The organism is Cellulosilyticum ruminicola JCM 14822, assembly GCF_001311925.1.
GTDB lineage: Bacteria > Bacillota > Clostridia > Lachnospirales > Cellulosilyticaceae > Cellulosilyticum > Cellulosilyticum ruminicola.
In genome coordinates, this window is the sequence record NZ_BBCG01000010.1 from 1 (window position 1) to 57,671 (window position 57,671).

The window sequence follows — 57,671 nt, forward strand, 5'->3', positions numbered from 1 at the left end:
AATTAGATGCAGTAAAAATTATAATAAATATAAAATAGTTCAGTAATTCAAAAATAAACGGCTTTATGTAGTCAATATGCAGGGCTTTTCCTTTAGCTTTCAAATAATTCATGTAGCTCTTCATCGTTTAATCTTAAATATATTTTAATTGCTTCTGTTACAATTTTCTTTCTGTGCTCACACTGTGGTCTATAAGGTGAATTGATATCGCCGCTTAAAGAAAAATTATCATGAATACATCCACCTACACATAAATTTCGTATCCAACATTTGCTACACTCTTTAAAATTATCTACAGTCGCATTTTTTATAATCTCATCCTGTATGTTATCCCCATGAAATGTATTGCCTAAAACTGCTTCACTACTGCCTACGAATCTTTGGCAAGGATAAATATCGCCATTTATACCTATAGCATATAGACTATTTCCTGCACCACAGGCCTTTGTACGCACCTGAGAGTTATGGATGTCATTCAATTGTTTCATAAACATTGTATTTTTCTTTACTTCTGCATATCTTTTTTCCTTAATGCATTTCTCAAACTCTAAATAAAACTCTATAAATGCATCAGCTAATATAGCATATTCTTCAACTTCTAATAAATTAAATGCAGGAGATAATGCTATTTTATCAAAGCCAATAGATCTCAAATAATCATAAGTATGTATAAGGTCTAATTTACTTGTGGTAACTGTACCTCTAGCATCTAATAATCCTTTTTCCCTTAAATTTTTTGTCTTTTTGAGCACTGTATCATGTGACCCAACTTTACCACTATAATATCTGTTTAATTCATGTGTTTCTTTATCTCCATCAATACTAATTTGTAATTTAATATGATTCTCGATAATAAATGCTTCGATTTCATCATTTAAAAGCGTACCATTTGATGTCATACTAAATGCAAATTTCTTACCTATTTCTTTTTCTTTCTCATGACAGTATTCAACAACTTCTTTTATGAGCTTAAAGTTTAAAAGTGGTTCTCCACCAAAAAAGCAAATCCCTAAATTATCTCTCTTTGAGTTTTCTATTAAAAAGTCTACTGACTGCTTAGCAGTTGCAATATCCATTATTCCAGATTTGTGGTATTTACCATCACCTGCATAACAATAAGAACATCTTAAATTACAATCTTGTACAACCAAAAGGTTAATTCCTAATAGCCCTGTAGATGCTGCATCAGCATTATCTTTTGGCTTAATAAAGCTAAAGTTCTATCATCTACTTCACATATTTTGTTATCCTTAACACAATATATATATTTTTGATCCAGATTTTCAAACACTTTAAAATCTGTAAAATTAACAATTGTATCCATAATTTCTCCTTAGTTTCATGACTATTTTTTAAGTAATCTAAGCACTAACATTGATATTTTCATAGTCTAAGTATTTATTAAATTTACGCTTCCAAAAGATATTAGCTTAAATTAATATCCCATTTTTGTCCATCGCAGAAGATACAGTTTGCATCGAAGCTACCACAATCTTTTGCTCTTACATTTTTGTCAATTACGTTTTTTAATTTTAACATTGTAATTTCTCCTTTCTAAAATTTATATCAAACGTTGATTCGCTTGACCGAATTTAATACTATACGTATTTGATTCAATTTTCAATAAATTATAACAACTGGTTAATATATAGAATAACTCGTAAAATATTCAAGAATATAAAAATGCTTTATATCCTTTAGCACCATCTCATCTAGTTAATACCTATTGCCTATACAAATAAAAACAACCTTTAATAATTTCTTAAATTATCAAAGATTGTTTTTATTTTATCTGTATTAATAATCCATAAATTCCTTTTTATCCCTAACAGTAATGTTTGATCGGCCTTTAGCTTAAACTTTAGCATATTGTCCCCATAGCTTCCGCCCAACTGCCCTAATACATAAAAATTCATGGCATCCTCAAAATAGCATTTCAAAAATGCATCACTTTCACAATCTGCTACTATCATTTCACCACTTAATGAAGTGACCATATGCTCTACCTGTTTCACATATTCTTGAACAGTTTTTTCTTCAATGCAAAAACTGCACTACCCAGAAAAACCATGCGTCGCAATCAAAGCTTCATAGGTCACATATCCCCCCACACAATATAATGCTTCCATAGATATTTTGCTGATATTGTCGTTATATATTATTGTATTACTCATACAGCTCCCTCCTTATTAGAATTTAAAATCATCAATTCAAGTTTTTACTAAATCTATCATTATTAAAGTATTTATAATGAAGCCTTAATATGTTCTAAAATCGGCACCGCCACATTAATGCCTGTACATGCCTTAATGCCTTTAATGTGTGCATTGGAATTCACTTCACATAAAATCGGCTCCCCATTTTCGCCAAATAGTAAGTCCACCCCTGCGAAGTCTATGGCGAGGATCTTGCAAACCTTTGTTGCCATTTCTATGAAAGCTTGTGGTGGGTCAAAAGGTCTGGCTCCGCCACCTTGAGCAATATTGGCGCGGAAGTCTGTTTCTGAGTATCGTTCCATACATGCCACTAATTTGCCGCCTACTACATTAAGGCGCACATCTCGTCCTTTACTACTGGCGATATATTCTTGATAAATATGTGGTTTTGATCCCACCTCTTCACGAATTTTGATGAGCTCGTCTCTATTTTTAACCATATAGACCTGTTCCCCAAAAGAACCGAAACTTTCCTTCACAATCATTGGATAGCCTATTTGCTCTTCTAATGGCTGTAAATAACACACCTCATTACTTAACTGCCCATAAAAGATAAATGGGGCAATAATCGTCTTCGGCATTTTAATGCCATGTCCTGCTAATCTTTGAAAAGTTAATGATTTATCATCACAAGCAGCAATAACATCGCTATTATTAAAGAGTCTAAAGCCTAATCCCTCTAATTGTTTCGCCAGTCTAATATCCTTGTCCAAAAATAAAATAAAGTCTGGTCTTTCCTCTACCTTAATGCCTTTGAGAAATAATTCCCCTTCATTTAATCCCATCATAATTTCATCATTATATAATTGTATAAGTTTAAGCCCTACTTGCTCTGCTGCTGCTGCATACATCTCACACATTTCTTTAAACTGTGCTGTCTTTAAACTACTATTTGTAATCATCCATCCTGTCTTTTGCATCCTCTTGTTTCCTTTCTCATACCTTGCTCCTCTTATTATGACACAAGTAACTATCTTTAGTCATTCCATAAACGAACAATACCAGCAGGGATATCATTTCCCTACTGGTATTTAATCAATCTTATTCTTGTTCCCCATGGAGGGATTCTTCTTCTCTGCGTTCAATTTTTTCACTTAACTCTTCGATGAGTGTCTTCTTGTCGCTTTTTACAATCTCTTTAAGTGCTTCATAAATGAGTTTTTTCTGCTCCCTTCGTTGCTGCTCTGTGATCACAGATTTTTATTCTTTTTATGAATGGCAATAACCCCTAAAAAGAATATGGTAATAAAGAAAATCATTACAACAATTTGTAAAAGTAGTGTCATAGCACTCCCCCTTCTCTTTACTACCATATTATTCAAAAAAACTTATAAAAATTACACCTTTTAACCAATATAATCCACTAATTTTTTAAACACTTCATTGGCGCCATCTGCTTTTAAAGCCGCATCAAAATCAGCTTTTGCACCCTCTTTGTCTCCTAAATGAAAACGCACAATCCCTCTTTCAGATACAGCATTTACATCCTGTGGTCTGCATCCAATGTAGAAATCATATGCTTTAAGACTTCTCTCATATTGTTTTGTTAAACCATATAAAAGCCCTAAGCAATAATGTGCAAGTTCATTATCTTCTTCAAGTTCAATAACTTTTTCATAAGCTTTAATAGCTTCATCATACATTTTAAGACTTAAGAAAATGCTGCCTTTACATTCATACCCTACAGCAAGTTCAGGTTCTACAAAAATCGCTTTATTAAAGCAACGGATGGCTTTACCATATAAATCTTTTGCTAAGAATTCATCTGCTTTGGCAAAGTACATTTCATATTCCTGGAAGTTTAATACAGACTTTCCTTCAAGGTCTTTCTTAGGGAAAATATAATTCATTTGATCTCCGCCATAGTTATGGATATACATGCCTAAATCACGCATGACATTTTCATCATTTTCAATGAAAGCCCCTTCAGTTTCTTTCACATCTAAAAGTCTCAGTTCCATAGGTAATAATAAACTATCCTCCGCTTTGGCTACGAAGTTATATGTAAAAACAGTACGTTCACTATCAAGGGATAAGAAGCTTTGAGGTGTGCGGTAAACTGTGGCATTTTTATACCAGCCAATCACTTTATTTTCATCTTCACGGTTTTTCGCAGTCCAAATGACTGTTACCCCTTCTACTTTTTCATCTTCAGGACTTACACCTTCAAAATTTTCAAGGGCAATCTGTTCTACTTCTTTTAAGCCATAGTAGCAGCCATTCACATTTTGGAAGTTATAACCACAAACTGGTGTTACCTTTTCCTCATCGCCTTCACCTACATAATATTTCATCCAAGGTACATTAATTATCATTAATTTCATAAATCGTACTCCTTTTTATTACTAGTGTTAATATTATATCATTTTTATGTATTTTACCAAAGAGTTAAAATCATTTATAATAAAAAAATATATAGGGGGGTATATTATGAAACCAATGTCATTAAGTTAACATTGTGTTAGAAACGCACTCTTTAGAAAAAAGAAGCTGAAGATTCATTTCTTCAACTTCTTTTTCTATTTTTAGGCACTACAAATAGACAGATTTGCATCTGTCTCAAAATTTCTATTCAATTATAAAAATTTATGCTACCCTATAAAGGAAGCTATAAAAAATCTTGATAGTTAGGTGTCGTTTCCTATGCCTATCAGACCTTATAGGAATAAGATTTTTTGCAATTATGGCTTCTAAATCAGGTGGTGTTGCTTTTCCATGATAGAATAATCTACACATATGTACTGCAACTGAGAAATTAGCTTTATATGTATGTTTTCTCTGCTTTTTTTCAATGACTACGTGCGAGGTAATAATTTCTGGTATATTTCAAATCTCTAAAAGATGTTTCAATCCCCCAACGAGAAGCATACAGTTTTTTCACTTTATCAGGAGGCTATTCCTCGCTGTTTAGATTTGTAACTATGGTTTCATATGAAGTTTCTGAAATAGGAAATCTCACTATTCGAAAACGTAATTCATAGAATTTAGCAGGTTCAGATTTCTTATTTTTAAGTGGTAAATAATCAAACAGTTGAGTTGAAGAAATACTTCGATAATGGTTTTTGTCTTTGACTTCATTTGTTTTCTTTCTTGTAAGTTTTAATGAAATATCCATATCAAAACAGTCTGTTTTGGGTAGATCCAGCCCATTTTTTATACCATTAATCCCATCTTTAACTCGAATAAGAAAGAACCATCCTTTCTCTTGAATGTGAGCCATACTGTTGAAAGATTCATAACCTCTATCAGCAATAACGAGAGCTTTAGGAATTGATGAATTTAGATCATCAGGATTAGTTAAAATATGTACATCAGACCCATCAACAGCAAGTATAGGCATATCTTCATTAAAGTTAGCCATAAATTTGCTTGAAAAACCATCAAATATGTTCTTAAACGCTTCAGGCTTTATCTTTTTTCTCTGCTGAACAAACGCAGAAGAAGTTGGCGTATCTGCAGATGCACCAAATAGATCTAATAATTCATTTGTAAGACTTCCACTTCCCATTCCAATGATTCCAGCTAAAACCTTATTCGCAGATTATTACTTATCTTTTGAATTTCATTTAATAAAAGCTTTTTAATTTGGTTTGTTTTCATATGTATCCCCCTTGTAACTAAGTTTCCTTTAATTACAAGGGCCGCTCTCACTACCTTTATATTCAGTCAATAGCGAGAGCGGCCACACATTTTTTTTTAGCTTGTCAATATTTTTTCAAAAAAGCTCCCTATACCATTTGATTAGTATAGAGATCTTTTTTGTCATCTTAACTTAATGACATTGCTTATAAACTAGACAAGTTATCAAATCTCATTGCTGAACAAGAAAAAACCTTTATCAATTTAACTCATTTAAGCATGCTTAAATAAAAACATTCCCTGATTAATTTATGCAGAAGGTGTTTTTTATTAACCGATAAGAGATTGTAAAATAAATAATGCACTCACAAAGCTAAAGTTAATTATAGAGAATTTGATCACATAACTTTTCACCTGATCAGGATTATGTTTCTTAAACTCACTAAATGTAATTAAACTTGCTAGTGAAGCAATAAGTGTCCCACATCCCCCAATGTTTACAGCTGGTAATAAGCTGGCGTAATCTGTGGTGAAATGTGAAAGTAATACGGCACTTGGGACGTTACTAATAAATTGACATGATAAAATCCCAAATAATAATGTATTCTTAGGTAATAAATATTCAAAGAATGCACTTACAGCTGGAATTCTTGCCATGTTGCCACTAAATACAAAGAATACACAGAATGTAGCTAAAAGTGGATAGTTTACTTCTTTGATTGATTTCTTATCTAATAAAAATAGTGCTAATGTAATCACTACTGTTCCCCATGTATAAGGCACAATACGGAAAACAATTAAAATACTTGCTACAAATAAGATGGCATAAATAAGCGTGTTTTTCTTATCAAACACATAGTCCTCATCATTTTTAAGTGTTAGATGCGTCGGCTTTACAAATAAACAACAAATGATAATGAGTACTGTAGCCCCTAAAAATGATGGGAGCATAATCTTTACGAATTCCCATGTCTCAATTTGAAAATAAGAATATAAATAAAGGTTTTGTGGATTTCCAAATGGTGTGACCATGCCCCCTAAGTTGGCTGCTATATTTTGCATAATAAATGTAAAAGCCATAGCCTTTTTATTATCTGTACTATTTAAAACATAGAAACCTAATGGTAAGAATGTTAATAGGGCCATATCATTGGCTAATAACATAGAACCAAAGAATGTAATAAATACAAGCCCTAATATGGCATTTCTTAAATTATGAAGCTTAAGCACAATATTTTTACTAATGATTTCAAAGGTATGAATATGTGCAAAAGCATTCACTACTGCTAATGTACAAAATAAAGTGGCTAATGTTCGCATATTAAAATAACCTAAATACGCTGCATCGATTGGTACAAGTGTACAGGTCAAAAGCATGGCCAAAGTAGCAATAGCTAATACTGGCTGATTTTTTATAAACTTTGTTAATAATTTATTTATATTTAGTCTATTTTGATTGCCTGACTGCTTTCCAGCAGCTTGTTTTAAACTTTTTTCTTCATTTACATATGTATTTCCCGCCATAATTCTCCTCTTCCTAAAATTTTATTTTTCTTTCATCCTCTCCATTCTACCCATTTATTCCGTTTTGTAAAATATATTTTTAATCCTTCTTATGAATTTTATCATACTTTCTTTAATTTGTTTTTAGTTTAAAACACTAGCCCCATTGATAGACACAGGTTTCAAAGTTTTATGTTTTTCTCTTAATTTTTCATTATTTATCTTTAACTTTTTAAAATTAAAGTAATACTTTGAAATTTATTCACTTATTATAGTTTTTCTAGAATTTTGGTATTATATATTTAATAATTTTCTGTTTATTTTTTATCAAAATAACGTTATAATAATGTGTAGAACAACAAATAATACATATTATTTGTTTAAACATATATAAAATGGAGGGCATATTTTATGTTAGTTTCAGCTAAAGACATGTTAAACAAAGCTAGAGAAGGAAAATACGCTGTTGGTCAATTCAACATCAACAACTTAGAATGGACAAAAGCTATCCTTTTAACAGCTCAAGAAAACAACTCACCAGTTATCTTAGGTGTATCTGAAGGTGCTGGTAAATACATGGGTGGTTATACAACAATCGTTGGTATGGTAAACGGTTTAATCAAAGAATTAAACATCACTGTTCCAGTTGCATTACACTTAGATCACGGTTCATACGAAGGTGCATTAAAATGTATCGAAGCTGGTTTCTCATCAGTAATGTTCGATGGTTCTCACTACCCAATCGAAGAAAACATCGCTAAAACAACAGAACTTGTTAAACTTACAGCAGAAAAAGGACTTTCTTTAGAAGCAGAAGTTGGTTCAATCGGTGGAGAAGAAGACGGTGTAGTTGGTGCTGGTGAAATCGCAGATGCTAACGAATGTAAAACAATTGCTGAACTTGGTGTAACAATGCTTGCAGCAGGTATCGGTAACATCCACGGTAAATACCCAGAAAACTGGAAAGGTTTAGCTTTCGATGCTCTTGAAGATATCAATGCAGCTACAGGAACAACTCCACTTGTTCTTCACGGTGGTACAGGAATTCCTGCTGAAATGATCAAAAAAGCTATCTCTTTAGGAGTTGCTAAAATCAACGTTAACACAGAATGCCAATTAGCATTCGCAGAAGCTACACGTAAATACATCGAAGCTGGTAAAGACTTAGAAGGTAAAGGTTTCGACCCACGTAAATTATTAGCTCCAGGTTTCGAAGCTATCAAAGCTACAGTTAAAGAAAAAATGGAATTATTCGGTTCAATCGGACAAGCTTAATTTCGTTTCAGGTCATTGCACTAATGTGTGATGACCTTTTTATTGGGTTTGGTAGAGGGCGTGGGGATAAGTGCATAAACCAAATTTTCCTTAACACTCGCTTCGCTCGAATGTTAGATAAAATTTGTTTATGCACTTATCCCCACTTTTCTTTCATCGAAAGTTAAATAAATCTGTTACTTTATTTCTCATACCATACCAATGTTAATCTTTCATTAATCACTTCTGTTTTTCCAGTCTTATGATAACCCATTTTTTATACTTTGCCATATCCCTCTTTAATAAAGCAATACGCTCCTTTTCTTCTCTTGCCTGTGTAAATGGTGGATTGGTTAGCAGCCAATAATAGTCATCTGTATCTAAGTGTTTATACTGGTATCGTTCTTCTAACACTCTTCCAAGTGTTGAAGTCCCTGAACCTGAGGCACCTAAAATATGAATAAGTTTCATTTTCTTCTCCTCCAATTGTTTGTAATATTACTAACCATTTATTAATCGGCAATAAATGTATTCATTTCTTCAATGCTAATGCCTCACAGTCTAAAGTTTTAAGTGCTGCTCATAGGCTTATACGCCTTGAGATTATCTGTTTGCATTTTGAAAAGTCCTTTCTTAGGTCCCTCATAATATTCATCTCTTAAATCTCCAAACTATCTATGAGTAGCCAATGCCATCTATAATAGCCTTCTGCATCATTTCTTTGAATTTATCTAGCATCTTTTCACACCAAGCTATGGCTTGCTGCTTTTCTGCTAGAGACTTCTTAGACAGCCCTTGAATATAATTTTCAACGCCTATCTTTAATTTTTTACCATAGCCTTTCGTATCATAGACAACATTTCCTCTATAAACTTGAATAAATCTTTTAATCAATTGCCGCTGTAAATTCAGAGGAATGATAAATAAATACATCTAACAAAACACCTGCCACCTTATTGCCATCATGACTGCCACATACTTTATCTGTAATAATAAGTGCATCAAAATCACTATTTTGATTTGTGCGTCCCATCTACATATGAACCGTACAAATAAATACAATGACTGGCACACCCTTACTTCCTCTTTTAGGGTATCTATATTATTTCTATAGTACTTAAAACCCAAGCCTTGCCTGTGTATAAAGTTTATGCTTCCCTCAGGTACACCATGCCTACTTTCATTTTATTAGGCATGTTCTTATACATCTCTTGGCCACTAGCTTCTTTCCCAAAATGTCTTAATAAATAGGCAGATGAATAACCTGCACATTCAACATTCTGCTGCATATCTATGTGGTTAGGTTGCGCAATCATAAACTTAGGTGGATACTGACCTCTTGCTATTTTAAAGGTCAAACGCCTTAAAAGCTGCTGGTCTATCAGCATCACAATTCCATTCAAAATTATAGCAATGCCTAAATAATTCATGAAATGTATCCACACTTTCTTTTCCTCCTTTATTAAACTCTTATTTTCCCGCTGCATAAATTCTTCCTTGATTTTTTATAGCTTAATCCCTTGATTTTCTGCACTTAGCGGTCTTCTAAAGCTGGCAATGTTTGTCTCACCTTTTGAACCTGAGCCTTTGTAATCGTAGCAATTGCAAAAATTTCATCTGTTTCATTAGCTTCTTGAAGCATGGTACCCCATGGATCAATGATACAGCTTTTGCCGTGAAAATAGAATCCGGCATTTTCGCCTACACGATTAGCTGCTATTACATAAACTTGATTTTCTATGGCACGAGCCTTAAGCAACGTTTTCCAATGCTCTAACCTTGGAAATGGAAAAGCTGAAACGATGGCCAATGCTTCACAGCCTGCATCAATATACTGGCGGCCTAGTTCTGGGAATCTAATATCATAACAAATCATCAGTCCAAAACGTATGCCTTTAATGTCCACTGTGCATAAACTTTCTCCTGGGGTAAAAATTTCTTTTTCTTTGCTTAAACAAAATAGTTTATTTTTGCGATATTTAGCGATTTCATTTCCTGTATCATCTAATACATAAGCCGTATTAAATTTGCCTTCTTTGCCATTTTCATAAACGCCTGCAATGATGTGAATATTTAACTCTCTACATACTGCCTTTAATGCTTCTAAAGTCTCATTTGTATCATAATCTAACGCCTTCACAACATCTAAATCATATCCCACGTCAAAAAGCTCTGGTAATAAAACCAGCTCTGCACCTTGATTTTTGGCTACCTTAATAAGTTCTTTTGCTTTTTGTAGGTTAGTCCCCACATCTCCCGCTTTACTGGCCATTTGCACAGTGCAAACTCTAAGTTGTTCCTTCATCTTTTTCTTCCTTTCTGTTAATTAGTTTAGCAATTGCCTCTTATAAAACTACAGTATTTTGGATATATTATATTTTAATTAGTATAAAACACTTGTTAGAAAATTTCATCAATAAAAAGAACATCTTTTATAAATTCTTGATTCTTCAATTGAAATCATAAATTTATAATGGTTTGTTATTCTTAAAAATAAGGATAAAACTACCAGAATAATAAAATTGAATTTACACATATTAATAACATAGTAATCGCCCAAAATTAAACCTTTTAATTATGGTGGTTACTAAAATAGACCTACAGGGGGCAATTAACATGTCAAACAAACAAGCTTTTGAAACAATGAAATATGAAGTTGCAAAAGAAGTCGGAGTACCTTTAAAACAAGGATACAACGGAGATATTACAGCTCGTGAAGCTGGTAAAATCGGCGGAACAATTGTTCAAAAAGTGTTTGAAAGCTACAAAGGGTCAAAATAAGCAGTAATTAAAAAGAGAGCGTCGCATGAGCGTCGCTCTCGTATTTTTTATTTTGTTTCAGTTGTCTGCATCTCTAATTCATGTGCTTCTACATAAGCATTGCCTAACCAAATTTCATTTTGTAAATTCATATGCCAGCCACTTAACCAGCTATGGACTAAAATATTGCCCAGTGTCTTTTCTTCTATGGCTTCATCTGCTATAGTTTCTTCTAAGTTTGTCTCTTCGACTGAAACCTCTTGTTTTTCTGCATCTTGAGTCGTTGTAGCTACTTCTTCTGCCCCTTTTGTAGCTTCTTTCTCATCTTCTTTTAATGCATCCACCTCTGCATTTTCTGTTGTTTCAACTACTGGTGGTGTTAATACGATATTGCTTGTATCAATCATCTCTAAGTTTGAGGCTAATACATCTAATTCATTTTTCAAATAAGCTGTCTTAGCTTTTTCTCCATCACCCACGACTTTAAGGTCTATCCTTTGTAAATTCACGCCTTCTGACTGTGGGTAAATCTCATTTTTTACAAGTGTTACGCCTTCAGTTGTCATACTTTCTATTTTAAAAGGACCATTATAAACCGCATTTGCCTTAGTCCATTCATTAGTCCCAGAAAGTATATCTTCACGAAGTGGCATAAAACTTTCTAATATTAAATAATCCAAGAAAGCTTCATTAGGTGTTTCTAATGTCACCTCTAATGTATGATTATCTAAAGCTAATACACCTAAACTCGCTGTAGACATTTCGCCTCTTGCAATGGCTCCCGCATTTTTAATGCCTGCTTTTTCATAATCTGCTAAATGACTGCCTCCTAATATAGGATCAGCCCCTCTTCGCCAAGCATACACGAAATCATTAGCTGTAAGTTCTACCCCATCTGACCAGCCTGCATCACGTAATGTAAAAGTATAAGTTAAGCCATCTTCTGAAACCGTATACCCATTGGCCACACCATTGACGATTTTATCATCCATTTGACGTACTAAGCCTTCATAAATATGGTGCATGATAAAAGTTCCTTCACCTTCTGTATTAAACTGAGGATCTAATGTCTCTGGCACTTTGCTAATGTTCATGCTAATATTTTGTACCACATCGCCTACCTCAACTTTTTCCACAACCACTTCACCTGGCGGCGTACTCGTTTTACCGCATCCTGCAAATAAGACACTTACAAGCAAGATACGCCATAAATATTTTGCTTTCATATCATTCTCCTATTATGTACTGATTATTTTATATAACTTGCCATCTCTATATGCTGCTAATTTTAAGCCAATCTATATAATCTTAAACCTTTCTCTATCATAGCACTTTCTTATAAAATCTTCCATAATACAGAATAAATTACAAGAATTATCCATTCATTTAATTTATATTAGAAATATGCTATATTACTAATATATTATAGTTCGTTTATATCTATAAACTAGAAATTATAAGGGGAGATTATAAAATGTTCAATTCAAAAAGGCAAAAATTTATGTCCTATGTAATCTTAGGCATATATACCATACTTTTAATATGGCTCATTCTATTTAAATTCAATACCAGCTTAATCAATTAGATCACATTAGAAATATTAATTTTATCCCATTTACTGAGTCAGTGATTACCAATAGTCATCTGGATATCACAGAAATACTTTATAATATTTTAGTATTTGTCCCATTAGGCATATATGTGAGTATCTTCAAGCCCCATTGGTCCTTTTTAAATAAAGCAATGCCAAGTTTATGCCTTAGTTTATTATTGGAAACATTGCAGTTTATATTTGCAATCGGCGCAAGTGATATAACAAATATTATTGGAAATACATTAGGCAGGATTTGTGGCATACTTCTCTTCTTATGCCTTAAAAAGCTTTTTAAGAAAAAATATCTCACTATCATCAATTGTATCGGTCTAAGCGTTGAAAGCTTAGCCATAATACTACTTAGCCTTTTAATTCTATATAATCAATAAATGGTTACTATATATAGCAAGAAAGCTCCCAAAAGGAACCTTCTTTTTATATATAATAACCACTAGATTTATCTAACCCAGTTATTTAATTTACTTGATTTCTTGGCGCACCTGCCATATAGCTTGTAATATTTTCAGCTACTTCTTCTACAAGTTTTTTTCTAGCTTCCACACTTGCCCATGCAATATGTGGTGTAATGAGTAATTTCGATGGATCTTCTACGCTATAAAGAGGATTTGCAGCATCGATCGGCTCTTTTTCTAATACATCTAAAGCTGCCCCTGCAATCTGTCCTTCATTTAAAGCTCTTGCTAAATCTGCTTCTACTACAATTTTACCACGGCCTACATTAATTAAAATAGCTGTTTCTTTCATCATTTTTAAAGCACCATAATTAATGAGTTCATTTGTTCTTTCATTAAATGGTGCATGAATAGCGACCACATCACTTGTTGTTAATAATGTTTCAAAATCAACTTGTGTGTAGTCTGGATTATTGTTTTTACCTGATGTTGAGTAATACACAACTTTTGTCCCAAAAGCTTAGCAATCTTCGCCACTTCTCTACCAATAGCCCCTAAACCAATGATTCCAAATGTTTTACCATTTAGTTCCCAGAAAGGCCATTCTAGGTTTGTAAAGATTTCACTTGCTGCATAATCTTTTGATTTTACATAGCGGTCATATTGTGCCATATGACTTACAAGGTAAAAGAGCATTGAAAATGTATGTTGTGCCACACTCTTAGTTGAGTAACCAGCTACATTACATACTGGAATGCCTCTTCCCTTAGCATAAACAATATCCACATTATTAAAGCCTGTGGCTAATAAACCAATCATTTTCACATTGGCTGCATCTTTTAAATTGCTTTCATTTAATACAACTTTGTTTGTGAGAATGATTTCTGCATCTTTAATGCGATTTGCCACTTCTTCAGGCTTAGTTGTCTCATAAACAGTAAGCTCACCTAATTCATAAAGCTTGCTAATATCAATATCACTACCTAATGTTTTTGCATCGAGTATACAAATTTTCATGATTTTCTCCTTAGTCCAAAGTCACTTTTACGACTTAATTATTTTATCCTTATTGTACTATGACTAAGCCTCTTTGCCTATAGCTTCTAACATTTTTACCTGATTGTAATCTGCTGCTGCTAGTTCATCTTTTCCTTGCTCAGCATATAAATCGCCTCTTTTAACATAAGCTTCTACAAAATCTGGCTCCATTTCAATAACCTTTGTATAATCCGCTATGGCTAAATCTACTTCCCCCTGACGGGCATATAAATTGCCACGGTAAAAATAGGCGCCTCTGTAATTAGGCTGTAATGCGATTACATTAGTATGATCCGCAATCCCCGCCTCATCTTCATGCTTCATATAATATAAATAACCCCTATCATTATATAAAGCTGGCTGTGGATTAATCTTAATAGCCGCTGTATAATCCGCTATAGCCTCATCATATTGGCACATTTCAAGATATGCAAACCCTCTTCTATAATAAGCTTCAAAACAATCCTCCTCTTGTTTTAAAACTTCTGTGCAAACTTCAATTACCTTATCATACTGGCCAGTCTCATTAAGCTTTGCTATGTACTGTAATAATTCTTCTTTCATTTATGTTCCTCCTTATGTCACTTTTTTAAGATATACCCTTTTCTCTCTCAGCACACCTTAAATCCTATAACTGGTTTAGTTTACCATATTTTCATTATTATTGCTACTTTTCTATAGTTTTTATACTTTAATTAATTATAATATTAAGTTATAATTTTACACTTACTTAAACAAAAAAATAACGCCTGCTAGTTCCTAGCTGGCGTTATTTTAAATACTTATTTAGCTTACTTTGTTGCCACATTGTGGACAGAATTTAGCCCCTGATGCTACTTCATTGCCGCATTGTGAGCAGAATTTCTTACCTGTAGGTGCTTCCACTTTTGCGCCGCATTCTGGGCAGAATTTAGAGCCTTGTGGAATGCTGTGCCCACATGCCTTACAAGTTATCATGGCGCCTTGAGGCGTAGCTTGAGCTTGTTGTTGTGGTGTCCCATTTTGAGCGCCTACATTGTTCATTTGATTCATATTGTCTGCAAAGCTCTTGGCCATTTGCATGCCCATACCAAGTCCCATGCCACTTTGTGTCATGCTATTCATACCTGGATTCTTAGTTGCTTGTTCCATAATATCAAGCTGTTTAAGAATTTGAATCTTACTAAGTTTCTCATTTTGAATGCTGCCAAGCATATTCATGCTTGTGACATCTTTAAGGGTCTTCTCGATTTCTTCTGGAAGGCCAATATTACTGATTGTAAAATGAGTCAGTGTAAGACCTAAAGCTTTAAATGATTCAGCTACAGCATCTTGAAGGGCTTCCCCTATTTCAATATAGTTAGAAGCAAGCTGAACAACTGTGACATTTAAGCTACCAATGATATCTGCAAATTTATTAATAATAAAGCTTCTTAATTGTTCACGAATATTTTCTAAAGTATAACGTGATTTCGTTCCAGCAACTTGTGTAAAGAACACAACTGGATTTTCAATTTTGAAGGCATAAGTACCATGTGCTCTGACTTGTACTTGCCCATACTGAGAATCTGGAATCCAAATAGGATTATTTGTTCCCCATTTATTATCGAGGAATTCTTTCATGTTCAAAAAATATACGTCTGATTTAAATGGTGATTTGAAACCAAAACTCCAATGTTTAAGATCTGCAAGGAGTGGTAAGTTGGCTGTAGTCAGTTCATACATACCAGGGCCAAAAACATCTGCGATTTGTCCTTGGTCTACAAAGATTGCCACTTGCCCAGGTCTTACAGTGAGCTGTGCGCCACTTTGAATTTCTTGATCTTCCATTGGAAACATATATACAAGTGTATTGCTACTTTCATCTAACCATTGAATTGCATCTAAAAATTGCTTTTTAAAAAATCCCATCCCAAAACCTCCATTTTTCTTAAATAATCTATTGTACACTACTTATCCTATGCTCTCTTTCTATTCAAATGCCCATTCACCGTCTTTTAAAACAGTAAATCTTTCGCCTGACTCAGTTGTCGCTTCGATTGTTAACTTATCACTACCTACCATAAAGTCATTATGTGTACTGGAAGTATTTGCACCAGCTTTTTCAAGTTCCTCCTGACTCATGTCACCGCCGCCTACAATATTTGTTGTATAGGCACTTCCAATAGCAAAGTGACAAGAGGCATTTTCATCAAATAATGTATTGAAGAAAATTGTGTTCGTTCTAGATACTGGTGAGCTATGAGGTACTATAGCTACTTCACCTAAATAATGAGAGCCTTCATCCCTAGCAATAAGCTCTTTTAAGACATCTTCCCCTTGCTCTGCTGTGCAGCCTACGATTTTACCATCTTTAAATGTGAGGGTAAATTTATCGACTAAATTACCACTTACAACAAAAGGTTTAGTAGATGAAACTGTCCCATTCACCCCATATTTATATGGCATCGTAAAGACTTCTTCTGTTGGCATATTGGCTACGAAGTAAGTCCCTTTTGTACTATCTTCACCACCGCCTTGCCAAATATGATTTTTTACAAGTTCTACAGTTAAATCTGTACCTGGTGCTGTATAATGTAATGTTTTGATTTTCTTATCATTTAAATACGCACATTTATGTGCTAATAAATCTGTATGGGCATTCCAAGCTGCTACTGGATCTGCTTCAGTGATACGTGTTGCCTCAAAAATACGGTCCCATAATAAACTTTCAGCTTCCTCAGGTGATTTACCTGGGAATACTTTTTGACTCCAAGCTGGTGTAGGCATTGAAACAATACACCAACATACATCTGAGTTACTTGTAAGCCTTCTAAATGGCGCTAAAGCGACACCAGTGCTCTTTTGCATAGCTGAAATCTTACTTGTTGGAATATCTTTGAGTAAATCTGGATTACCTGCACTAATTGAAATAAATGCTGCATTTTGCTCAGCTAATGTATTCATTTTAGCAGCCATCCACTCTGGGTAGTCAGCTAATGTCTCTTCTGTAGCATGTGTATATAATAATTTAGTCACTTCTTCATCGCTATATTCTACAAATACACGTTTTGCGCCTCTTTCATAAGCACATTTTACCATCTCTCTTGCAAAGAATGCCCCTTCTAGTGGTGTTCTAATCAATAAAAGTTGATCTTTTTGGATATTCACCCCAACTTCTACTACTAATTTTGCGTATTTTTTTAAATTTGCTTCAAAGCTCATTATTCTCCGTCCTCTCACTTGCTGCTCTCTTCAGCCCTCTACTGTTTGTCCTTAGTCTGCTTATTCTCGATTTATTACACATAAACTTTTTATGCATTAATAAATTGATTATTGTCTTTACTATATGTGTACCCTACTTTTGCTAAACGTTCTTTAATAGATGCTGAATCCACATCATTACTTTTGCAAAGGTCATCTAATGAGGCGTACTCATCTCTTAATTTTGTATTCACTAAACTTAATAATAAGTAAGGATCTTTTGTCTCAAACATGTTCTTTCTCCTTTAAACGTATCCGTTTATCTATTTATTCTAAATTTTCTTCATTTTATCAAAGCTTAGGCCATTTGTAAATAAAGCATCAGATAGAATCAAATGTTTTTAGTTTTTACTTCCTAACTTCATATAGTTTTTCATCTTTGTACTAATATTATTAGGTTCTAACATCATCATATTAACTGGCAGTATAATAATCACATGCGTGAATTTATTGGCCTCACTTTCTATTTTAACCTTTCCTCTATGAGCTTCTACAATATTTTTAACCATCGTAAGTCCTATACCGCTACCTTCATATTTTTCACGACTTTTATCCCCACGATACATTCTTTCAAAGACATATGGCAAATCTTCTGAATCAATACCTATCCCTGTATCTTCAATAACAACCTGACAGTCCTTATTACCATTTAATAGGCTAGTTGTTACTTTGATTTCGCCTCTATCTGCGGTAAATTTGAAGGCATTAGAAAGCACATTCATCCAGAGCTGTTTCATACCATCTTTATCTGCCATAATCATGACCGTTTCTGTCTCATTAGATTTCATATGATAATTGATTTTCTTTTCTTTCGCCACGATTTTAAAAGCATCAAACACTTCTCCTAGACTCTCATTTAAATTAATGAGTTTAAAGTCCATAGAAGTTTCCTGTTCTTCAATGTTCTTTAGTAAATCTAAGTTATTTAAAAGCTTACCAAAGCGTACAACCTCTTTATAAAGCATATTCATTTGCTCTTCATCAATTGGGTAAATCCCATCAATCATCGCTTCTAAATTACTTTGTAAAATATGAAGTGGTGTACGAATCTCATGAGAAACGTCAGAAATCAATTTCTTACGAATTGTATCTTGTCTTTCTAATTTCTCACCTAAATAATTCATACTATGTCTCAGTGTTTCAATCTCTTTGATTTTACTTTTAAACGGATATCTGGCATTAAGCTTACCATCTGCTAACGCAATAGAAGTTTTACTAATGCCATAAATATGATAAGTAAATAATCTAGATAAATAAACACCTGCGAAAATAAAACACATTAAAATCATGCTACAACACCAAACGATACTTAAATTAATATCTTTCTTAAATTGCATATCATTCATATTCAGTGTGGCTGTTGGATAATATCCAATACGGGCATAGCCTACTATACTTCCATATCGATCATGTAGCGGCTTATCTTCAAAGGAATACAGACCTGTTCTCACACCTAGATGTTTATTCCCATTGCCTTCTCTTTTGATTTCCTCAGCCAGTTCCTTTTGAGTTGTTCCCCAAATGAATCTTTTATCTGGCGTTAAAACGGCAATAGAGAAATTCCCCATACCTAAGTAATTTTCTAAAATAAGCTGTTCACCTAAATTTTGCTGCCACTGATCTTCTTCATATAGCCTTTCTAGCACATCTACAAGCATATCACTGGCATAGTTAATATTATTTTCAATATATAACTGAAAGCTACGCTGAATGGTAACATTTACAATGAGGGATGTACTTAGTACCATAATACATCCAATGCTTAGGAAAATTGCAAAAAGCTGCTTCCTAATGGAAATCATGCTTGTTCGCCTTCAAATTTGTAACCAATACCCGTCACTGTCTTAATATAACGTGGGTTCTTGGTATCTACTTCAATTTTCTTTCTAAGGTTTTTGATATGCACATCAATGGTACGATCAAAGCCATCAAAGTCGATTCCCATAACAGCTTCAATAAGCTGATCTCTTGTAAATACACGGCCTGGTGAAGAAGCTAATTCATAGAGTAAATCAAACTCATTTGGTGTGAGCATCACTTCTTCATTGTTGATTTGCACGCTACGCTCTTGTAAATAAATTTTAAAGTGACCTTTATCAAAGATTAAAACATCTTTGTTATCTTCACGTTGTTTACGAATTTCTAAAGCTTTAACCCTTGCCACAACTTCTCTAGGGCTTACTGGTTTTACTAAATATTCATCAGCACCTACTTCAAAGCCTTCAATTTTACTATCTAAAGTTCCTCTAGCTGTAATCATGAAAATATGCACATTAGATACTTTGCGCATCTCTTTACATATTTCTTCCCCTTGAATATCTGGAGCATAAGGTCTAATAATACCACATCTATTTTATTTTCAAAAAATACATCTAGACCGCTTCTACCCGTATAACAAGTGTAGACTTTATAGCCTTCCTTTTCTAGATATTTTGTCATGATGTCTGCTACTCTTTCTTCATCTTCAATTACTAATACGTTCATCTTTCTCATCCCTTTCATACGGCCTTGTTGTTTATGTTTTTCATATTATAAAACACTTATGTGAAGAAAGTGAAAAGTTTTGTTTTCTCTTTTAACTTTTACTGTTATAAATATCATTTTTAACAAGTGCATAAGTTTTTTTAATATTGTATATTTTTAATTTCAATTATTAATTATTATTGATAATTTTATATATTTACTTTACAATAGTAAATAAGATTTACTTTACAACGGTAAAGAAACTTTTACTACATAGTGGTAAAGATTTTTACTGCTAAAAAGACTTACTTTAGCTTAATTGTGAGGGGGATATTTTATGAAGTATACTTTTGAAGACAAAGAAGACCTAGTAACATTTATTTGTAATGAAATCATCACAACCGCAGAGGCAACTGGTATGCTGAATTGCTCTAGACAATATCTAGATGAACTAGTAAGCAAGGGAAAGATCACTCCGATTAAAACAATTAACCGTGTAAGGCTCTACTGGAAAAATGACATCGATACGTTAGTCAGAAAAAAGCAAAATAGCTAGCTTCTAAAAGAAGCTAGCTATTTCTTGTTCATTTAATGTTTCTTTTTCAATTAAGCTTTCTGCAAGGGCTTCAAGTTTGTCTTGATGTGCAATGATTAAAGCCTTTGTTTCTTCATAAAGGTCTCCCATATACTTCACACTGCGTGTAATGAAGGCTTCATCTTCTACTGTTTGTTTCCCTGTTAAAACATTTAAGTTTACAAGGCCATAAGATGTATCCATCCCATATCTCAATAAGATATTTCGCATAGACTCACTTGCTTTTTCAATATCGTTACTTGCCCCTGTTGTAATCAGATTTTTACCAAAAATAATCTCTTCAGCTGCACGTCCTGCTAAGCTGATTTTAATACTATTTAAAAGCTCTGTTTTATTCATATACATTTTGTCTTTAGGGATATTCATACTAAATCCGCCAAAGCCTTTTGTACTTGGAATAATAGTTACCTTAGTCACACTATTTTCAGGTGCAATCAGTTTAGTTACTAACGCATGTCCTGCTTCATGATAAGCTGTAATACGCTGATCCATTTCACTAATACCACTGCGGTCTTTCTTTTCTTTCCCAGCTACCACTGTATAAAAAGCAGTATCAATAGCTTTTTGGTCAATGCATGGCTTACCAGTTGAAACAGCATAAATAGCTGCTTCATTTAAAAGATTCTCGAGCATTGCCCCTGTGAAATATACTGTTTGTTTCGCAATATTTGCTACTTCTACATCATCTGAAAGAGGTTTGTTTTTAAGGTGTAGCTTGATAATTTGTTCTCTCGCTTTAAAATCAGGGTATCCTACCTCAATATGTCTATCAAAACGTCCTGGACGAAGAAGGGCATCATCTAAAGTATCTAATCTATTTGTCGCTGCAATGACTACGATTCCCTCATCATCTTTGAATCCTGACATCTCTGTTAAAAGTGCATTTAATGTTTGATCCTTTTCATCATTGCCTTGCATGCTGCCACTGCTACGTTTTTTACCGATGGCATCAATCTCATCAATGAAAATAACCGCTTTTCCTTCTTTACGTGCTGTTTTAAAAAGCTCCCTCACACGGCTTGCACCGACACCTACATACATTTGCATAAAGTCTGAACCACTTACAGAGAAGAAGCTTACACCTGCTTCTTTGGCAATAGCCTTAGCAAGTAATGTTTTACCTGTCCCTGGAGGCCCATAAAGGATGAAACCTTTTGGCATACGTGCACCCATTTTAGCGTACTTTTCTGGTTCTTTCATAAAATCAATAAGCTCAGCCACTTGCTCTTTGGCTTCTTCATTACCAGCAATATCATCAAAACCGTGTTTAAGTGCATGAGGTGCTACTTTTTTATCACCAATGCTCATTTTACCACGGCTATTGTTTTGTTTTTTCACCATATTAAAAATTGCAATAAACATGGCAATCATTAAACTTATGCTAATGATATATTGAATCATGGATGTATCACTTTGTGCTTTTTCTACTACATTTATATTATTTAAAAGCAAGGCTTCCTTCAGAGTTTCTTTTCTAGGATTATCCGTTGTATAAACAGTATCACTATTTTTCAATTTAAATTTCAATGTGGAAGCATTACTAAGTTCTACTTTTTCAACTTGCTCATTTTGAATATCTCTTAAAAATTGGGTGTAGCTCACTTTATTTACAGCTTTATGTCTTGCAACCAAAACGCTTCCACATGCTACGAGGCCGCATAAAAGGCCCACCAATATATATTTTTTGATGTTTTTCTTTTGTTTCATTAAACTACCTCCTAATGCCCTTTCCACTTATTAGGTGTAGGGGGTATGTGTTGAACCTATTATACGGTCTGTACTTTATAATTTCATTAGTAGTTCAATGGAAATTTGTCGATATTCACAAAAAAAACAGAGAAAGACGCCAAGTCTTTCTCCTTGAGAGAAGGTATTTTATTCTAGGGGTAGCAAATAATTAAATATTTGCTGTAACATCTGGGGGAAGTTACAAATATATTATAACAACACCTTAGAAGTAAATTTGCCTTAACTTTTCAATCTATTTTCACCTTTTTTATATAATTTTCAAAATCATCTACCCTATTTATGCATTTATTACATATAAATACTCTATCTTATATGTTTATCTATCTTTTTCATTAATTCGTCTTCCACTTTCAGGAATAATTTTTCTTTTTTCTACATTTTCCACAATTTAATTTCCACTTCATACGCATAATTACCTATTTTCATGTATTGTGACTATTCTTGTCGTCTCTTCTGTACTTTTGGCACTTAATCTTTTATAACAATAAAAGGTTATAAATAATATCCATGTCTTATGACAAGTGGATATTATTTATAACCTTTTTTAAATGCGCATTAATGAGCTCTTCTGCCTTGTCGCCATCTCTATTTTTAATAGCTTCATAAATCCCACGATGTTCTTCAATGAGTAAACTTACACGCCCTGGTGTGGCCATAGATTTCTTCCTAGCTTGTTGAATATACATGTGGAAATCAGATAATACCTGTTTGATAATCTTACTCTTTGTTGCATTATAAATCACATCATGGAAAGTATGGTCTAGATTTTCAAGTTTTGTGATATCTCCCTTACTTGCATAAAATTCAGTAAGCTCTAATATCTCTTCCATCTTTTCTAATTCTTCCTCGGTAATACGTTCTGCTGCCAATCTGCCAGCTATGCCTTCCAGTTTTCCTCTTACCATGAAAATGTCCTGTACATCTTCTTCTGTAATTCCACAAACTACTGTTTCTTTATTTGGAATGGAATGCACTAATCCTTCTAATTGCAATTGTCTAATCGCTTCTCTTACAGGTGTACGACTCACATTAAGTTCATTTGCAATAGCAGATTCTCTTAATGTATCTCCTGATTTATATTTACCGTTTAATATTGACTGTCTAATCGTCTGAAATACTCTTTCTCTTAATGACGATTTGTCTATACTATCAGATTCGTAGATCACATTTTCCTCCTCGCTCATATGAGCTATGTATAATGGTATACAATATATTTTACCAACTTTTCTAAAACATTCAATACCATTTTGCACTTCTCTTAATATTGAATCCATTTACCTTCTTCACTTTTGTATGCCACAATGCTCTCTTTTAACGTTCGATTTATAATCTGCCACCTTTCACTTACTACATTGATTGCCATATCCCATTTAAGTACCAAGCGATAAACTCTATTCTCTTTACTGCCTTCTACTTCTTCTAAATTGGTTAGCTCAATAACTTCTACCACTTCACTTTGTAAACAACCATTTGCTTTTACCTTTCCAAAGTTGGCTTCAATATGCATATTGGCATCTTGTACATCTTTATTAGCAATAAACCAATCATTATACAACTTCCTTTGCTCATTTCTCATTCTTGCTTCAAAATAATTAGCTACTATTGTATCCTCCTTCAACTTAATTCCTTTTAAATAATCCTTGTAAAAGTCCTCAATAAAGGTATGCCACTTCTCCTCACCTTCTTCTGAAAGTGTTAACTCTTCAAAGTTTAAATTACAACTTTTATTATCAATAGTCACCTGCTCTATAATAGGTGTTATAACCTTATAAGGGCTTTTGATACATAATGTATATTCTCCTGGCAAAAGGTCTCCAAAGGTTACCTTGGACTTATTTACCTTTTTACTCAGCCGGTCTAAGCTTACCTCCATTCCCCTTACGGTTTTGACACTAACACTCATCATATCATAAGGCACTATAACTTCCTTTTGTTCTGGCACCTTAAGCATTTGTGTATAGTTCTTGTATTCTTTCTTTGGCATAATAACTTGTAATACATACTCTCCTGGCAAGAAACCACTGCCCACAAACTTACCATCCTGCCTATCTGTAAGCCTTTGACCATTAATATATACCTTGGCCATTGATGGCGCATAAATAGTAATACTTTCACTTTTAAAAGGATTAATAATTTCCCACCTTTTTTGGCTTCTTACAAGTTCTAGCTGCACCTCTTCATTTTTATTGCCATATGTATAAACTGCCTTACATACTGCTTTATTACTCCCCTTAAACTGCACCTTTCCTACTAACTGTGCTTGAAGCAGTTTCTTATAAGTTTGCCCATAATAAGCAATCATTTTCTGCGCGTCTACATCCTGATTTAAACTGTCATAACTTAAACTTTTATACGCCCTTTCATACTCCCCCTTCTCCACAGCCTTCACATAATTTTCCGCCGCCCATATAGGCCCTTTATAATAATGATAACCAGTTTGTATAATCTCAATAAAAAACACAATAATAATCGCATATAATACCCGCGTAATAATCTTGTTTCCCAAGTCTTTCATACCTTCACCCCCTATTCCTATATCATATGTCCCCCCCACACACTTTAGACTACCCCATAAAAAAAGCTCCCCACATCAACTTAGTGGATAGCTCCTTATACACTATATATATTTCTAACTCTGCTATGTATGCCAATCGCATCATTTATCATGATGGAAACATTAACTTTTTTCTTTATCGAAAATGAGGGTGGCTGCCTCTAGAAACGACTAGTCTACCTGTGGAGTAATCTGTTGCTGCACTTAGTAAAAGTTTAGTACAGCACAGATTACATAATGTGTAGCTAGGCGTGTCTAAAGGCAGCCGCCGGCCATTTGAGTTACTCTCTCTCGTAAGAAGCACAATCTGCTTCTCCTTTGTAAGTTCCATCTTTATTTTTTTCATGCTGTATACTTATCGCATTAAGTGTACAGTATTTCTCAGTCTTATCGTGATATTTACATTCCGTTACATCACAATGAATACTCATATTCATCATTTGAATTACTCCTTTTATCATACAAGTTAAACTTTCTTCGTTGTATGTATTAGTTTAAACGGAGCATCCTTCTTTTATTCTTCTTGTTTTAAAAACTCTTTAAAGCAATATGGGGCACCTGCTGTGATCCAAAGCATCACAAGTGCATAACGAATCATATGAAAAACTTTATAGGCTGGGAACATCTTTTTTAAACCTATTTGAATTACAAATACTACGACAAGTCCAAACACCACTTTAACGATTTGAATACATCTTGGTTGTACTGGTTTAAACTCAATATACTCCTGCTCAATAAATGCGCCTAATGCAAATCCCCATATACTTGCCACTGTCTTATATAAATCACCATCTATATCTAAAATAAGCATGATGATAAATGCTATACTTGAACCTATGACATTCCATCTTGTAATCTTACCCTTCTCATCAATGAGACTATTAGCTACTAAAACACTAGCAATCCCAAATACTAAAGCACCCACCACATCCATTGGCCAATGAACCCCTAGATACATTCTTGAAATCCCTGTAAGGGCAATGAAAATACTCCCTAAAATCACTACCGGCTTCTTCCTTAGGATAATCATACTGCTTACCCAAAAGCTTGTAGTTGCTTGTGTATGCCCACTTGGGAATGAATAACCGGTTGCTGTATGGGCACGAATAGGTGAAACGACACCAACTTGAAATGGCCTTGACATTTTAATAATATTTTTAACAATACCATTTACCCCTGTACTGAAAAAAATCATAAAACTAAGCCGTTTACTTCTTTCTTTATCAACACACCAATATAAAATCATGGTAATAATTGAGAGAAACAGTGTTTCTGCCATCATTGTAATCACAATCATCAAAGAAGTAATTGGCTCCACACGAATACTTTCTAAGAATTGTAATATTTGAATTTGTGTCTGCATAAAATCTCCTTAAATTTAACTGCTTTTTTCCATCATTTATTTACTTTTTTTTCCTATTAATATTGTACAAGATTCCTTTTTGGATTACAATATTAATATATTTATTTGAAAAATCTTTCAATTCATTTTTTTTGATAAGGAGGTCTAGCATGGAAGACTCTATTATTTCTAGAGATTTTTTACCACAAATCTATTTTAAAAAATCTCTAGACTTTACTTGCAATGGAAATACCGAAGAAGCTATTCAATCTATGGATACAGCTATTATTATTAGCGACAACGCACCTTTTTATATTTATCAAAAGATGAAATTGCTTTATACTTTAAATCTTACAGAACGTTGTAGCCAATTTATTATAACTCAATTAGAATATTTATTTAAAAATGCATCTTTATATTTGGTCTGCCGCTTTATAGATTATTATCAAAAAATACACGACCTTGATTTAGCCCGCTTAACACTTCTTTTAGAAAGTATCCACTTGCCTTATTGTCTTGCACTTGAATATAAAGACTTATTATATCATCCACGTAAATCCTTAACGCATTTAGCTCAAAAAGCTAGCATCCAAGATCATCACAAACTTTGTATTAGCTATTGTGAACTCATTCATAAAACTAAAGTTTTTTCACCAGATATTATTTATCTCAAAGCTTATTCTTATCATATGTTAGGTAACCTTATCAAAGCACGTTTAACTTATATGGAATTCATAGCTTTAGAACCTGAAAATGCCTTAGCTTATCATAATCTAGGACTTATTTTGATGGAACAAGCTCAATACTTAGAAGCACAAAAAGCCCTTGAAAAAGCCAATGAACTCGCACCTAATAACAAACATTATTTAATGGATTTAGCAGAATGCCATACTCGTTTCAAACATTATGAAGAAGCCATTGCTATTTATAAATCACTTCATAAGGCTTTTCCTGATGATTTACAAACTTATTTCAACCTATCTTATATCTACAAAAAACATCATCGTTATTTTTTATATTACAAATATACATATCATGCAAAAAAGAAACTTAGAGCACTCCTCTAAAAACATTTTTTATAATTAATTTATTAAAAATAATAACCTACTCAACTTTACAAGGAGGAGTTATATGGATAACGCAGCATTTGAGAAATATCAATATTTCACAGAACAAACTATTGCCAATCTTTCCACTAGAATTACCACCTTAGAAGAAAAACTTAATGTATTTACTAACCTACTGGCCGTTAGCCAATATGTGAATCAATATATCAAAACCGAAGACTTTTATCCTTTAATCGCTGATACACTCATTGGAGTCTTTGGCGCAAAATATGCTACCATATATCTAAAAAAAATGGGGATTATCTCTCTGCCACACCTTCTACATTCTCTTTTCCATCTATTGAGGCTGAGAAAGATCTCATTATGCGTCATCAAGAAGAACCCTTTATTATCAATAATGAAACACCTATTTATGAGGCTGTTAAAGAGACACCTCCTGTCTTTTCATGCTTAGGTGTACCAATTACTCTCAAAAAAAGACTATTAGGTTTTATTATTATTGCCCATGAAGAAAAAAACTATTTTTCAGCCCAGCATACCATTCTTTTATCTTCATTAGCATCCCATATTAGTGTCTCCATTGAAAATAATCTGCTTTATAATAAAATCCGTGAAACTGCCAATTTAGATGGTTTAACAGGTATTTTTAATAAACGTTATTTCTTTGATACACTCAGCACTTATAAAGACATTGATACACAAAACTATACAATTGCCATGATTGATATTGACCGTTTCAAAAAAGTCAATGATACTTATGGCCACCTCTTTGGTGATATTGTTTTAAAAAAAGTTATTCAAATCATTAAAGATAATATACGTCCTATAGATATTGCAGCCCGTTATGGTGGTGAAGAAATTATCATCTTCTTCAAAGATTTTACAAACCCTACTAGTGTAGAAACGTGTCTTGAATCTATTCGCTATACCATTGAACAAACGCCTATTATCGATGATGATATCGTTACCTCCGTCACCGCCAGCTTAGGTGCTTATATTAAATATAATGAAGTCCTTACCCTAAAAGAAGCCATCAACCGAGCCGATTCAAATCTTTATATTTGCAAGGACTTAGGCCGCAATCGTATTCATTTCAATAAAATCAATTAAATTATAAAGAAGGTGCCGTAAAATCTACGGCACCTTCTTTATACAAATCTCTTATAATTATGCGAGTTGTAATGCGATTTCCATCATTTGTGTAAATGTATTTTGTCTTTCTTCAGCTGTTGTTTCTTCACCTGTGATAAGGTTATCAGAAATTGTTACCATTGCTAAAGCATTTACACCAGCAGCTGCTGCTTCCATGTAAAGTGCTGCTGCTTCCATTTCTACTGCAAGAACACCCATTTTTGACCATCTTTCAGTGGTTGTTTTATCTGCATTGTAGAAGATATCTGAAGAAAGGATGTTACCTACACGGTAAGGTACTCCTACTTCTTTAGCTTTTTCTACTGCTTTTTCTAAAAGTTCATAACTAGCTGTCGCTGCAAATGTTCCTGGTAAGTTATATTGTACAGCATAGTTCGAGTTAGTACATGCCCCCATACCAAATACAATATGACGAAGTGGAAGATCTGCGCTCATACTTCCTGCTGAACCAATACGGATAAGGTTTTTACATCCATAAACATGGATTAATTCATGTGAATAAATCCCGATTGATGGCATCCCCATTCCTGTTCCTTGAACAGAAATTCTTTTTCCTTTGTATGTTCCTGTATAACCAAACATATTTCTTACTGTATTATATTGTACAACATCTTCTAAGAAATTATCTGCAATAAATTTCGCTCTTAATGGGTCTCCTGGTAATAAGACTGTTTCTGCAATATCACCTGGTTTTGCTGCATTATGTGGTGTTGACATAGTTGTTCCTCCTAGACTCTAATGTTTCAAAGCTTCTATGTATATATCATGTCCTTTTTTTCTATAGTTATGAAATGATCAGAACGCTTTTTTTAATTATACCATATCTTGCTAAGATTGAAATATAATTTTCAGCTTACTGTTTCTTTACTATTTAAGATGTGCGCATTACAGATTTTACAAACTTTTATCTTAGTCGTACCCTTCTTAACTTCCCATCCCAATTTCACCCTAGGCCTATGACATACCGGACAAGTGCCTCTACCGTATCCATCTCGTTTTAAAGCTTTGCCTCTCTTACTTTTTGCCATAATTTTTACCCTCCATAATGAGAATTATTTTATATTAAATATATTATTTACCTAGTTTGTTTATGCCCCCCTCTTGAAAATATACTTGATATCAATTATCATTATTATTGACAAATCATTAATAATAGTTTATCATCTTACTAACAATACATTTCATCCTTTTCAATGTGCAAATGCAATACTCAAAAAGAAGGCATCATGGAAAACATGATGTCTTCTTTTCTATTTAAACAACCTTTTTATTTTACTTCGTATAATCTTCACAGTAAGCTTTTGGAATACCTAACAAATCATCTAATGCATTAAAAAATGCTACGATGCGCTCGGACTTCATACTTTCTTTAATTTGGGCTTCTTCCATGGATTCTGTTTTATAACGATTCAGCTTATGTTTGCCCCCAGTGAATTGCATGTTGGGCTGCCTTGTGAATTGTGCCAATATCCCATTGCAGTAAACTCTGGGCACAGCAATTGAATCACACCTATATTTTTATCCAATAAATACTCACATACTTTCGCTGCTAATGTAAATCTACATCCTAATACATCAACATGAACCCTTATAGCAGGGTTTAATAAACAATGCGACACAATTACAAAGTATCCAGGTTTCGCCATATGTTCTCCTTCTCGAAATATATTTTTCTTTAGTATTTGTTTTATCGCCTGAAGTATGCCTATTTCAACAAAGTAAATTACAGCATTTTTAATTTTTAAAAAAAACCCTTGAACTTTCAAATTATATATGCTATATTAATATAGTAAACCGAACAAATGTTCGCAAGAACATTTAAACATAAAATTACCTTAAATTTTTATCAAACAAAGTTTCATAAACAAATATTCCAACAAATATTCCAACAAATATTCTAACGTACACAACCGTGACATGCGTTATTTATAACGCACAAAGCTGACTAACCTCAGTTAACCTGTCACAACAAAAAGCCAATCGTTTAAGCGGCACTCCCCAAGATATCCTGCTTAAACGATTGGCTTTTTTATTATAAATATAATGATTAACTTTCTTTCTTCTGCGCTGTGAGATAAGCTGCATACTTAATTAGAAGCGCACGTATATGTTCACGCTTATAAGTTTTCTTATCCCATAAGCTCCTTTGCGTAATGATTTGTTGCTCCACAAGTCTATTAATGGCTTCCTCATATGTCTTTTTCCTTGTCAACCTACAAACAAGTGCTGGTACATTTTTGAGAATCATTAAATCTTTATGCTTCCATCTATTAAATTCTAAAGAAACGCCTGATTTAATGATAGTACTTACAGCTTTAAATAACAGTTCGTCAATAGTGTTTGTATATTCTACTTCCTCCGTGGTATCATACTTGGTCAAATCATTGGCTTCAATAAGGCTGATGAGTTTTTGAGTATAGTTAGGGTCTGTAGCATAACCTGCTTCATAAATATAAAGACAAGCCTTTTTATAATCCTTTTCTCCTACTACTTTTGCATAGTGGCTCTTGCTCGTTAAAAACTTGCTATGATCTTCTATGCTTTCTTTCCAGCTATCATATGCTCTAAATCCAGCTGTAATAACTGTCCGATTTTCATCATAATATTCCACAGTTCTTCCTGTCCACACTTTACCCCGCCAACCACTAGATGCCTTAATGCCAAATAAAGCTTTCCCCTCTGTAGCCAAAGTACTGTTGCCATCTGCACTTTCTAGTATGGCTTGAGCAATTGTAAGGCTTGCTAATATATGAGACTTCTCACTATCTGCTTTAGCTATTGGTGCAACAATCTTGATAAACTGCGCTCTCGTATATGCCATTTTTCACCCTCCATATAGTATTGTGGTCAAATAAATGACCTCACTATACTATATGTTGGTTCATTTCAGGCTGTCCCATATTTTATTTATTTTAATATCCTCGCCACCAATTATAATCTTTTGAATTTGCTCTTTTACATCAAAAATATTATATACGAAGGTTGTATGATCCTTTGAAATACCAGCAGCCTTTTTATGTAATAATTTTTTACCATCTTTTGTAACAACTACAATTGAATAATCATGTTTTAAATTTTCACTACTATCTACAAATTCTAAAGTTAATAATAAACTGTTTGTGTAATATTGCTTCACAATCAACTGCTAATTGCACTTTTCTATTAACATCTATCACTTTTCCTTGAAGCGTTTTTAAATTCATCACAATCTGACACACATCTTTTCCTTTATAGCTTGTTGGCATAAGCGTTAACTTATAAATAAAATTTTCCAGTAATAAATTCAATAAAAATGGTGAAGATATTGACTCACATAAGCGTCAGCTTTTACATTGGAATCTTATGATTACTAACATCATCAAAGAAATCCTTAATACATCTATTATTACAGAGCTTTATCGTATAAGATGGCAAATAGAACTTCTTTTTAAGGTTGTAAAAAGCACCCTTTCCCTAGATAAAATGCATGTAGGTAAAACTAAATATATAGAAGCAATTCTTTATGGGAAACTTCTAGGAGCATTACTTACAATGCCACTTTATGATGGTATAGATCAAACCATGCTTAAGAATCAGGGGAGAGGCGTAAGTATGCAAAGATTTTATGCATTACTACTTGTAGACTTATCTCAATTCTATACACTAAAAAGAATCACACTACATACTTACGAGACGTTTTCTAACTTAATTCAAAGGATAGGAAGGTTGGCTTTGCATGAAAAACGTTTAAGACAAACCACCTATTCTAAAATAGAGTGTTATCTAGAACAACTAATTGTTACCGGAAAAACTTAGTCTTAAGTTAACGACTATGATATTCTTTTTCTATCATAATGCATCATCTTAATATTATGAATATAGTTTATAACCTTTTACATTTGTTCTACAAAAATAAGCTATACCTAAATACTAGGTATAGCTCCATTTAAAAACCGCTTAGTCAAATAAATGACAAGCTATATAATGATTTGGTTTCACTTCTTTCCACTCTGGTCTTGACTGTTTACATTTATCATGTACTTTAGGACATCTTGTGCAGAATGGACAGAGGTTAGGTGGATCAATTGGACTTGGAATCTCACCTTCTACACGAATTCTGTCTCTATTTTTCTCAACGCCTGGATCTGGAATAGGTACAGCTGATAAGAGGAATTGTGTATACGGATGTAATGGATTATCATTAAGTTCTTCACTTTCAGCAAGCTCCATCATTTGTCCTAGATACATTACTAAGATTCTATCTGAGATATATTTTACCATTGATAAATCGTGAGCAATGAATAAATATGTAAGTCCCATTTCATTTTGTAATTGTTTAAGTAAGTTCACAACTTGGGCTTGAATTGAAACGTCTAGGGCAGAAATTGGTTCATCACATACGATAAACTTAGGTTCTACAGCTAAAGCTCTGGCGATACCGACACGTTGTCTTTGCCCACCACTAAATTCATGCGGGAATCTAGAAGCATGTTCTTCACTTAAACCTACAAGGTTAAGTAATTCTACAATTCGTTTATGACGGGCTGGGCCTTTAGCAAGCTTATGAATATCTAAGGCTTCTCCAATGATATCTTCTACTGTCATTCTCGGATTTAATGAAGCATAAGGATCTTGGAATACAATTTGCATTTGTTTACGAAGTTCTTTTAACTTTTTCTTAGGTAAACTATATACATCTACCCCATCGAAAGTTACTTTGCCTTCTGTTGGTTCATATAACCGAAGTACTGCACGTCCAGCAGTTGATTTACCACAACCACTTTCGCCTACAAGTCCTAAAGTTTCTCCTTTATATAAATCAAAGCTTAAGCCATCCACTGCTTTCAGTGTGCCGCCGCCTACATTAAAATGTTTTTTAACGTTTTCAACTTTTAATAATACTTCTTGTTGTGCCATTGTACTTCCCCCCTAGTCATTTCTATTTTGTGCTGGGCACATAGGATGATTAAGCCAACATGCTGATGTGAGTTCTCCATCAATCATTTGCATTTGTGGCATATGATTCTGACAGACTTTCATCGCTTTATTGCATCTTGCATAGAAACCGCATCCTGCTGGTGGTGCAAATAAATCTGGAGGTGTACCAGGAATAGTAGTAAGGGCTTTGCTGCGATCCATTTCCATACTAGGTACAGCACTTAAAAGTCCTTTTGTATATGGATGCGATGGGCGATTGAAGATAGCCTCTACTGAGCCTTGTTCTACGATTTGCCCTGCATACATTACAGCTACACGGTCACACATTTTAGCCACTACACCTAAGTCATGTGTAATCATAATGATTGACATACCGATTTCTTTTTGCACTTTTTGAAGTAACTCTAAGATTTGTGCTTGAACAGTTACATCAAGCGCTGTAGTTGGCTCATCGGCAATGATGAGTTTAGGACGGCAGGCAAGGGCCATAGCTATCATAGCACGTTGTCTCATCCCACCTGAGAATTCATGTGGATATTGATTCATTCTCTTTTTAGGTTCTGGCATAGACACAAGTTCTAGCATTTTTTCAGCTTCTGCATAAGCTTCTGCTTTACTAATATTTTTATGTTCTCTTAAAACTTCTGCGATTTGTTTTCCGATTTTTTGTGTAGGGTTAAGAGATGTCATAGGATCTTGGAAAATCATACTGATACTATTGCCACGTACTTTTTGCATCTCTTTTTCTGATTTCTTTAAAAGGTCTTCCCCTTCAAAGACAATGTTGCCTTCTTTATACATAGCAGGAGGTGTTTTTAAAAGCTGCATGATAGCTTGTGAAGTAACACTTTTACCACAGCCACTTTCACCTACAATTCCTAAACATTCACCTTTTTTCACTTCAAAGTTAATGCCACGCACAGATTGTACTTCCCCAGCATATGTTTTAAAAGAAACTTTTAAATTATCTACTTTTAATAATGTTTCTGCTGTCATATCCTCTACCTCCGCTTACTTTCTTAACTGTGGATCTAATGCATCTCTTAAGCCATCTCCAAATACATTAAAGCCAAACATGGTTAATGAAATGAGTAAAGCTGGGAATAAGAGTTGATAGCCGCATCCTGTGAAGAGTCCTGTTAAAGCATCATTTGCCATAGATCCCCAACTTGCCATAGGCGCTGAAATACCAAGTCCCAAGAAACTAAGTGTCGCTTCTGCGAAAATCGCACTTGGTACGGATAATGTTAAATCAACTAAGATAGGTCCCATTGTATTTGGGATAAGGTGTTTTCTAAGTTTCCAAAGCATACCACCGCCTAAAGCTTCTGAAGCTTTAACATAATCTTGTTCTTTGAGTTGGAGTACTTGTCCTCTAACGAGTCTAGCCATTCCAATCCAACCTGTGGCTACCAATGCAATGATCATAGGTACTAAACCTGGATCTAATACAACCATCATTAAGATTACAATAAGCATATATGGAATACTGTAGAAGATTTCTGCTATACGCATCATTAAACTATCTATCCATCCACCAACGCTCCCAGAAATCCCACCATAGATGGCACCAATTATAAACTGAATAGCTGTAGCTACGAAACCTACTGTTAAGGAAATACGTGCACCGTACCATGCTCTAGTCCAGAGATCACGGCCTAAGCTGTCTGTTCCAAACCAGTGGACTGCACTTGGTTTTAAATTACGTTCTTTAAGAGATTGTGTTTCATAAGAATACTGACTTAAAATAGGTGCAAAGATTGCAAGTAATATAAGCACTACAATAAGTGTCAGTCCAAACATGGCTAATTTATTTTCTTTTAAACGACGCCATGCATCTTTCCAATATGTTAAACTAGGTCTTTTAATAGCTTCTGCTTCTTTGAGGTCTGTTTCCACACGTTCAAATAAGTCTGCTGTTAATTCAAATTCTTCATGCATGCTTAAATCCCCCAATCACTAACTTGTTCTTCTGCTTTTTTCTTTTTAAACCAGCTTTTTTTAGAACCTGATACTAATTGAATACGAGGGTCTACGACTACGTATAAAATATCTACGATAATATAAACACTAATTAAAATCACACTATAGAAAATAGTTGTTCCTAAAATAACTGGATAATCCCTATTTGTAATAGATTGCACAAAGTATTTTCCAATCCCAGGGATTCTAAAAATATTTTCTACAACGAAACTTCCTACTACAATGTTTGCAAATGTTGTTCCCACTACTGTAATAACTGGGATTAATGCATTACGAAGGGCATGTCTTCTAATAATTTTGCTTTGTGATAAACCTTTTGCTTTCGCTGTACGAATGTAATCTTGTCCAAGTACTTCTGACATTGTACTTCTCATCATTCTGGCAATATGTGCAATAGGCATCATACTCATAGCTAAAGCTGGTAAAAGAGCATTTTTAAGACTCCCCCAACCTGATGTTGGTACAAGTTTCCATTTAAGTGCAATCACATCAATAAGTAATGTAGATAAGATAAAACTTGGTATAGAAATCCCGATAATAGCAATGATTGTACATAAGTATCTGGCCACTGATTACGTTTAAGGGCTGCAACTACACCTAATAAAATCCCAATCACAAGGGCAAATATAAAGGTTACAATCCCAAGTTGTGCTGATACTGGGAAGTTCTCACCAATATAATCATTAACTGTTCTTGTTTTACTTGTAATAGATGGTCCTAAATCTAAATGTGCTACATTATCTAAATAGATTAAATATTGTTCACCTAATGGTTTATCTAAATTATAGTGTGCCATTAAGTTATCATAAACTGATTGTGTCATTTTCCCTTCACTGGCAAACGGATCACCAGGAATGTTATGCATAATTAAAAATGTAATTGTAATAATCGCCCATAATGTAATGATTCCTAACCCTATGCGCTTTAATATAAATCCAAGCATAAATAACCTCCTCGTCTCTTCTCCACACGTATCCGTAACTGCAATAAGTTGCCTATTAAATTTAACAGCAACTTACTACAAACTTATCATTCAATTAATCATTATTGGTTAATATCTGCATAAATTAAGCTTACGTCACGATTGATTGCTTTTGTCACACCTGTTAAGTATGGTTTTGTTGTAATACCTCTTGTATAGAAGTAAAGTGGCATGATAGGCATATCTTCCATAATTAATGCTTCCGCTTCATGTAAGTAACCCATACGAGCTACTGGATCGATTTCAGCACTTGCTTTTGTAATGAGTTCATCATATTTGTCTGATGTCCAACCTGTATCATTTTGAGAGCTCCAAGATGTATACATATCTAAGAATGTATTAGGGTCAATATAGTCACCAACCCATCCTGCTCTTGATACGTCATAATCTAATTTATGTTCTCTATCTACTTTAACTTTCATTTCTACGTTTTCAAGAGATACATTTACACCAAGGTTTTCATTCCACATTTGTTGAATCGCTTCAGCTACTTTTTTATGATTTTCATGTGTGTTGTAAAGAATTGTGAAGTCTAAGCTGCTCATACCTTCTTCAGCAAGACCTTCAGCTAAAAGTTTTTGAGCCTCTTCTACATCTTCTTTAATAAAGTCACCACCATTTTCTCTAAAATCAACTGTTTCATCTGCATCTGGGATATTTCCTGGTACAACTGCATATGCTGGAATTTGTCCACCTTGTGTAACTTCATCAATGATAAGTTGACGATCAACTGCCATAGATAATGCTTTACGTACTTTTACATTATTAAATGGTTTTTCTTGTGTATTAAAACGATAGAAGTAATTTGCAAGCTCTGGTACGATTTTAAGTTCTGGATCGTTTTGTGCATTTAATTGTCCTAATACGTCTGCTGGTAAATCGTAGTTGATGTCAATTTCACCATTTTGATACATTTGCCATTGTGTATTTAAGTCTTCTGAAATGTAGAATGTTACACCATCAAGTTTCACAGCATCTTTATTGTAGTATTCTTCATTTTTAACGAGTTCTACGCTTTCATCATGGTTCCATGCTTTCACGCTAAATGGTCCATTACTTACGAATGTATCACCATTGTGTGACCACTCTGAACCTTGTTCTTCTTGAAGTTTTGAGTTAACTGGGTAGTATGTATAGAATGCACATAATTGTAAGAAGTAACTTGTTGGTAATTTAAGTTTAACTTCTAATGTTGTATCATCTAATGCTTTAACCCCTACTTCATCTACTGATCCTTTACCAGTATTGTATTCCTCAGCACCTTCTAAGTAATAAAGTTGGAAAGCATAGTTAGAACCTGTATCAGGATCAAGTACATATTTCCAAGCTACTTCAAAGTCTTTAGCTGTTACTGGGTCACCATTTGACCATTTTACATCTGGACGAATTTTAAATGTATATGTAAGTCCATCTTCACTTACTGTGTGGCTTTCTGCCATACCGTATACTGTTTCTGAATTTTCATCTCTCTTCATAAGTCCTTCGAAAATATGATCTAAGATAATTGACTCATGAGTTCCTTGTGATAAAGCTGGATGTAATGAACCAGGTTCACCACCAGAGATTAATTTTGCAATTTTTAAGTCACCAGCATTCGCTGATACTGCTGTTTCATTTGTTCCTGCTCCTGCGCCGTTGCTGCCACAACCTGTAAGTGCCATTGTGCCAAGTAACAGTACGCTAAGTAAACGTGTTAATCTAGTTTTCATAAGTTCCCCTCCCATATTTCTTCCTTTATGACATAAATTCTACAAAATATGTGCAATTTATGCCACAGGCCGCTGCTATATATGGAATAATATATAATTATTTGTCATTTGTCAACATAATTAAACTATTTTATTTAACCAAATTTAACTTCAAATTAAAAACAGTTGTTTTCCATTTTAAAACAACCGTTTTTGTCTCATGCACAAATTTAACTTCACTTTCCTTTTTATTGTCTATTTTATATAATATTTTATTTAAATTATTTCTATATATATGAGTAAATTTATGTACTATATAAGTTTTTTATTTTAATTTTTTTATTTTCAATCATCATTTCCCTCTTATAAATACATTCAACTACTTATTTGTATCCTATTTGTTTATATCTACCCATTAAATATATTAACGTGATAACATAAAAAAAGTGCAAGATATACCTTCTATATCTTGCACTTTTTGTCTTGTCTATCTACTTAATTATTTACTTATGTTAGCAATTATATATTTTTCATTAACTTTTCGCCTTGTCGTAATGTCTGATATAAGGCATCATTCTTTAAGCCTGATAGTGCCACAAACTTAGTGCCTACCCCACCCTTAACCTTAAGGCTTTTCGCTAATTGAATCACTTCATTTCTAGATAACTTCATAATAATACCATCCTATAGGCACTGATATTATTATAGTATGCCTTACTTTACAAAAAGTATACTGTTTCGATTTATCTCTTATATTTTTATTCTATATACTTCTTAGAATTCTATTTGTTCTATTAGACGCACTTACTATTGGATCATGTTTATTTGTTAAACCAGCTGTTTTAATCCCCACGCCCCCATTTTTTGAGCTTCTTTAGCTTTTTCAATTGCCAATCTTCTAGTTTCCTTGTTCTCCTTCATAAGTGTCACCTCCTGTATGCTTATATAATAATACCATTTAAAGCTCAACACAATAATTATTTTATTCTTCAGGCAATTCCGCTATTACTGGTATAATGTAATCTTCAAATCGCTTAAAAATATTTAAAATGAAACGCTGCTCGATTTCAAATATATCCTGTCTGCCTCTTAAAACAATAATCATTTTATCCACACAGTAAGTGGTTTCATAAGGTACAAATAAGAACTGTTCACCTCCTGGGATAAAAAAGATTTATTGCCCATTATACTTCTGCATACCCTTTCACACAACATATTAGAAAGATCATAACGTATTAAAAGCTCTTTTCTTAAATTTGTACTTTCTCCCAGCTCAATGCATTCTGCTGTAATCTGCTTTTTCTGCACCTCACAATAATACTGAGCTAACATTTTAAATTCTTCGCCCCAATCAAAAGTCTCAAAGGCATTCTGCAATTTTTCCACCACTTGCATACTTCTCATATACTCTTCAAAGCGCTGTAAGATTTCATGTTCTGCATCAATCTTTTCGATAAGTACTTGTACATTACTAGCATTTTCCTCAATGTTTTTTTTGATGTCCTCTTTTACAAAAGTAGCCCCTGCAAAGTTAATTTCTTTAATAGCTGCTCCGGATAAAATCAATAAATCCAAAATCAAAGCCGCCACAAATACAATAATGCTTATAAGGCCACTAATAAACAATTCATCTGGTACCCCAAAGAAATTATTGACATGAAAAGTTTTAAAATCAACACAGTTAATAATACATACATCAATGATTAATACGAATATGTAATAACACTTTTTAATCTCTATAGGCGTGATACGTTTCTTTTCCCCTGTATAAAGCAGTATACACAAAACAATATAAATGATGGGTATACCAAAAAGATAGTTGCGACTATCCGCCTCCTTTAGTTTCTCACTAATTATATATATATATCGCCAATTAGTAATTAATGTGCCTAGTCCTAAAATAATGAGTATATCATATTTTTTATGCCGCTTAATATATCTTCCTATATCTTTATAATAGTCTATTGGCACAATATGCTTGGCAATATATAAACACAATAAGATGATTAATACACTCCCCCAATCATGCCATCCTCTCCTTATATATTAAGCCTAAATTTTATGCCCTCATTATACCATAGACTTTTAGCAATTTTTGTCATATTTAAGTATACCTATAAAATAAGCTGCTTCAAAACTTATTATTTCACAGCAGCTTATTCTTTATATTTACGCCATAGACTTAGTCTAAAGACTTATAATAAATCATTTCATCATACGATAAACTTTCGATTAACTCATCACCTAAAGCTGGTGAGATTAAGCCCCTTTCAATTTGGTCTTGAATGAAAATATGTTGTATTCGAAATGCCTTAGAAATGTACTTCTTAATGGCTTTTTTACTATCTGTATTAAACTCATTAATTTCATTTCCATTTTTCTTCTTATAATACTTCTTCACGAAAGCAACAACTTCATAATTCTCATTATTCATTTCTTCTTTAAAATAATCTAAAACCGCATTACAATCATAATGTTTGGCAATTTTCAAGTCTTTTAAAATTTGATATTTGTCTTCTAATTGTTTATTTGAATTCTTACCAATATTTCTCTCCATTTTAAAGTGAATAAATGATAAGCGGAGGTGAATCAGCTTGGCAATGATATCATTTTTATTGGTATGTATGATATAAGTTTGATAAAATCTCCCATTGTACCTTGAAATTTTCCTTTCTTGAACTAATTTTTCAACTGCTTGCAACTCAATTTCTGTAGCTTTCATAAGTAATTTTTCAATTTCATCACGAGGCACAGAGTTAAAGTGAGACTTTTTAAGATAAGCTAGCTGCTTTCTTAAAATATTTGTTACTGCTCTTACATTCTCATCCTTCTTCCCATAAGTACGTTCAAGTTCAAAGATGGCATAGTAAATCACTTCTTTTTTTACTTCTTCAAATACTTCTGGTGAGATACGCTTTTGTTTCTTCGGCAGCATCATATGAAAGGCAATACTTGGTACAATGATGCTGAGTAAAATAATAATGCTTACAACTAAAATCATTTCTTGTCTTAAAAAACGCATCTCTGGATGATTCACTAAAACCGGAATAGATACGGCAATTAAAAGTGTCACTGTGCCATGAACGGCACTAAGGGCATAAATCATAGCCCCTTCTATACGCTTCTTACGGCTGCTATTGGTAATATGAAACTTCACTGGCTGCAAGAAAACCTTACACCAATTGTCATTAAATAAATGACAATTGCAAGGGCTACTAATAAATGAATCGAATAAACCCCCTCATTTTCTAAGTTACTAATAACAGAACGCAAGATAAGTCCTAAATAAATAACTACAAAACCATCTAATACATAGTGAATAAACTCCCATATACTATCTGAAATAATCTGCAATTTCGTTGAGATGATTTTTGTTTTTCATTTTTTAACTCTCTATCCTGCTTTTTTACACAACATTTAAAATATGTTTTCCCACTATTACATAGACATAAATCTTTACTATTAAATCTAAAATTATTAAACATCTCCTATTCACCCACTTCTTCCGTTAAATAACAAAGAACTTAAATGTAAAGGCTACACTTAAGTTCTCTTATACTCACTAATATTTCACTGTAAACTATACTGTAAATCTATTTTCTCTTCTAGATTTATCCCCATAAACTTTTTATAAAAGCTGGAAGCGGGACTCGAACCCGCGACTTGCTCATTACGAATGAGCTACTCTACCAACTGAGTTATGCCAGCACTATATCTTTTATTATAGGATTTTTTTATTTATTTTTCAAGTCTTTTATGTGAATTTATGAATTTTTGATTGTATTGTGATATATATTTTCTAAAGACGATGCATATGTATAAACATGATAAGTTGCATAGAAAGAGGTGGCGCATGAGTTCTACTTATACCAACAATTATAATCGTGATAAAGCCTTAGCTTATGCCACTAAGTGGGCTATGAAACGTAATCCGGCCTTTGGCAATTTTAATGGCATTGGTGGGGATTGTACCAACTTTATCTCTCAATGCTTGTATGCTGGATGTGGTATGATGAATTATACCAAGGATCTTGGTTGGTACTATAGCAGTATGTATAATCGGGCACCGGCTTGGACTAGTGTGAACTTTCTCTTTAGATTCTTAACTAGCAATAAAAGGCAGGTCCCTTTGCCAGTAAGGTCAATATTACTGAGCTAGTACCTGGGGATATTGTTCAGCTTGGAGATGCTTCTAATCGTTTTTACCACAGCCTCTTTGTCCTTTCTACAGGTAACTTTACTTATAATGAAATATTTATTGCCACTCATTCTGTAGATGTCTATTCTAAGCCACTTGCTGCTTATAAATTTCATCAAGCCCGATTTTTACACATAGAAGGCGCCAGAGTTTAACATTATTTTCAAACCATGATAATAATTCATTATAAATTATGCCCTAATCTCCAGTTACTAGACATGAAGATTAGGGCATAATCTGATAATTTATTTAGCTTCATTTTGCCACAAAATTTCTTGTGTACCGGCTTCCCCTGTATAAATAATCCGATCAATCTTTTTGAATTGCAATATTGGCATAATCATATTTTGACTAGCTGCCTTATTGCCTAGTAAAGTGGTTTTAAAACTTTTTACATACATAATCTGCTTACCATCTATAGTTTCAAATCCCCAATCCACATCTGTTAAAAGATAAGGTGCTTCCATTGTAATATAAGAAACATAATCACCCTCTTCTACCATCTCCTTTGAAACAGATGCACTACTATTTGGCATATCAGGAATATCGATACTATAGTACTCTACCTTATCGCCTTCTTCCCCTTTTGAGATATGCACTGAATCATATTTCTCTTTCCCTGTAACAATTTCTTTTAAAGGATATACTGAAGCTTTGACAGTGACCTCATGAACCGGCAGCGTTTTTAAAGGCATATTAAATAGTATTTGCATGATACCTATAGTGCCTACAATACCTATAATTCCTGCTGCCACTGCCTTTTTCACCTTTTTATTAACCTTATGATTAATTTTTTTTAATAACTGCTTTTCTGCTTCTACATAAGTATTTGTCTTTTGACTATGCACTGCCCTTTCATAGTCCTCTTTGCCTTCTTTCATCCCTTCATAAGTCAGCTGACATGCCCTGCATTGTTTTAAATGGCTTTCCACAGCTTCTACAGTTTCAGTACTTGCTAATTCATCGATATAACTAGGTAATAAATCTCTAACGATTGCACATGATAATTCATTTTTCATTTTCAATCCACTCCTTTAATCTATTTTTGCTACGATAAAAATTTACTCTCGCCCAATTTTCACTTTTCCCCAATATCTCACCAATCTCCTTAAAAGAAAGTTCTCCAAAAATCCTCAGATACACCACTTCTTTTTGCTCTGGCTCTAATTTATAAATCATGCGGTATAACTGAAGCCTTTCATCTTTTCTTACATACCGATCTTCTACATTATCATGGTCACTTGTAAACTGCTCCTCCATTTCTTCTGAAATAGACACATTGGCATTTTCCTTCTTTTTCACGTAATCTAAATATGTATTTTTTGCAATGGCACAAAGCCATGTGAGCAGTTTGCCTTCTGTAAAATGATCTATGTTTTTCATGGCCTTATAAAATGTATCCGCAGTAATATCCTCCGCCAAACTCTCATTGCCACATAAAGATAAGATATAACGCTGCACAGGCACTGCATAACTACGGTACATTTCCTCTATCTCCTTCAACTTTTTTCACCTCCTATACTTATGAAACGCATGACCTGACCATTCGTTACAGCATTTATAAAAATTTTATTTTAAGCTTATCCATACAAAAAAGCCCTTGGCATCACCAAGAGCATGCTTGTTAATCTCTTATTACTTAAAACTATTTTCATAAATATCAAAGAAAGAGGATACAAAATTAGCATAATTGATGCTATTTCTTGCCATACTCCCACTCATTATGCTTCACACCTATTCCAGCTGATTTCATAGCATCTGATGTACTGCAAAAAACATAGGAATCCTCACCAATTCGTCTTCCATGCTATTAAGTTCACTATAATCATTATGTCTCGCCTTCAACTCATCTGAGATATTTTCTACATCATCTGCATCTTCAAGCCAATAAAATTCAATATAATCATCCCCTTTTATAGCTGATAGATATGTACCTGTAGTCCCCTCTTCTACGGGCTCTGTTACAATTACTTCATACCCCTGTTCCTCTAACCGATTTCGCATCGTCTCATTATCTGGGCAAAGCACACTCACACTATTCCCACTACATCCTGAAAACATTAAACATACTATACAACTCACTACTCCCGCTAATTTTTTCATAGTTCCCCCTCTTTTCATATGAAAATATATTTTTAAATTCATAACTCTCCCACTTTTTATAACTCTATTATCCTTCATATACCCACTATTTTCAAACTAAATATAAAAAATGATAGTATCACATTTTTTGCGATACTATCCATTTTACTTGCTAACTGATGTCGTATATTTTAAACATCATCTCCAAAGCCGCCTACTGTTTCTTTATAAATTGCCTCACTGCCTCTACCACCTAATGTAAATATCGCTTTAGTGTCCTCAAATCATACATCTACCACACTATAGCATACACCCAATTTCCAATCATTTAACCACATCGTTGCATCAGACAAATGTTTGCTTATTTCCGGCTGTTCGATAGAATGGGCTTTAATAAGGGCCATCTCAATTAGATGGGCATCCTCTTTACTTTTTACACTAGGCTCTAGATTCGTACATTCCTCCGTTACCGGCATACCAATACCAATATTATACATTGGCTTTTTACTTTCATTCATAAAATATATATTACTACCAATTAACCCTGTAACGGTTGCCCCAAACAATATATTTTTAATTATTTTGTAGTTCATGCTGCCTCCCATTGTGTCTATCCATGCATCAAACACAATAACTATATATCCAATTAACAATAATACACGATATTCACAATATATGCAAATCCCTTGTTTTTTCAACCAATAACTAACTACTTTGATAATGTCACTACAATACTCTCTGGTCTATTCAATAATCGTAGTGGAATAATGCTATTTCCTAAACCTCTACTAATCACCATAGATGTCCCACCACTTATATGTATGCCTTCTATTAACTTAGGAAAAAGCCCTTAATTCGTTGCAACTAATCCACCTATAAACGGCAGTCTCACTTGTCCTCATGAACATATCCTATAAACACCAAATCCACCTGACTATTTACATATATATCGAACATTTCCGGTCTATGAGAAAGTAATATCTTAAAGTTACTACTTTCATCTATCAATTCCACCAACACCTTCAATGTATCCAGCCAAGTAGACTGTTTAACTGCCAAATCTGCCAAGCCTATTAAATCTATCTGTGCTCCTTCCTTAAATATTTACATATAACAACCAGCTAAACTTATATATATTTATTCCTAATTTCTGTACATGCTTTATTACTCTTGCATTTTTAATCGCATTTGATACCAAACCACATCTCCATGTGTTGAAACAGATATCCCCTCATTCTTAAATCCAAATTGCCCATAAAAACCAATCAGCTTTTCTTTACATGTCAATACAATGCCAGTCCTATCTTCCATCTGCATATCCTCGATGACACGTTTCATCACCCTACTCGCATAACCTTTGCCACGATATTTAGGATCTGTAACTACTGAGAAAATCATCAACCATTTACCATTTTTATCATGCATCAATGGATTTTCATACATCTCATCAATAAGATTCTCCTTGTCAGTAAGCATTCCATTAATAAAAGAAACTATTTCCTTATTTTCATCTTCCAAAATCCAAAAACAATCCGAGAAATGCTCAATTCGTTCTTTAATACTTTCTTTTGAAGCACCCTCCGCACTCGGATAAGATGCTGCCTCTATAACCGCAAGAGCCGCTAAATCATTTTGAGTTGCATGTCTAATATTCATTTCTAATCTATCCTCCTATTATATTTGCCTTTATTCTATAAAGGCATTTTTCCCCTCTTCACTACATATCCAACTAAATCCATCTCCCTTATATCTCAAGAAAATATGGAGATGAAAATGGCCTATGTCATTAAATTCCCCACCATTTTGCATAATACTATAGCCATCAAGTGCATATACCTTTTTAAGTGCTTTTACAATTTCTTTTGCACCCCCCATTAAATATGTTGTCAACAATTCATCTGGTATTTCCTCTATATCCAAATAATGTATCTTAGACACAACTAATACATAGCCCTCGTTAATAGGTTCTATATCCATAAATGCCATCACTAGCTCATCTTCATACACAAAGCTACTAGTGATATTCTCCTTTATCTTATTTTATTATGCTTTATATAATCAGTATTTTCAAATTAAATTCAAAAAAACATCGCAAGTTCTAGCTTTGCAATACTCTCCATTAAACCTTCATTCATAATTGCAGCTCCATTTACATCACTATTTTGCTAATGTCACTATGATAAAATTGGTAAATGATTTAAGCATGGTGTTAAATACATCATATTTTAATCAGAACTTCACTTCATCTTTTGTTATTGAACAAATCACCATATTATTTCTTTCCCCTGATAAGCCATCTATTCTACGCCCTCGCAAAGTTGCTTCAATGCGAAAACCTAGCTTATTCAACAGTTTGCCAGAAGCCACATTGGTTTCATTATACTTCCTCACAATATAATTAGTCGCCTCATAAGCATATCCACACTTCTGATACCTTTCAGCAATAACATAGGCAATCTCACCAATTCTCAATATATCATATGGAATATCTACTATCACATACCCAATAACATTCCCCGTCTCCTTGTCCTCCAAAAGCCAAGCATCCTCATTCCTAGCTAATCCACTTACCAATGCCTTCATTTGAGAAACATCTTTCATGGAATATATAATAATATACCTCCCTAAACCTTCATTCCTCCTCCACCAAAAAGCTGCCACCCCAAAATCATCTTTTTCTAGCGAAGTCGGGTTTGACATAGAAGAAGCTCCGCATATGGTAGGCAGCTAAGCTACATGCGGAGTAATTTCTTGAGTCTCTTAGAGAAAATAATCAAAGCGGTTTTAGGTGTGATATCTGAACGCAGCGTAGCGCAGTGAGTTCACACCGTTGCTTTTGATTATCGAACTTAGAGACCACAAATTACGTAGAGCGTAGCGTGCTGCCTACCATATGCGGAGCGCCCCTTCCTATGCCAAACTACCCGATAAAGCTAGAAAAACGTGCTCTAACTTCTTCTTCCCCAATAATTTGCATAATTGTATATAAATCAGGAGTATTAGTTCTATGGGTTAAAGCTGTTCTTACAGCTCCAGCTACATCTGATACCATACCTTTGAATGCTTCTGGAGCTTTTTTGTAAGCTTTTCTATCTGCTGCATAACCATTTGCTACAGCATAAGCTTTAAGTTCTTCGAACCATTCTTCTTGTGTTGTGTTGAAGTCATAAACTTCTTTGTATCCTGTGATGATTTCTTTAGCTTCTTCCACTGTTACTGTTTTAGGGAACTCTACTTCTGTTTCACCACTGAATAATTCGTTGTAGAAGTAGCAGATTTTTTCTTTTACTTCTGACCATTTACCGAAGTCTTTACGAGGTTTTGGACCTTCTTTATCGATACCGAAGATTGCTTTAGACATCTCTTTGTGTGCTGTTACGATGTCATACATTTCTTGATCGAATTCTTTAGCCCACGCTGTGTAAAGTGTGTATACTTCTTCTGCTGGCATTTTTGAAATAACATCTTTACTTACGTCATTTAATTTTACGAGGTCGAAGAGTGCCCCACTTTTACTCATTTTATCAAGTGCTACTGGGAATTCTAAGTAATCAGCTTTTGGATTTTCCATACGCCATTCTTCGAATGTAGAATTAATGATATTTAAGAGGTATTCTACTACAGAAGCTCTTGGATACCCTTCTTCTTTATAGTAGCTTACAGCACTTTCTGGGTCTTTACGTTTAGAAAGTTTACGTTTAGAATCTCCATCTAATTTCATAACATTTGGAATATGTGCGTATTCTGGTCGTTCGAATCCAAGTACATCGAAGAGTTGTACGTGAATTGGAAGAGATGATAACCATTCTTCACCTCGAATAACAGTTGTTGTACCCATTAAGTGGTCATCAATTGCATGTGCGAAGTGATATGTTGGAAGTCCATCAGCTTTGATGATAACAACATCTTGAATGTTTTCTGGAAATGATGTTTCACCTTTGATAAGGTCAGTGAATTGTATACGTTTTTCTGCATCCCCAGGTGATTTTAAACGAAGAATGTATGGTGTACCTGATTCGATTTTTGCAATCGCTTCATCAGCTGATAAATTTCTGTAGATTGCATATTCACCGTAGCAACCAGGTGTAATTTTAGCAGCTACTTGTTTTTCACGCATTTCATTTAATTCTTCTGGTGTGCAGAAACATGGGTATGCAAGACCTTTTACGATTAAGTCTTTTGCAAATGTTTTATAGATTTCTTCACGTTCACTTTGTTTGTATGGGCCATAGATTCCTTTAGAAGTTTCTTGACCTGTCATACCTTCATCGAAGTCCATACCGAAGTTGTGCATTGTTGCGATTGTATCATCAATGGCACCTTCTACTTCTCTTTTTTGGTCTGTATCTTCAATTCTAAGGTAGAAGATTCCGCCACTTTGATGTGCGATTCTTTCGCTAACGAGCGCTGCGAATACACCACCAATATGTTGGAAACCAGTTGGACTTGGTGCGTAACGCGTAACTCTTGCCCCTTCTTTTAATTCTCTTTTTGGATATTGACTGATAAAGTCAGCTGGTATTTTTGTGATATCTGGGAAAATTAAATCTGCTAGTTTTTGTAAACTCATGTTTCCACCTTACCTTTTCATTAGTATTTTCATTTATAAAAACCTTCCCCTTTAAGGTAAAAGGTACTTACTTTTTTACATCTTTTTTATTATACCTAGCGAAATGTTTCTTGTAAAGACTAGCTCTTTTCACCTTTCTACTTACGCTTACCTTTTTTCTCCTTAATAACTTCTATAAGCCTTATCTCAGATTTTAAATAGGCTCTTTTTTTGTTCTTTAACTTCTTAGAAACTTGCTCCCTTTTAGCTTTTTTATTATGTGTATAATTTGAAATCTTAGCAAGTTCTTTGAGTCGGCCTAAGAGTGTGGCATTTTCATTATCTATTTCCTCTTCTCTAATTAAAGGCATTTGAATAGGCTTTACTCTTTCTAATATAAGCTTAAGCTTCTCATCGGTACAGATTTCTTTGATATTTTCAAAGCGTTCTTTAAGCTCATGATCATTTTTAATAAGCGCTTCATTTCTAAGGGCTACAAGCACCATACCAATATACCTTAAATCTAAACGATTGCGGACTTCTGTTTCCATCCCTGCTTCTCTTACACTCTTTTCTAACAAATAATGGACACGCATTTGGTCTTCCCATATCTTCTTATTATAAGAATGCAAAATAGATTTAGGATTTTGTACATAATGATAATAGACACCCTGCTCAATTTGCACACCATTACTTTTTAATAATGACTGCACCATAAAAACTAAGTCTTCCATAATCGTAATGCCAGGTGTAAAACGCAGTCCATTTGCTTCAATGAACCTTCTTTCATATAAGCCTCGCCATACACAGCCCATGATATACACATATCTAGGCGTTAAATCATCCATACCTATCATATCTGGAATAATCTTTTTGCGTACCATATTGGCATCTAAACTTGTATCACTAAAACCAAAGTACTTTGGTATACTACGCTTTTTAGTATCCTTAAAATAGTTACACAAACAAATAGGATAAGGTGAGGATTTAATTCCCTCAAGAAGTCTCTCATACATATTCGTTTCCAACCAATCATCAGGATCAACAAATCCTATATATTTGCCACTGGCTATTTCAAGACCTGAATTCCTAGCTAAAGCAACTCCTGCATTCTGTTTATCTATAATGACAATGCGGCTATCTCGGGCGGCATAAGCTTTACAAATTTCTAAGCTGCCATCTTTTGAGCCATCATTAACTAAAATGATTTCTAATCTTTGATAAGTTTGAGAAATCATTGATTCTATACATCTAACTAAATATTGCTCTGCATTATAAATAGGTACGATAATACTTATACAATCCACGTGACTTCTACCTCTCTTTTATCACTCTTCTTAATATTATATCGTATACCCTATAAATTTATCATGAATCTCTTATTTTACCTCTTATGCCTCTTTATGAATAATATCCGAGAATTCTAGAGCTCTTCTATAAAGGGTATTTCCCTTCGCATCTAAATCATAGTCCTCATACGGCGTCTCTTCATCCACAAAAGCTGGCAATTCTATAATGAACTGACTTCCAAATCCAACCTCGCTGCGTACAGTAATAGTCCCCTCATGGGCTTTTACAAAACTTTTCACTAAAGATAAGCCTATACCACAGCCTTCTTGCTTTCTTGTGAATGTTTTGTCTGCCTGCCTAAAACGTTCAAAAATTACACCTAACTTATCCTCTGGAATGCCTCGTCCTGAATCTGACACAATGATTTGTACCTTGTCTCTCTTATCATTAATATCCACCATCAACATACCACCTGGGTCTGTAAACTTCACAGCATTAGAAATAAGATTCAATACTATTTTCTCTATCATTTCAGGATCACAATACACAACCTTTTCCTCTACATTAGTATCAAACTCAAAAGTAATTAAATTTTCTTTTATATAATCAATAACAGATTGACTAATGTCTTCTACTAAACTAACAATATTATAATTTTGCTTATTCGCTTCATAATACCCTGCTTCAACTTTAGCCATACTCAAGAAATTATTTACAAGTTTAAGAAGCCTTAAGGCATTTTGTTTCATAATTCCTGTATAATATTTTCCCCTTTGATCCACTTCACCTAATCTCCTACACAAATCTGCTGTATAAATTTCCATAGATTGCAACGTAACGATAATGACATTAAGTGGTGTACGTAATTCATGGGCTACATTTGCTAAGAACTCACTTTTTAATTTCTCAAGCTGCTTAGTCTCTTTAATAATATTACGTTCAGAAATATCCCTTACGACAGTCATAATCATATCACGACTATTGAGTTTAAACTTATGATGGACCACTTCTACAGGAATTAGTTGTCCTGATTTGGTACGATACTTAGTCTCATACATGACCTTGTCTTCTTCAGACAATATACGATTAAACATCTCTTGTCTCTTACGTTCTCCCTTTTCTAAGAAACGTACATCCAAATCCGCTAGACTCAGCTCTTTGCACTCATCTTCATCATAACCAAAGTTTTTACAAACTGCTTGATTAAATTGATAAAAATAAGTATACGTATAATCCATAGAATAAGGTGCAATAAAAATAGCATCTTGAATTCCATTGAAAAGTTGATAAAACTTACGTTGATTTCTTTGTAAATCTAAATAGGTAATCTTTTCAGTCGTAATTTCTCTGCAGCTTACAACATTGCCAGTTTTTTCCTCATTTTCATTCAAAATCGGATTAATTGTAATACCTACCCATATATAATATCCTTTTTGATGTTTCAATCTTACTTGAAAATACTCACTTTTTTTACCATCTCTTAAACAATTAATCATCTTTTTCATTTGCGAACCATCTCTATCATGCATATGCTTTACAACTTGTCCAATTTCCACCCATTCTTCTTCATATCCTAAGAAATCATTTAAACGCTTATTATGATATATAATCTTCCCCATGCAGTCGACCTTAGCAAGTATCATTGACACATTATGCATGATTTCATCCGTTAAACTTAAGCTATATTGAAATACTCTAATTTTTCCATAGTAATAAAGCACAACAACCGCTACACCTATTAGAATATATGACAAAGCTAGCATATTGTTAAGAATAATCTGCATACTGATTTTCTTACCAAATATATAGCATATTATAATTGTTCCCCCATGATATGCTAATGTAACACTTAGTATAAATCTATTACTCCTATTACACTCACATAATATACGCCAACTCATACATGCAACGATATACCCAATGCCTATGAACAGAAAAAAACATTTAATAGACCATCCTAGTAAAGGTATTAAAAGTACCAATACACTTCCTGAAATTATATAATATCTCTGTAATACTAGTATCTGCTTAACTTTATTAGACCACTGTTTCATTAATTTGGCACAGCCCACAAGACCAATCAATTCTCCTAAAAAATAAACAACATCTATTACATACCAATATTGTTTATTTTCCTCTCCCATAATTATTGTAGCTAAAACAGCACCCATACAGATAAATATACTTATTCCCCATATTTCTAGTACTTTATCCTTTTCGTATTGCCATAGAATTAAAAATGTTAAGACGGTCGGAACCATACTCATAATTAAAATGCTCTTATACAGAATTAAATCACTCATTATACACCCCTGTTTTTTGTAAATATAAGGCAAATTTTATTCTATTTATATTATTTTATCTTTCGTACACACTATATTATAGCGAAAAAATAGAATAAAGGGGAATAATTAATGAAATTTTTTAAATTTTTGTTAAAAATATTTTTTTAACATCTACTTTTTTATTACCTCCACACCTTTTATGGCACAGCAACGCATACCCAACTATGTTATTGAAAATGAAGTCACCAAATCTCTTGGTCAAGAAACTACTACAACTGTAGAGCCTAATGAGCAAACTTTAGAAGAACACTTTGTACCTATACTAGAAGAACTATTTCAAAATCGTAATGCTTGCATTCTCGCTTCAGATTTAGAGAATCTTAAATCCCATTACAATTTAAATATCAAAGTCAGTCTTTGGGCCTACGAAAGCGAAGCACAAAAAATAAAATATTTTAAGAACTGGTGTGCAAAACAAGGTATAAAATTTAATAAAATAGACTCTCATATTAAACTTAGAAAAGTAAAAGAAAAAGAACCGGGTCTTTACGGCATTCTCTGCTTTAATTCTACTGAATTTACCTATAGTTATGTGGATACACCTGAAGTAACTAATACTTTTCGCCTAGGTACTTCTCATTACATGAATTTAAAAGCAGATAACGACCGTTATATCATTACTAAAGAATGGTACACAGACCCCTTTGCTGATTCACTTAATCTAGAAAATATTAAATCTGATCAAATTAGAAAATACATTTTGGCTCAAAAGAAACCAGACTACACTATTGATTCACGTACCCAATGTGCCGTTGACTATGCCCATAAATACTGTGGTGTTAGTGATAATGATGAATTTCTATTTAAATATAATAAAGCCTATAAAAACTTTAATCCTGATGGTGGTGACTGTGCAAACTTTGCTTCTCAAATCCTCTTTGAAGGTGGCAAATTTAAAAAGAATGGCACTTGGAACTACTGTGACCGCAACGGTACTAAAGCTTGGGTCAATGCACAAGCCTTCAAAAACTATATGGTAGGAAGTGGCCGTGCTGGTTATATTACAAAAGGTACTTATCAAGAAATTTATAAAGCAGCCTACAATCTCCGCCCAGGAGACTTCGTAGCTTATGAAAAGAAAGGTAAAATCGTCCATATCTCCACTGTAACAGGACTCGATTCCAAAGGTTATCCCCTTGTAACCTGTCACAATACAGACAGACTTCTCGTCCCATACGACCTCGGCTGGAGCAACAAAAACATCCGCTTCCACCTAATTAATGTTTACTATTAATTTATTTACACCAACATGCAAAGAAGGTACCACAAAATTATCTATAATAATCTTGTGATACCTTCTTTATTTAATAAAATATAAATCATTAGATTCATCACCATAAACTGTGTTTGACATATTTAATTAAAAAATTCATTATTAGATGATTACAATATTGTCAGCAACTTATACACAAATAAATTGCGAGATACACATTTTGATAATAATCCAATCATTAAAATATAAGTTTATACTTCCCATCAAAGTTGATACATTAGTTGAGCGTTTGATTGTAGGCATCTAATGCCTCTGTGACAGCTTCCATTAACTTTTGTTGATACCCTTTATCTGAAAGCATTCTATCTTCATTCCAGTTACTCATAAAGCCCATTTCAAATATAATAACAGGTACTTTAGACCAATTAAAACCTGTCATATCTCCACGTTCAAAAATGCCGTTTACTTTTACACCTTTACCTTCTAAAGATTTTTTTAAAAGCTGTGCGTAGTCATAACTTGGTTTATAAATCCCTGCTGTATGTGTACCAGCTTTAGCTGGCACAATAAGTACCGCACCACTCTTTCCACCATTACCAATACTATCACAATGCAATCTAATGGTCATATCTGCATGGGCATTATTGGCAATTTCTGCACGTTCTACATTACTTACATTAACTTTATTAGTCTCTCTAGTCATTATGACTTCATAACCCTTTTGAGTTAATAAATCTCTTAGAATAAGTGCTGCCTCCATATTTACAGCATACTCTGGCTTTTTAGTCGCCACACCAGCCGTTCCAGAAGCCACTCTCGCCTTCTTATGAGGTGACCCCGGCGCAATAGGTTCTCCTTTAGGATCCCCCTTCGCTTGATGCCCTGGATCAATGCATACTATAAAATGCTCCTTCGCCCAAACTCTAGGCACATTGGTAATGCACACACTCACCATTAATAACATATAAATCATCATTCTAAGCATTCGTCTTGCTGTTGTCTTCACTTTTCTGCTCCTCCTCCTATGCTTATAACCTTATTTATATGTAATCTTTATTTTTTTACTCTTAAATAAAAATGAATTGCCAAAAAAGCTGCCCTTCTTGACAGCCTCTAAGCTTACTAATTCTCCCCTTGAAACTACACTCATAAATATATCTAAAACTTCATTTCTCTACATACAGCATGATGAATACATTAACTTTCTAATCTCCACGCAGTTTTAACTATAAAGAAAAGCAGGTGGCATAGTCGATTCTAATCTACCTTCGTAGTAATTTATTGAGTTTCTTAGCGAAGAGAATCAATACGGTTTTAGGTGTGTTGTTTGAACGCAGCGTAGTGAGTTCACACCGTTGCTTTAATTCTCAAGCTTAAAGACTCACAAATTACGAAGAGTGTAGTTAGAAGCGGCTATGCCACCTGCTGACCTTTAGAGTTACCCTAAACAAGTGCTTCTTTTAAGATAGCAACTGCTTCGTCGATTTCTTCTTTTGTTACGATAAGTGGTGGTACAAAACGAATGACGTTTGTGCCTGCACTTGCGATAAGCATGCCTTTTTCCATACATTTGCTAACAATGTCCTTAGGTGTTTTTGTAATTTCAACTCCTTGCATTAAACCAATCCCTCTTACATCTGTAACGCAGTCTACTTCATCTTTAAGTACATTGAGCTTTTCTGTTAAATAAGCCCCTACTTCTTGAACATGAGCAAGTAATCCATTGTTTACGAGTTCATCCATTACAACTGTTGCTGCTGTTGTTACCATTGGATTACCCCCAAATGTAGAAGCGTGATCTCCTGGTACGAATACAGCTACATCATCTTTGCAAAGCATAGCCCCGACAGGTACACCGCCACCTAATCCTTTAGCAGTAGATACTACATCTGGATGAATGCCGAAGTTTTCATAAGCAAAGAGTTTACCGGTTCTACCCATACCAGATTGCACTTCATCAATGATAAGAAGGGCATCATATTTGTGACAAAGTTCTTCTACTTGTTTGAGATATTCTACTTGTACTGGAATGATTCCACTTTCTCCTTGAATAACTTCAAGAATAACACCACATGTTTTTTCACTAATGATTTCTTTTAAACTTTCAATATCATTGTATACAGCATATTTAGTACCTGGTAATAATGGTAAGAAGTTCTTTTGATATTTTTCTTGTCCTGTAGCTGTAAGAGCGCCACATGTTCTACCATGGAAAGATTGTTTCATTGAAATAAGTTCAATTTTATCTTCACTTTTAAGTTTCCCATACTTTTTAGCAAGTTTAATAGCTGCTTCATTGGCTTCTGCCCCACTATTACAGAAGAATACTTTATCAAAATCAGAGTTTTCTACAAGCATTTTAGATGCATTTACAAGTGGTTCTGTATAATAATAGTTTGAAATATGAATAAGTTTTTCAACTTGTGCTTGTAAAGCCTGTGTTAATTTTTATGGCCATAACCTAAAGCATTAACAGCAATCCCTGCACACATATCGATATATTTTTTATTATTTTCATCATATACATAAACGCCTTCACCATGAGAAATTACAAGCGGAAAACGTCCATAAGTGTTCATTACATAATTATTTGCATTGTCTAATACTGACATTATTTCTCCCCCTCTTTGTACATCATTGTTCCAATACCATTTGGTGTATAAATTTCTAAGATTAGTGCATGTTTTCTACGTCCATCTAAGATATGCACCATAGATACACCTTTATCAATAGCTTTCATACAGCATTCAACTTTTGGAATCATCCCACCTGCAATTGTGCCATCTGCAAGGTAATCTTTTGCTTTTTGATCGCTTAAGAATGAAATAAGTGATGATGAATCATCTTTGTCTTTGAGAACACCTTCAACATCTGTTAAAAATACTAGTTTTTCTGCATTTAATGCCCCAGCAATCGCTACAGCTGCATAGTCTGCATTGATATTGTAAGTATTGCCTTTTTCATCTGCGCCAATAGGTGCAATAACTGGAATGAAACTATCATCAAGAAGTGATTTTAAAAGTCTTGTATTCACTTTCTCGATTTCACCTACGAATCCTAAGTCAATGCCATCTTTTTCAAGTTTTTTAGCTCTTAACATTTTGCCATCTTTACCTGAAAGTCCTACAGGACATCCGCCATGTTGTGCAAGCATTTGTACAATATTTTTATTAACTTTACCTGATAAAACCATTTCTACAACTTCCATTGTTTCTTTAGTTGTTACACGAAGTCCGTTGATAAATTCTGATTTAATATCAAGTCTTTTAAGCATAGTATTAATTTCAGGACCGCCCCCGTGAACGATAACAGGTCTAAGTCCTACTAATTTAAGAAGTACAATATCTTGAATAATTGTTTTATTAATTTCTGGATCAAGCATCGCACTTCCGCCGTATTTAATAACAACTGTATTTCCATTGAATTCTCTAATATAAGGTAATGCATCTATAAGCACTTTTGCTTTTTCTAATCCATCATCTACTAAATTTACTTTCTTTTCATTCTCCATTTTTAAAGCCCCCTCAAGTTTTAACGCTCTATGTTAAATCTTACTTCAATTCAATCCTTATCTACTCTTTACCTATTTTTTACACCGTTATTAGCTTCTGTAGTCCCCATTAATTTTTACGTAATCATAACTTAAGTCACAGCCCCAAGCTGTTACTTCAGCATCACCTTCACCCATTGTGATACTAATTTTAATTTCCTTTTCAAGAAGAATTGTTTTAGCTTTTTCTTCACTAAATTTGATTGGAAGTCCGCCTTTAAGAAGTGAAATACATCCAGCAGTACTTTCAAAATCAATATCTACTTTAGAGGCATCAAAGTCAATACCAGAGTAACCCATTGCGCAAAATACACGTCCCCAGTTAGCATCTGCACCGAAGAATGCTGTTTTTACAAGATTAGATGTTAAAACG

At 33.8% G+C, this 57,671-nt stretch carries 65 protein-coding genes, 1 tRNA gene and 3 pseudogenes (1 of these 69 running past the window's edge); 11 read left to right on the forward strand and 58 right to left on the reverse strand.

Going from position 1 to position 57,671, the window contains the following annotated elements:
* Positions 1 to 92 precede the first annotated feature (92 nt).
* The 8 genes and pseudogenes from papB to JCM14822_RS05280 all read right to left on the reverse strand — a co-directional run bounded on the left by papB (position 93) and on the right by JCM14822_RS05280 (position 7,319).
* Positions 93 to 1,151: a PapB family radical SAM/SPASM ranthipeptide maturase gene (papB, locus tag JCM14822_RS05255; RefSeq protein ID WP_054740310.1), complete on the reverse strand. Its 1,059-nt coding sequence runs from the start codon at positions 1,149 to 1,151 to the stop codon at positions 93 to 95.
* An 11-nt stretch (positions 1,152 to 1,162) separates the two neighbouring features.
* Positions 1,163 to 1,324: a hypothetical protein gene (locus tag JCM14822_RS20020; RefSeq protein ID WP_157047633.1), complete on the reverse strand. Its 162-nt coding sequence runs from the start codon at positions 1,322 to 1,324 to the stop codon at positions 1,163 to 1,165.
* 427 nt (positions 1,325 to 1,751) lie between these two features.
* On the reverse strand, positions 1,752 to 1,997 hold the full coding sequence (locus tag JCM14822_RS05260; protein WP_054740311.1) for a hypothetical protein: 246 nt from the start codon (positions 1,995 to 1,997) through the stop codon (positions 1,752 to 1,754).
* A gap of 248 nt (positions 1,998 to 2,245) precedes the next feature.
* Complete coding sequence (locus tag JCM14822_RS05265; RefSeq protein ID WP_054740313.1) at positions 2,246 to 3,136, reverse strand: RimK family alpha-L-glutamate ligase; 891 nt, start codon at positions 3,134 to 3,136, stop codon at positions 2,246 to 2,248.
* A gap of 121 nt (positions 3,137 to 3,257) precedes the next feature.
* Positions 3,258 to 3,410, reverse strand: coding sequence for a hypothetical protein (locus tag JCM14822_RS20025; RefSeq protein ID WP_157047635.1), 153 nt, complete (start codon positions 3,408 to 3,410; stop codon positions 3,258 to 3,260).
* A gap of 152 nt (positions 3,411 to 3,562) precedes the next feature.
* Entirely contained in the window at positions 3,563 to 4,540 is a 978-nt protein-coding gene (locus JCM14822_RS05270; protein WP_054740316.1) for a tetratricopeptide repeat protein, read from the reverse strand.
* A gap of 464 nt (positions 4,541 to 5,004) precedes the next feature.
* A pseudogene (locus JCM14822_RS23040) lies at positions 5,005 to 5,724 on the reverse strand (transposase).
* Between the two features lie 401 nt (positions 5,725 to 6,125).
* On the reverse strand, positions 6,126 to 7,319 hold the full coding sequence (locus tag JCM14822_RS05280; protein ID WP_083461286.1) for an SLC13 family permease: 1,194 nt from the start codon (positions 7,317 to 7,319) through the stop codon (positions 6,126 to 6,128).
* Positions 7,320 to 7,709: 390 nt separating this feature from the next.
* On the opposite strand from JCM14822_RS05280, the gene fba reads away from it, so the two are divergent.
* A complete protein-coding gene (fba, locus tag JCM14822_RS05285; RefSeq protein ID WP_054740320.1) occupies positions 7,710 to 8,573 on the forward strand; it encodes a class II fructose-1,6-bisphosphate aldolase in 864 nt (287 codons plus the stop codon).
* A gap of 219 nt (positions 8,574 to 8,792) precedes the next feature.
* Here fba and JCM14822_RS05290 read toward each other — a convergent pair whose 3' ends face one another.
* The 5 genes from JCM14822_RS05290 to JCM14822_RS05305 form a co-directional block, all read right to left on the reverse strand.
* Positions 8,793 to 9,023 carry a P-loop NTPase family protein gene (locus tag JCM14822_RS05290; RefSeq protein WP_054740321.1) on the reverse strand — a complete coding sequence of 77 codons (231 nt, stop codon included), beginning with the start codon at positions 9,021 to 9,023 and terminating at the stop codon, positions 8,793 to 8,795.
* A 204-nt stretch (positions 9,024 to 9,227) separates the two neighbouring features.
* Positions 9,228 to 9,446, reverse strand: a complete 219-nt coding sequence (locus tag JCM14822_RS05295; protein ID WP_054740323.1) for a hypothetical protein — start codon at positions 9,444 to 9,446, stop codon at positions 9,228 to 9,230.
* Positions 9,439 to 9,585 carry a hypothetical protein gene (locus tag JCM14822_RS20035; protein WP_157047636.1) on the reverse strand — a complete coding sequence of 49 codons (147 nt, stop codon included), beginning with the start codon at positions 9,583 to 9,585 and terminating at the stop codon, positions 9,439 to 9,441. The genes JCM14822_RS05295 and JCM14822_RS20035 overlap by 8 nt, the downstream gene beginning before the upstream one ends.
* A 115-nt stretch (positions 9,586 to 9,700) precedes the next feature.
* The gene (locus tag JCM14822_RS05300; protein WP_157047637.1) at positions 9,701 to 9,997 is read right to left on the reverse strand and encodes a hypothetical protein; all 297 of its coding nucleotides are present in this window, start codon (positions 9,995 to 9,997) and stop codon (positions 9,701 to 9,703) included.
* A gap of 89 nt (positions 9,998 to 10,086) precedes the next feature.
* On the reverse strand, positions 10,087 to 10,857 hold the full coding sequence (locus JCM14822_RS05305; protein WP_054740327.1) for a nitrilase-related carbon-nitrogen hydrolase: 771 nt from the start codon (positions 10,855 to 10,857) through the stop codon (positions 10,087 to 10,089).
* 311 nt (positions 10,858 to 11,168) lie between these two features.
* On the opposite strand from JCM14822_RS05305, the gene JCM14822_RS05310 reads away from it, so the two are divergent.
* Positions 11,169 to 11,333 carry an alpha/beta-type small acid-soluble spore protein gene (locus tag JCM14822_RS05310; RefSeq protein ID WP_054740329.1) on the forward strand — a complete coding sequence of 55 codons (165 nt, stop codon included), beginning with the start codon at positions 11,169 to 11,171 and terminating at the stop codon, positions 11,331 to 11,333.
* A gap of 47 nt (positions 11,334 to 11,380) precedes the next feature.
* Here the strand turns inward: JCM14822_RS05310 and JCM14822_RS05315 are convergent, their stop codons facing one another.
* Positions 11,381 to 12,538 carry an ABC transporter substrate-binding protein gene (locus tag JCM14822_RS05315; protein WP_054740330.1) on the reverse strand — a complete coding sequence of 386 codons (1,158 nt, stop codon included), beginning with the start codon at positions 12,536 to 12,538 and terminating at the stop codon, positions 11,381 to 11,383.
* Positions 12,539 to 12,911: 373 nt separating this feature from the next.
* Between JCM14822_RS05315 and JCM14822_RS24840 the strand changes: the two genes are divergently transcribed.
* Complete coding sequence (locus tag JCM14822_RS24840; RefSeq protein WP_408606180.1) at positions 12,912 to 13,295, forward strand: VanZ family protein; 384 nt, start codon at positions 12,912 to 12,914, stop codon at positions 13,293 to 13,295.
* A gap of 85 nt (positions 13,296 to 13,380) precedes the next feature.
* Here JCM14822_RS24840 and JCM14822_RS24845 read toward each other — a convergent pair.
* The 8 genes and pseudogenes from JCM14822_RS24845 to JCM14822_RS23625 form a co-directional block, all read right to left on the reverse strand.
* A pseudogene (locus JCM14822_RS24845) lies at positions 13,381 to 14,336 on the reverse strand (D-2-hydroxyacid dehydrogenase).
* A 63-nt stretch (positions 14,337 to 14,399) separates the two neighbouring features.
* Complete coding sequence (locus JCM14822_RS05330) at positions 14,400 to 14,921, reverse strand: tetratricopeptide repeat protein (protein ID WP_054740334.1); 522 nt, start codon at positions 14,919 to 14,921, stop codon at positions 14,400 to 14,402.
* Between the two features lie 222 nt (positions 14,922 to 15,143).
* Positions 15,144 to 16,247, reverse strand: coding sequence for an SPFH domain-containing protein (locus JCM14822_RS05335; RefSeq protein WP_054740336.1), 1,104 nt, complete (start codon positions 16,245 to 16,247; stop codon positions 15,144 to 15,146).
* 60 nt (positions 16,248 to 16,307) lie between these two features.
* Entirely contained in the window at positions 16,308 to 17,540 is a 1,233-nt protein-coding gene (locus JCM14822_RS05340; protein ID WP_054740338.1) for an aminopeptidase, read from the reverse strand.
* Between the two features lie 89 nt (positions 17,541 to 17,629).
* The gene (locus JCM14822_RS05345; RefSeq protein WP_054740340.1) at positions 17,630 to 17,812 is read right to left on the reverse strand and encodes a DUF4250 domain-containing protein; all 183 of its coding nucleotides are present in this window, start codon (positions 17,810 to 17,812) and stop codon (positions 17,630 to 17,632) included.
* Between the two features lie 108 nt (positions 17,813 to 17,920).
* Entirely contained in the window at positions 17,921 to 19,381 is a 1,461-nt protein-coding gene (locus JCM14822_RS05350; RefSeq protein WP_054740342.1) for a sensor histidine kinase, read from the reverse strand.
* The gene (locus JCM14822_RS24850; protein WP_408606181.1) at positions 19,378 to 19,614 is read right to left on the reverse strand and encodes a winged helix-turn-helix domain-containing protein; all 237 of its coding nucleotides are present in this window, start codon (positions 19,612 to 19,614) and stop codon (positions 19,378 to 19,380) included. Before JCM14822_RS24850 ends, JCM14822_RS05350 begins: the two co-directional genes overlap by 4 nt.
* 174 nt (positions 19,615 to 19,788) lie before the next feature.
* A pseudogene (locus tag JCM14822_RS23625) lies at positions 19,789 to 20,081 on the reverse strand (response regulator); the annotation flags it as partial.
* 298 nt (positions 20,082 to 20,379) lie between these two features.
* Between JCM14822_RS23625 and JCM14822_RS05360 the strand changes: the two are divergent.
* Complete coding sequence (locus JCM14822_RS05360; protein WP_054740344.1) at positions 20,380 to 20,598, forward strand: MerR family transcriptional regulator; 219 nt, start codon at positions 20,380 to 20,382, stop codon at positions 20,596 to 20,598.
* 3 nt (positions 20,599 to 20,601) lie between these two features.
* Here the strand turns inward: JCM14822_RS05360 and JCM14822_RS05365 are convergent, their stop codons facing one another.
* The 5 genes from JCM14822_RS05365 to JCM14822_RS05380 form a co-directional block, all read right to left on the reverse strand.
* Complete coding sequence (locus JCM14822_RS05365; protein ID WP_054740346.1) at positions 20,602 to 22,344, reverse strand: ATP-dependent metallopeptidase FtsH/Yme1/Tma family protein; 1,743 nt, start codon at positions 22,342 to 22,344, stop codon at positions 20,602 to 20,604.
* 554 nt (positions 22,345 to 22,898) lie between these two features.
* Entirely contained in the window at positions 22,899 to 23,660 is a 762-nt protein-coding gene (locus JCM14822_RS05370; protein WP_330377346.1) for a GntR family transcriptional regulator, read from the reverse strand.
* Complete coding sequence (locus JCM14822_RS05375; RefSeq protein ID WP_157047638.1) at positions 23,645 to 24,901, reverse strand: hypothetical protein; 1,257 nt, start codon at positions 24,899 to 24,901, stop codon at positions 23,645 to 23,647. Before JCM14822_RS05375 ends, JCM14822_RS05370 begins: the two co-directional genes overlap by 16 nt.
* A gap of 320 nt (positions 24,902 to 25,221) precedes the next feature.
* On the reverse strand, positions 25,222 to 25,380 hold the full coding sequence (locus JCM14822_RS19155) for a DUF1540 domain-containing protein (protein WP_157047639.1): 159 nt from the start codon (positions 25,378 to 25,380) through the stop codon (positions 25,222 to 25,224).
* Positions 25,381 to 25,454: 74 nt separating this feature from the next.
* Entirely contained in the window at positions 25,455 to 26,303 is an 849-nt protein-coding gene (locus JCM14822_RS05380) for a phosphatase PAP2 family protein (RefSeq protein ID WP_054740350.1), read from the reverse strand.
* Positions 26,304 to 26,452: 149 nt separating this feature from the next.
* Between JCM14822_RS05380 and JCM14822_RS05385 the strand changes: the two genes are divergently transcribed.
* From JCM14822_RS05385 to JCM14822_RS05390, 3 genes are all read left to right on the forward strand, one after another.
* Complete coding sequence (locus tag JCM14822_RS05385) at positions 26,453 to 27,349, forward strand: tetratricopeptide repeat protein (RefSeq protein WP_054740352.1); 897 nt, start codon at positions 26,453 to 26,455, stop codon at positions 27,347 to 27,349.
* 64 nt (positions 27,350 to 27,413) lie between these two features.
* Positions 27,414 to 27,803: a hypothetical protein gene (locus JCM14822_RS20040; protein ID WP_157047640.1), complete on the forward strand. Its 390-nt coding sequence runs from the start codon at positions 27,414 to 27,416 to the stop codon at positions 27,801 to 27,803.
* Positions 27,713 to 28,459 (forward strand): GGDEF domain-containing protein, encoded by a 747-nt coding sequence (locus JCM14822_RS05390; RefSeq protein WP_054740353.1) that lies wholly within the window; start codon positions 27,713 to 27,715, stop codon positions 28,457 to 28,459. Before JCM14822_RS20040 ends, JCM14822_RS05390 begins: the two co-directional genes overlap by 91 nt.
* Before the next feature lie 57 nt (positions 28,460 to 28,516).
* Here JCM14822_RS05390 and deoD read toward each other — a convergent pair whose 3' ends face one another.
* The 6 genes from deoD to JCM14822_RS05415 all read right to left on the reverse strand — a co-directional run bounded on the left by deoD (position 28,517) and on the right by JCM14822_RS05415 (position 31,637).
* The gene (gene deoD / locus JCM14822_RS05395) at positions 28,517 to 29,218 is read right to left on the reverse strand and encodes a purine-nucleoside phosphorylase (protein WP_054740355.1); all 702 of its coding nucleotides are present in this window, start codon (positions 29,216 to 29,218) and stop codon (positions 28,517 to 28,519) included.
* Positions 29,219 to 29,349: 131 nt separating this feature from the next.
* Entirely contained in the window at positions 29,350 to 29,529 is a 180-nt protein-coding gene (locus JCM14822_RS05400; protein WP_054740358.1) for a hypothetical protein, read from the reverse strand.
* Between the two features lie 244 nt (positions 29,530 to 29,773).
* On the reverse strand, positions 29,774 to 29,941 hold the full coding sequence (locus JCM14822_RS21605) for a hypothetical protein (RefSeq protein ID WP_242861409.1): 168 nt from the start codon (positions 29,939 to 29,941) through the stop codon (positions 29,774 to 29,776).
* Complete coding sequence (locus JCM14822_RS21610; RefSeq protein ID WP_054740360.1) at positions 29,911 to 30,267, reverse strand: hypothetical protein; 357 nt, start codon at positions 30,265 to 30,267, stop codon at positions 29,911 to 29,913. Before JCM14822_RS21610 ends, JCM14822_RS21605 begins: the two co-directional genes overlap by 31 nt.
* A 281-nt stretch (positions 30,268 to 30,548) precedes the next feature.
* On the reverse strand, positions 30,549 to 31,322 hold the full coding sequence (locus JCM14822_RS05410) for a glycoside hydrolase family 73 protein (protein WP_054740361.1): 774 nt from the start codon (positions 31,320 to 31,322) through the stop codon (positions 30,549 to 30,551).
* 60 nt (positions 31,323 to 31,382) lie between these two features.
* The gene (locus JCM14822_RS05415) at positions 31,383 to 31,637 is read right to left on the reverse strand and encodes a hypothetical protein (protein ID WP_054740363.1); all 255 of its coding nucleotides are present in this window, start codon (positions 31,635 to 31,637) and stop codon (positions 31,383 to 31,385) included.
* 167 nt (positions 31,638 to 31,804) lie between these two features.
* Between JCM14822_RS05415 and JCM14822_RS05420 the strand changes: the two genes are divergently transcribed.
* Positions 31,805 to 32,296: a transposase gene (locus tag JCM14822_RS05420; protein WP_278287180.1), complete on the forward strand. Its 492-nt coding sequence runs from the start codon at positions 31,805 to 31,807 to the stop codon at positions 32,294 to 32,296.
* A gap of 141 nt (positions 32,297 to 32,437) precedes the next feature.
* Here the strand turns inward: JCM14822_RS05420 and JCM14822_RS05425 are convergent, their stop codons facing one another.
* From JCM14822_RS05425 to JCM14822_RS05465, 10 genes are all read right to left on the reverse strand, one after another.
* On the reverse strand, positions 32,438 to 33,397 hold the full coding sequence (locus tag JCM14822_RS05425) for an ABC transporter ATP-binding protein (protein WP_054740367.1): 960 nt from the start codon (positions 33,395 to 33,397) through the stop codon (positions 32,438 to 32,440).
* 12 nt (positions 33,398 to 33,409) lie between these two features.
* Entirely contained in the window at positions 33,410 to 34,414 is a 1,005-nt protein-coding gene (locus JCM14822_RS05430) for an ABC transporter ATP-binding protein (RefSeq protein ID WP_054740370.1), read from the reverse strand.
* 15 nt (positions 34,415 to 34,429) lie between these two features.
* Entirely contained in the window at positions 34,430 to 35,359 is a 930-nt protein-coding gene (locus tag JCM14822_RS05435; RefSeq protein WP_054740372.1) for an ABC transporter permease, read from the reverse strand.
* 2 nt (positions 35,360 to 35,361) lie between these two features.
* Positions 35,362 to 35,970 carry an ABC transporter permease gene (locus tag JCM14822_RS23045; RefSeq protein WP_306307293.1) on the reverse strand — a complete coding sequence of 203 codons (609 nt, stop codon included), beginning with the start codon at positions 35,968 to 35,970 and terminating at the stop codon, positions 35,362 to 35,364.
* Positions 35,886 to 36,344 (reverse strand): ABC transporter permease, encoded by a 459-nt coding sequence (locus JCM14822_RS23050; RefSeq protein WP_306307294.1) that lies wholly within the window; start codon positions 36,342 to 36,344, stop codon positions 35,886 to 35,888. Before JCM14822_RS23050 ends, JCM14822_RS23045 begins: the two co-directional genes overlap by 85 nt.
* Before the next feature lie 101 nt (positions 36,345 to 36,445).
* A complete protein-coding gene (locus JCM14822_RS05445) occupies positions 36,446 to 38,092 on the reverse strand; it encodes a peptide ABC transporter substrate-binding protein (protein ID WP_054740374.1) in 1,647 nt (548 codons plus the stop codon).
* Between the two features lie 498 nt (positions 38,093 to 38,590).
* Positions 38,591 to 38,743 carry a hypothetical protein gene (locus tag JCM14822_RS20050; RefSeq protein WP_157047641.1) on the reverse strand — a complete coding sequence of 51 codons (153 nt, stop codon included), beginning with the start codon at positions 38,741 to 38,743 and terminating at the stop codon, positions 38,591 to 38,593.
* 429 nt (positions 38,744 to 39,172) lie between these two features.
* The gene (locus tag JCM14822_RS21615) at positions 39,173 to 40,042 is read right to left on the reverse strand and encodes a hypothetical protein (protein ID WP_242861410.1); all 870 of its coding nucleotides are present in this window, start codon (positions 40,040 to 40,042) and stop codon (positions 39,173 to 39,175) included.
* 211 nt (positions 40,043 to 40,253) lie between these two features.
* The gene (locus tag JCM14822_RS05455; RefSeq protein ID WP_157047642.1) at positions 40,254 to 41,237 is read right to left on the reverse strand and encodes a hypothetical protein; all 984 of its coding nucleotides are present in this window, start codon (positions 41,235 to 41,237) and stop codon (positions 40,254 to 40,256) included.
* 469 nt (positions 41,238 to 41,706) lie between these two features.
* Positions 41,707 to 41,779: transfer RNA gene (locus tag JCM14822_RS05465), tRNA-Thr, on the reverse strand.
* A gap of 211 nt (positions 41,780 to 41,990) precedes the next feature.
* Here JCM14822_RS05465 and JCM14822_RS24430 point away from each other — a divergent pair.
* Together JCM14822_RS24430 and JCM14822_RS24435 are read left to right on the forward strand one after the other, a co-directional pair.
* Positions 41,991 to 42,230 carry an amidase domain-containing protein gene (locus JCM14822_RS24430; protein ID WP_306307296.1) on the forward strand — a complete coding sequence of 80 codons (240 nt, stop codon included), beginning with the start codon at positions 41,991 to 41,993 and terminating at the stop codon, positions 42,228 to 42,230.
* Between the two features lie 11 nt (positions 42,231 to 42,241).
* On the forward strand, positions 42,242 to 42,424 hold the full coding sequence (locus JCM14822_RS24435; protein WP_334291645.1) for a hypothetical protein: 183 nt from the start codon (positions 42,242 to 42,244) through the stop codon (positions 42,422 to 42,424).
* Between the two features lie 90 nt (positions 42,425 to 42,514).
* On the opposite strand, the gene JCM14822_RS05475 is transcribed toward JCM14822_RS24435, so the two are convergent.
* The 10 genes from JCM14822_RS05475 to JCM14822_RS05525 form a co-directional block, all read right to left on the reverse strand.
* Positions 42,515 to 43,288, reverse strand: a complete 774-nt coding sequence (locus JCM14822_RS05475; RefSeq protein ID WP_054740381.1) for a zf-HC2 domain-containing protein — start codon at positions 43,286 to 43,288, stop codon at positions 42,515 to 42,517.
* Complete coding sequence (locus JCM14822_RS05480) at positions 43,278 to 43,772, reverse strand: RNA polymerase sigma factor (RefSeq protein ID WP_054740383.1); 495 nt, start codon at positions 43,770 to 43,772, stop codon at positions 43,278 to 43,280. Before JCM14822_RS05480 ends, JCM14822_RS05475 begins: the two co-directional genes overlap by 11 nt.
* 246 nt (positions 43,773 to 44,018) lie before the next feature.
* Entirely contained in the window at positions 44,019 to 44,372 is a 354-nt protein-coding gene (locus JCM14822_RS05485) for a hypothetical protein (RefSeq protein ID WP_157047643.1), read from the reverse strand.
* Positions 44,373 to 44,635: 263 nt separating this feature from the next.
* Positions 44,636 to 44,944 carry a hypothetical protein gene (locus JCM14822_RS05490; RefSeq protein ID WP_054740387.1) on the reverse strand — a complete coding sequence of 103 codons (309 nt, stop codon included), beginning with the start codon at positions 44,942 to 44,944 and terminating at the stop codon, positions 44,636 to 44,638.
* 571 nt (positions 44,945 to 45,515) lie between these two features.
* The gene (locus JCM14822_RS05500; protein WP_054740391.1) at positions 45,516 to 46,007 is read right to left on the reverse strand and encodes a GNAT family N-acetyltransferase; all 492 of its coding nucleotides are present in this window, start codon (positions 46,005 to 46,007) and stop codon (positions 45,516 to 45,518) included.
* Positions 46,008 to 46,037: 30 nt separating this feature from the next.
* Positions 46,038 to 46,385, reverse strand: coding sequence for an HIT family protein (locus JCM14822_RS05505; RefSeq protein ID WP_054740393.1), 348 nt, complete (start codon positions 46,383 to 46,385; stop codon positions 46,038 to 46,040).
* Between the two features lie 195 nt (positions 46,386 to 46,580).
* Entirely contained in the window at positions 46,581 to 47,051 is a 471-nt protein-coding gene (locus JCM14822_RS05510) for a GNAT family N-acetyltransferase (protein WP_054740395.1), read from the reverse strand.
* Positions 47,052 to 47,271: 220 nt separating this feature from the next.
* Positions 47,272 to 48,921 (reverse strand): glutamate--tRNA ligase, encoded by a 1,650-nt coding sequence (gltX, locus tag JCM14822_RS05515; RefSeq protein ID WP_054740397.1) that lies wholly within the window; start codon positions 48,919 to 48,921, stop codon positions 47,272 to 47,274.
* A gap of 137 nt (positions 48,922 to 49,058) precedes the next feature.
* Positions 49,059 to 50,207, reverse strand: coding sequence for a glycosyltransferase (locus tag JCM14822_RS05520; RefSeq protein ID WP_054740399.1), 1,149 nt, complete (start codon positions 50,205 to 50,207; stop codon positions 49,059 to 49,061).
* Positions 50,208 to 50,291: 84 nt separating this feature from the next.
* Positions 50,292 to 52,493, reverse strand: a complete 2,202-nt coding sequence (locus JCM14822_RS05525; protein ID WP_054740401.1) for a sensor histidine kinase — start codon at positions 52,491 to 52,493, stop codon at positions 50,292 to 50,294.
* Positions 52,494 to 52,674: 181 nt separating this feature from the next.
* On the opposite strand from JCM14822_RS05525, the gene JCM14822_RS05530 reads away from it, so the two are divergent.
* The gene (locus JCM14822_RS05530) at positions 52,675 to 53,769 is read left to right on the forward strand and encodes an amidase domain-containing protein (RefSeq protein WP_083461289.1); all 1,095 of its coding nucleotides are present in this window, start codon (positions 52,675 to 52,677) and stop codon (positions 53,767 to 53,769) included.
* A gap of 256 nt (positions 53,770 to 54,025) precedes the next feature.
* Here JCM14822_RS05530 and JCM14822_RS05535 read toward each other — a convergent pair whose 3' ends face one another.
* From JCM14822_RS05535 to argJ, 5 genes are all read right to left on the reverse strand, one after another.
* Positions 54,026 to 54,754, reverse strand: a complete 729-nt coding sequence (locus tag JCM14822_RS05535; protein ID WP_242861411.1) for an N-acetylmuramoyl-L-alanine amidase — start codon at positions 54,752 to 54,754, stop codon at positions 54,026 to 54,028.
* A 437-nt stretch (positions 54,755 to 55,191) separates the two neighbouring features.
* Positions 55,192 to 56,157, reverse strand: coding sequence for an acetylornithine/succinylornithine family transaminase (locus tag JCM14822_RS05540; protein WP_306307297.1), 966 nt, complete (start codon positions 56,155 to 56,157; stop codon positions 55,192 to 55,194).
* Positions 56,158 to 56,189: 32 nt separating this feature from the next.
* Positions 56,190 to 56,360: an aminotransferase class III-fold pyridoxal phosphate-dependent enzyme gene (locus JCM14822_RS23060; protein WP_306307295.1), complete on the reverse strand. Its 171-nt coding sequence runs from the start codon at positions 56,358 to 56,360 to the stop codon at positions 56,190 to 56,192.
* Positions 56,360 to 57,259: an acetylglutamate kinase gene (argB, locus tag JCM14822_RS05545; protein ID WP_054740405.1), complete on the reverse strand. Its 900-nt coding sequence runs from the start codon at positions 57,257 to 57,259 to the stop codon at positions 56,360 to 56,362. The genes JCM14822_RS23060 and argB overlap by 1 nt, the downstream gene beginning before the upstream one ends.
* A 90-nt stretch (positions 57,260 to 57,349) precedes the next feature.
* Positions 57,350 to 57,671 carry the 3' end of a bifunctional ornithine acetyltransferase/N-acetylglutamate synthase gene (gene argJ, locus JCM14822_RS05550; protein WP_054740407.1) on the reverse strand. It continues 899 nt past the right edge of the window, so 322 of the gene's 1,221 nt are visible here — the last part of the coding sequence; its start codon lies beyond the right edge, outside the window; its stop codon occupies positions 57,350 to 57,352.

What these genes read in the sequence shown, in the direction of transcription:
- JCM14822_RS05340 (WP_054740338.1), bottom strand. Translation starts at nt 17,540, where the DNA reads ATGAGCTTTGAAGCAAATTTAAAAAAATACGCAAAATTAGTAGTAGAA.
- JCM14822_RS23050 (WP_306307294.1), bottom strand. Translation starts at nt 36,344, where the DNA reads ATGCTTGGATTTATATTAAAGCGCATAGGGTTAGGAATCATTACATTA.
- JCM14822_RS05385 (WP_054740352.1), top strand. Translation starts at nt 26,453, where the DNA reads ATGGAAGACTCTATTATTTCTAGAGATTTTTTACCACAAATCTATTTT.
- JCM14822_RS05265 (WP_054740313.1), bottom strand. Translation starts at nt 3,136, where the DNA reads ATGCAAAAGACAGGATGGATGATTACAAATAGTAGTTTAAAGACAGCA.
- JCM14822_RS05365 (WP_054740346.1), bottom strand. Translation starts at nt 22,344, where the DNA reads ATGAAACAAAAGAAAAACATCAAAAAATATATATTGGTGGGCCTTTTA.
- JCM14822_RS05370 (WP_330377346.1), bottom strand. Translation starts at nt 23,660, where the DNA reads ATGGATTCAATATTAAGAGAAGTGCAAAATGGTATTGAATGTTTTAGA.
- JCM14822_RS05530 (WP_083461289.1), top strand. Translation starts at nt 52,675, where the DNA reads ATGGCACAGCAACGCATACCCAACTATGTTATTGAAAATGAAGTCACC.
- JCM14822_RS20050 (WP_157047641.1), bottom strand. Translation starts at nt 38,743, where the DNA reads ATGAAGTTATCTAGAAATGAAGTGATTCAATTAGCGAAAAGCCTTAAG.
- JCM14822_RS05490 (WP_054740387.1), bottom strand. Translation starts at nt 44,944, where the DNA reads ATGAACTACAAAATAATTAAAAATATATTGTTTGGGGCAACCGTTACA.
- fba (WP_054740320.1), top strand. Translation starts at nt 7,710, where the DNA reads ATGTTAGTTTCAGCTAAAGACATGTTAAACAAAGCTAGAGAAGGAAAA.
- JCM14822_RS24850 (WP_408606181.1), bottom strand. Translation starts at nt 19,614, where the DNA reads ATGCTCACACCAAATGAGTTTGATTTACTCTATGAATTAGCTTCTTCA.
- JCM14822_RS05525 (WP_054740401.1), bottom strand. Translation starts at nt 52,493, where the DNA reads ATGAGTGATTTAATTCTGTATAAGAGCATTTTAATTATGAGTATGGTT.
- JCM14822_RS05475 (WP_054740381.1), bottom strand. Translation starts at nt 43,288, where the DNA reads ATGAAAAATGAATTATCATGTGCAATCGTTAGAGATTTATTACCTAGT.
- JCM14822_RS21605 (WP_242861409.1), bottom strand. Translation starts at nt 29,941, where the DNA reads ATGCAATTCACTGGGGGCAAACATAAGCTGAATCGTTATAAAACAGAA.
- JCM14822_RS05445 (WP_054740374.1), bottom strand. Translation starts at nt 38,092, where the DNA reads ATGAAAACTAGATTAACACGTTTACTTAGCGTACTGTTACTTGGCACA.
- JCM14822_RS05390 (WP_054740353.1), top strand. Translation starts at nt 27,713, where the DNA reads ATGCGTCATCAAGAAGAACCCTTTATTATCAATAATGAAACACCTATT.
- JCM14822_RS05510 (WP_054740395.1), bottom strand. Translation starts at nt 47,051, where the DNA reads ATGTCAAACCCGACTTCGCTAGAAAAAGATGATTTTGGGGTGGCAGCT.
- JCM14822_RS05375 (WP_157047638.1), bottom strand. Translation starts at nt 24,901, where the DNA reads ATGAAAGACTTGGGAAACAAGATTATTACGCGGGTATTATATGCGATT.
- argB (WP_054740405.1), bottom strand. Translation starts at nt 57,259, where the DNA reads ATGGAGAATGAAAAGAAAGTAAATTTAGTAGATGATGGATTAGAAAAA.
- JCM14822_RS05425 (WP_054740367.1), bottom strand. Translation starts at nt 33,397, where the DNA reads ATGGCACAACAAGAAGTATTATTAAAAGTTGAAAACGTTAAAAAACAT.
- JCM14822_RS05290 (WP_054740321.1), bottom strand. Translation starts at nt 9,023, where the DNA reads ATGAAACTTATTCATATTTTAGGTGCCTCAGGTTCAGGGACTTCAACA.
- JCM14822_RS05485 (WP_157047643.1), bottom strand. Translation starts at nt 44,372, where the DNA reads ATGAAAAAATTAGCGGGAGTAGTGAGTTGTATAGTATGTTTAATGTTT.
- JCM14822_RS05280 (WP_083461286.1), bottom strand. Translation starts at nt 7,319, where the DNA reads ATGGCGGGAAATACATATGTAAATGAAGAAAAAAGTTTAAAACAAGCT.
- JCM14822_RS05400 (WP_054740358.1), bottom strand. Translation starts at nt 29,529, where the DNA reads ATGGCAAAAAGTAAGAGAGGCAAAGCTTTAAAACGAGATGGATACGGT.
- JCM14822_RS05410 (WP_054740361.1), bottom strand. Translation starts at nt 31,322, where the DNA reads ATGGCATATACGAGAGCGCAGTTTATCAAGATTGTTGCACCAATAGCT.
- JCM14822_RS19155 (WP_157047639.1), bottom strand. Translation starts at nt 25,380, where the DNA reads ATGATGAATATGAGTATTCATTGTGATGTAACGGAATGTAAATATCAC.
- JCM14822_RS20020 (WP_157047633.1), bottom strand. Translation starts at nt 1,324, where the DNA reads ATGGATACAATTGTTAATTTTACAGATTTTAAAGTGTTTGAAAATCTG.
- JCM14822_RS05435 (WP_054740372.1), bottom strand. Translation starts at nt 35,359, where the DNA reads ATGCATGAAGAATTTGAATTAACAGCAGACTTATTTGAACGTGTGGAA.
- JCM14822_RS05260 (WP_054740311.1), bottom strand. Translation starts at nt 1,997, where the DNA reads ATGGTCACTTCATTAAGTGGTGAAATGATAGTAGCAGATTGTGAAAGT.
- deoD (WP_054740355.1), bottom strand. Translation starts at nt 29,218, where the DNA reads ATGTCAACACCACATAATGCAGCAAAACCAGGTGATATTGCAGAAACA.
- JCM14822_RS05330 (WP_054740334.1), bottom strand. Translation starts at nt 14,921, where the DNA reads ATGAAAGAAGAATTATTACAGTACATAGCAAAGCTTAATGAGACTGGC.
- JCM14822_RS23060 (WP_306307295.1), bottom strand. Translation starts at nt 56,360, where the DNA reads ATGTCAGTATTAGACAATGCAAATAATTATGTAATGAACACTTATGGA.
- JCM14822_RS05270 (WP_054740316.1), bottom strand. Translation starts at nt 4,540, where the DNA reads ATGAAATTAATGATAATTAATGTACCTTGGATGAAATATTATGTAGGT.
- JCM14822_RS20035 (WP_157047636.1), bottom strand. Translation starts at nt 9,585, where the DNA reads ATGGGACGCACAAATCAAAATAGTGATTTTGATGCACTTATTATTACA.
- JCM14822_RS05310 (WP_054740329.1), top strand. Translation starts at nt 11,169, where the DNA reads ATGTCAAACAAACAAGCTTTTGAAACAATGAAATATGAAGTTGCAAAA.
- JCM14822_RS05360 (WP_054740344.1), top strand. Translation starts at nt 20,380, where the DNA reads ATGAAGTATACTTTTGAAGACAAAGAAGACCTAGTAACATTTATTTGT.
- JCM14822_RS05345 (WP_054740340.1), bottom strand. Translation starts at nt 17,812, where the DNA reads ATGTTTGAGACAAAAGATCCTTACTTATTATTAAGTTTAGTGAATACA.
- gltX (WP_054740397.1), bottom strand. Translation starts at nt 48,921, where the DNA reads ATGAGTTTACAAAAACTAGCAGATTTAATTTTCCCAGATATCACAAAA.
- JCM14822_RS05335 (WP_054740336.1), bottom strand. Translation starts at nt 16,247, where the DNA reads ATGGGATTTTTTAAAAAGCAATTTTTAGATGCAATTCAATGGTTAGAT.
- JCM14822_RS24430 (WP_306307296.1), top strand. Translation starts at nt 41,991, where the DNA reads ATGAAACGTAATCCGGCCTTTGGCAATTTTAATGGCATTGGTGGGGAT.
- JCM14822_RS05305 (WP_054740327.1), bottom strand. Translation starts at nt 10,857, where the DNA reads ATGAAGGAACAACTTAGAGTTTGCACTGTGCAAATGGCCAGTAAAGCG.
- JCM14822_RS05430 (WP_054740370.1), bottom strand. Translation starts at nt 34,414, where the DNA reads ATGACAGCAGAAACATTATTAAAAGTAGATAATTTAAAAGTTTCTTTT.
- JCM14822_RS05500 (WP_054740391.1), bottom strand. Translation starts at nt 46,007, where the DNA reads ATGAATATTAGACATGCAACTCAAAATGATTTAGCGGCTCTTGCGGTT.
- JCM14822_RS05315 (WP_054740330.1), bottom strand. Translation starts at nt 12,538, where the DNA reads ATGAAAGCAAAATATTTATGGCGTATCTTGCTTGTAAGTGTCTTATTT.
- JCM14822_RS05350 (WP_054740342.1), bottom strand. Translation starts at nt 19,381, where the DNA reads ATGATTTCCATTAGGAAGCAGCTTTTTGCAATTTTCCTAAGCATTGGA.
- JCM14822_RS20040 (WP_157047640.1), top strand. Translation starts at nt 27,414, where the DNA reads ATGGATAACGCAGCATTTGAGAAATATCAATATTTCACAGAACAAACT.
- JCM14822_RS05380 (WP_054740350.1), bottom strand. Translation starts at nt 26,303, where the DNA reads ATGCAGACACAAATTCAAATATTACAATTCTTAGAAAGTATTCGTGTG.